Consider the following 50,829-nt stretch of genomic DNA (forward strand, 5'->3'; position numbering starts at 1 on the left):
CTTATTAAAGAAAAGGCTCCAAATGCTGATACCTTAACTGCAACAGCCGTGCTGGCATCTGTGCTGTCAGGAAAACCTGAATCCAGTCTTTCCCTATTAGTTCTGTCCAATTTTGCAGAAATGCTGACTATTGGTGCGGCAGAGAAGGCTCGTCAGCATATTTCAAATCTTCTTGATATGAAGGAGAAATATGTATGGCTAAAGGATAAGAAGGGGCATGTCTCCAAGGTAAGCATTGACGATGTAATGGTCAATGACGAGGTTGTTGTTTACGTTGGAGAGAAGATCTGCGTGGATGGTGTGATTATTGAAGGTGAGGCTTCAATTGATCAGTCTTCCTTAACCGGTGAGTCAATTCCTGCATTTAAGACTATAAAGCAGGAAGTTTATGCCGGTACAGTGGTTCGCTCTGGAGAAATAACAATCAGGGTTTCCAAGGTTGGAGATGAAACCAATCTTGCTCGTATCATAAACATGGTGGAGAATGCGCAGAATCGCAGAGCTCCAATTCAGAACTTTGCTGACAGAATGGCTAATGCCCTGGTGCCTATTTCATTTTTGTCTGCTGCCGTTGTTTATGGTGTAACCCGTGATTTCCAGCGTGTATTAAACATGTTCTTCATTGACTTCAGCTGCGGTCTGAAGCTTTCTACTTCAACTGCAATTTCAGCTTCAATCAGTAAAGCAGCTCAGATAGGTGTGCTGGTCAAAGGTGGTAACTTCATTGAGACTTTAGCTGATATTGATACTGTTATTCTGGATAAGACCGGAACAATTACTGATGGTCATCCAATCCTGATTGATACTATTAGATGCAATGAGATTGAGGAGAAGGAGCTGGTTCTATTAGCTGCAGCTGCCGAGAAATCTTCATCTCATCCTTTAGCTGAAGCTGTAATTAATTATGCTCAGGATAAGAACTGGAATGTTCCTCATGAAGTTAAGACAGAGACTGTTGTCGGTCGTGGTATATGCGCTAATGTTTCTGATTTTGATTCCTATAAGGGGGGCGAGATCCTGGTTGGAAGCAGAACCTTCATGAAGGAGAAGAAAATTCCAGGCGTGAATGACATTGACAGATCTGGTTTTTCAAAGGAATGCAATATTATTTACGTGGCAAGAAACAGTGAGCTCCTGGGGGCACTGGTAATCACAGACCCAATCCGCAAGGATATCAAGAAGACTCTTAACAGAATCCGCCGAAACGGTGTTGACGAAATCGTAATGCTTACTGGTGACAACAAGGTTACAGCAGAGTATGTTGCAGGAAAACTTGATCTTGATGGTTACAAGTCTGATGTTCTTCCTCATGAGAAGGCTGAATTTGTTGCAAGTAAGCAGAGTTACTCAAAGGTTCTGATGGTTGGTGACGGTATCAATGATGCTCCTGCTCTGGCTTATGCCGATATTGGTGTAGCCCTTGGTGGAAAATCTACTGATATTGCCATGGAGTCAGCCGATATTACAATTACTTCTGATGAACCTTTAAAACTTGCAAAGGTCATGGAATTATCTAAATCCACCATGGGACTGGTTCGTCAGAATTTTGCTGCGACAATTGCCATCAATTCTGCAGCAATGATGCTAGGTGCGCTAGGAAAGATCAATCCTCTTATTGCGGCAACCATTCATAATGCTGCAACCATAGGTGTTGTTATTAATTCAGCCAGAATTCTTTTTGATAAGAAGTTTAATTTTGAAAAAATTAAGCGCAATCAGGATTTGGATAATTTATAATTTTTAAGATTAACTATATAAAAGGAGATAATTATGTTATCTAACAAGACTGATTTCTTTATTGGTTTAGCAGCAGGTGTTGTTGCTGGTGCTGTTGGCTATAAGCTTTTCCAGGATCACAAGGAGCAGATTTTAGGTTCTTTTGATTCTCTAACCTCAAAGTTCTCAAAGACTGAAGAGACTGCCTTATCCGAGGAAGAGCTTCAGGCTCAGAAAGAGCACTTAGAGGACTTAATTGCTGAGCAGAAAGCTGCTAAGAAGTCTAAGTAATCTTTACAAAAAAAAGCTTATCCCAGACGTAATTGTCTGGGACAGCTTTAATCTTATCTTTTCTATAAATTCTTTTCAGTTTTCATTCTGTTTTTCTCTTTTTTTCAAATAATCGGCAGTATATTGTCAGCTCTGCTGCAAGAAAAGAGGATATACGGTCAATGCAGTTGAAAATGCTGCGAAAATTTTCTTTTAAGAATCAGATGTACATTATAAAGTTAACTCCTTTCCTATCTATTGGATAGAAGAAAGCCCTGATGAATTATATTCAAATCAGGGCGTTACTTAGATTATCGGAATGACCTTTGGGGTAGCTATTTGGTCTTGCCTGTAGCGAATATAACTTTTGCTACATCGTTGAATGTATCAGCATAGTAGTAGGTGACACCTTCGGTAACTTCTGCAGGCAGTTCTTTTACATCCGACTCATTAGCCTTAGGACAGATGATGTTGGTAATACCCATTCGTCTTGCAGCAATAGTCTTCTCCTTTATGCCTCCGATTGCCAGAACCTGACCGGTAAGAGAAAGCTCTCCTGTCATGGCAAATCCTTTTCTTGGAGCCTTATTCATGGCAAGAGATAAAAGGCTTGTTGCCATGGTTACACCTGCAGAAGGTCCATCTTTTGGAGTTGCTCCCTCTGGTACATGCAGATGGATGAACGCTTTTTTAAAGAAATCCTTTTTCTCTTTACAGAAGGTTCCCATATGTGACTGAACATAGCTGTAGGCAATATGAGCTGATTCTTTCATGACATCTCCCAGGGAGCCTGTCAGTTCAAATCCCTTTGCATCGTTGTTAACCCTTGATGACTCGATAGGAAGGGTGGCACCTCCAACAGAGGTCCAGGCAAGTCCAGTGATAACACCAACACCTTCAAGTTTCTTTTCTCGTTTGAAAGGTGCTGTTCCTAGGTAGTCAAACAGAGAGGAGGCGGTTATAGTTACCGACTTTTCTCCCTCTAAAAGCTTAACTGCTGCTTTACGGATGATTTTATCGATAGCTCTCTGGGTTGAACGCATACCACTCTCACGAGCATATTCCTCAATAATCTTTTTGAGAACACTGTCAGAGATCTTAAGCTGGCTCTTTTTCATGTTAGCCTTCTCAAGTCCTTTTGGCAGCAGATGCTTTTTGGTAATGGCCAGTTTTTCCTGACTGATGTATCCAGAAAGTCTTATCGGATCCATTCTATCCAAAAGAGCTGGCGGAATGGTATCAGTTGTGTTTGCTGTACAGATAAACAGACACTTTGATAAATCCAGTCTCTCATCCAGATAATGATCCATAAAGCCGTTGTTCTGTTCTGGATCTAGGGTCTCAAGCAGAGTTGAGGCAGGATCACCATGATATGATCTGGTCAGCTTGTCGATTTCATCAAGCATGATTACAGGATTCATAACCTTGGCTTCTCGAAGCGCCTGGACAAATTTTCCCGGCATTGCTCCTACATAAGTTTTGCGATGACCCTTAATCACAGATTCATCGTTAACACCGCCTAAAGATAGCCTGTAGAATGGTCTGTTTAAAGCTTTAGCAATTGATTTTCCAATAGAGGTTTTACCAACACCAGGAGGTCCTACAAACAGCAGAATTGAACCGTTTGTATTTCCCTTAAGAGCTCCTACTGCCAGAAACTCCAGAATTCGGTCTTTGACATCCTTTAGACCTTCATGATCCTCGTCCAGAATTTTTCTGGCTTTTGCGATATCAAGTTCTTCCTTGGCAACTTCTCCCCATGGAATTGAGGTCAGAATATCCAGATAATTTGTAAGTCCTGCATATTCTGGTGAATTAGGGTCAAGTGTATTCAGCTTTTTAAGCTCTTTTTCGAATCTCTTGGTTATGTAGTCTGGTGGAGATAACTTCTTCATCCTGTCTACATATTCATCTGCCTCAGATGAACTGTCAGCACGAGTTCCAAGTTCTTTCTGAATCTGTTTTAGCTGTTCTCTTAGAACATATTCCTTCTGCTTTCTTGAGAGTTTCTCATTTACGGTGGTTTTTATCTCGTCATGAAGCTTTGCGGCCTTCAGTTCCTTCTGTAGCAGATCCTGAGATAACTCCAGACGCTTTAGAATATTGGTACAGTCTAAAACCTTCTGCAGGGATTTTGCTGAGGTGGTTGTAACAGATGCTGCGCAGTCTGCCAGAAGAGAAGGATCATTCTGATCAAAGCGAAGCAGATACTGACGCATTTCATCAGAGTACATCGGATTTAGTGGCAGCAGTTCCTGAAGCAGGGATACAAGGTTCATGGCATAAGCCTTAACCTTTACTTCATCCTCTGTTCCTGGTTCTGGCATCTCGTTTTCAGGATACTCCAAAACTGCCTTTGGGGAGCCGTTAAAGCTTTTCCACTCCTGGATAGTTACACGTTCAATTCCTTCACAGACAAAATGAACCTCACCAGGAACGGCTTTTGCGTGTAGCAGTTTGACCAGAGTACCCATCTTAGGAAAATCGCTAGGTCTGATCTTTCCTTTTTTCTCAAGTTTTTCGTCGATTGCAAAAATAGCAAAGGTCTTTTTCTCTGACTGTGCAATCTGAGTGATGATCTCCTCATAGTCAGATTTTATCTGCATAGGAGTAATCTGAGATGGCATTACTGGTCGGCCAAAGGTTGGAATTATGAACATCTCCTCTGGCTCGGACTTTGGAAGATCAATGCCATCCACGTTCTCGCCAAGACTAGCAAGCTTTGCTGCGAGAGATTTTAATGAATCTGCTTTCTGGGCATTGATCAGGGCTTCTGTCTTTTTTAATTCCTCAACACCTTTTCTAATATTCTCTTTGATGGAGTCAACTTTGTCATTGAGTTCTTTAATCTTCTCAGGATCAAGGCTGTCTTTATCTTTAGGAGTATTATCTGACATATATTTTCAACCTTACTTCTGTTTCACTCGTTCTCTTTAAACATGGTGCCAACTCAGCTTTTTTTCAAGTAATTTTTTCCACAATAATTACTTTTGTCTAACTTGTTGTGCTTTTTGTCTTTTGTGATTAGGGATCTATCTGTTTTTTCAAAAGAAATTTTAAATTTCAAAAAATCATATACAGATCTGATTTTCATACAAAAAAGTTAAAAAATATTTATGTTGCAGAGCATACCGAATTTTTAAAGTAAGAAGGTTGCCAAAAAATGCAGGTAACGGTATAAAAAATCTAGAACTAAAAAAATAACATTCATAAAGGTGAACCAATATGATTGAGAAAGGACCTTTAGTAGAAAAGCTTATCGACATATTAGTACAGTTCGTGCCTAGTTTAAAGAATCAGGCTCAGTCGTTTTCTGATGACTATTTTGCACAGAGAGCTCTGTTAAGAGGGCTTATGAATATGCATCGTGTGCAGAATAAACTTCCTCCTGAATATTTTACAATGCAGGATCAGCTACTGCAGGCTGAGCTTTCCGAGAAGAGCCTTGTTCAGACAGAGGGCCTTCTAAAGGCAAAAATCAATTCAAATATGAGTCTTCATCAGGGGGATATCACCACTTTAAAGGTTGATGCCATTGTAAATTCTGCAACACCATCGCTTTTAGGATGTTTTCAGGCAGGGCATAACTGCATAGACAATTGCATTCATTCTGCAGCAGGTCTGCAGCTTCGTTATGAGTGCTATAAGATTTTAGGAGGAGGAGAGGCAAGAGAGGGCACTGCTACAATCACTCACGGCTTCAATCTTCCATGCAAATTTGTAATTCATGTGGTCGGTCCAAAGGTTGGATTCAATATTTCTCCAAGAGAGAAGGCTACTTTGGCCTCATGCTACACAGAGGCTTTAAAGGTTGCAAGAAAGAATGGAGTTAAGTCTCTGGCTTTCTGCAGTATTTCAACTGATTCTCTTGGTTTCCCAAATTCAGTTGCGGCTCGCATTGCAGTAAATACTGTTAATGACGATCTTAAGGCTCATGGAAATGATTTGAAGATAGTGTTCTCTGTGGAATCTGACAGAGATGCAAAGGCCTATAAGATTGAGTTTGATCCTCAGCCAGAAAAGGATAGTGCCGAGCTCCATCCTTTCTTTAATATCAATCTGATTTAAAAATGGCGCCACAAATAGGCGCCATCTACTAAAAATCGAAAGTCTCAAGATTATCCAGAGAGTCTAGGATAGCTTTGTATTTTTCCTGTTCCTCTTTTAGTTTTTCTCCTTGAACATCTCTGTAGTGATAGTAGTATTCTCCGATTCTTCCTTTTAATGATGTGAATCTGTACAAAAGCTCAAAGGCGTCTTTTAGTTCGTCCATGCTCAGATCGGAATAGAATTCAATATCCTTATCTACAGCTGTAAAACAAAGATATAGTGCTGCTGCCAGAATTCTTGGCTCCATTGTCTTTCCTGAATGCCAGATTTTGTGTTTTTCGGTTCCAAAATAATCTCCGTCGGGCATAAAGAAAGATCCATCCATAAGATCGATATCTACGGAACGCTCTCCTTCTCTCTGATATCTTTGTACTACATCAAATGCGGTTGCAGGTGGCTGTGCGAGCATTCTCCATCCAGGAGCCAGGGCTTTGTATGAGAAATCCTCATATTCATTTTCACGACAGATTCCGCATATGATTGCGCAGGCATTCAGTGCTGCGGTATCGTATTTATCTCCTTTAACCATGCCTAAAAGCCCCTGCACAACAGGCAAGCGTCTTGGACTAATATAGGAGTAGAAATCAAAATAGTCATCTGACGCCATTCTCAGTACTTTTACAGGAATGGTAATTCCTTTTTCTTTTAAAAATTCATGAAGGCTGTGAAAATCCAGATCATAAAATTCGTTTAGTTTTGTTTTCTTGTTGGGATCTTCGCTCTGTGTGGTTATGACTTCTTCTTTTTTAACAAGAAGTTTTATGTCAGAAAGATATTCCAGTGCGTCTTTTACCTCTTCAGGCGAAACTCTTAGATTTCTTGCCAGAAGATGAGTATGACATCTGGCGTTAAATCTTACATATTTATCTTTTGAATGCCAGAAAAGCAGCACCGACAGAACAATAGGACTGCAGTCATTCGTAATGGTATCTCTTCTGACTACATTAAGTTCTGGGTAGTAGGGAACACGGGTTAAGCCAAATTCTTCCATAATACAATCTGATTTTTTTAGGTAAAAAAACTTATCTGATGAATATCATAAATACAGGTCTGCATTTTATCATAGTCTATCGTTTGACTTTTTTTTATGTGTCTTTTGCGTAATACATTAGACATCTGCTTTGTTTTTTTCTGCACATAATTGAGCATTTATCCCAATTAATTTTTTTGTCTCTCTAACCTTGTGTAATTGAAAGAAAAAATTTTAAAAAATTTTGACAAATGTTTGAAATTTACTATTTTTAAAGACGGTTCTAATTTAGAATATAAATATGACACCAAAAGAAATGTAACGAGTTCAAATCTGAATATTTCCACAATAACATGACAAGGAGGATGCGATGCAGATAAGTGACATTAATTACGCATTCTTTATTGTTGGATTGTTGCTGTCTTTTGCTATATTTGCTTCAAAACTGTCCTCCTTCTTTGGAACACCACTGTTGCTGTTGTTCCTTGCAATCGGTATGTTAACTGGTGAAGATGGAGTCATTCTTCACATTCAGTACACAGATTACAGATCCGCTTTTTTTATTGCCAACCTGATGCTGGCGATTATTTTGCTTGATGGCGGACTTAGAACCAATTTTTCTACAATGAAATCAGTGGCAAGCGAATCCACGATACTTGCGACAATAGGTGTTGTGGTTACCTCCGGTATTACCGGAGGCATTGCCTATCTGCTTTTGGATATCTCTTTAATTGAGTCTCTACTTTTAGGTTGTATCGTAGGTTCTACTGACGCTGCAGCAGTGTTCTCTCTGCTGTCAAGAAATGATGGTGTTTCACTTAAGACTAACGTGAACAGTACATTACAGATTGAATCTGCAACTAACGACCCTATGGCAATTCTGCTTACTACGACCATGATTGCCTTTGCCTCTGCCAAGGCTACATCCTTAACAGATGCTCTTCTGTTCTTTGCAACTCAGTTCGGCTTCGGTATTTTTATTGGTGTCTGCTTCGGTGCTCTTGCCAGATTTATCATTGCCAACATTTCATTAGGTGTCGGACTGTACTGTATTCTCGTTATTGGTATGGGCCTGGTCGGTTTTGCAGTAACCGCCTATCTGAATGGATCTGGTTTCCTTGCGATTTTTATAATAGGAATGTTTGTTGGTAATCAGAAAACCAGACATGTGAGCTATATTCTGCCTGTATCAGAGGGCTTTACCTGGCTCTCTCAGATCACTCTGTTCTTAATGTTAGGTTTACTGGTTACACCTCATGAGATGATCAACTATTGGCTGCCAGGTGTGGTTATTGCGGTGGTTATAACCGTTATTGCAAGACCTATTGCGGTATTTTTCTGTCTGAAGCCTTTTTTTAGATCATACAATAACCGTGATCTGATTTTCATGTCCTGGGTAGGACTACGCGGATCTGTTCCTATTGTACTTGCAATCTATCCTGTATTTGAGAATCTGGATAATCCTCAGCTGTATTTTAATGTTGCTTTTGTGGTGGTTATCGTATCTCTTTTATTCCAGGGCTCTCTGATTGTTCCTCTTTCAAAGTTTCTAAAAGTATGTACTCCTTCAGTTATGGTCCCTATTACCAAGTCTGACGTTGGTATTATGCTTTCAAACGACTATGAGATTTTGAATTATCGAATCAAGGAGCCAACTTTTGATGGCGCTGTTTTAAGGACTATTCCTTTCCCTAAGGGAACTTCTGTTGCAGCAATTTTCCGTGATGGAAAAATGATTAAGTGTCAGGGGGATACTCCAATCAAGGTCGGTGATATTCTCTCTTTAATCGGACGTGATGCTGATGAATTGCTTTTGAATTCACTGTTCTCTCATCCTTTAAAAGAGAAGAGACAGCCTTTGTATAAAGGTGATAAAATGTACGCCGCTGATACGCTTATGGTTGAATTAGGCGAACAGTACGGTTTTGAGCTGACCACCTATGAGAAGACTCTGACACTGGGGGATTTCATGTCCTATCATATTGGCGGATATCCTCAGCCAGGCGATAGGGTAAATCTGATTAAAATATCTTTGGTTGTAGTTGACCTTGAAGGTGACAAGATCAGAAGAGCGGGTCTGTATCTGACTTCAGAGTTAATGCTGGAGTTTGAACGCAAACGCAAAGATAAGCTCATTATGCAGAAAATAGAACAGGAAGAACTTGAACGTCGACGTAAGATTGCTCAGCAGCAGCTGTTTGACAGTATAAATGACGACGAAGAATACTCTTAGCTATGGCAAATAAAGAACAAGAAAAATTTATCTCAGACGTAAAAAGCAGATTTCCATTATTAACTTTCAGACATAGACATCTAATTTCAAGGGAGCTTAATAAGCTCTCTTCTTGTCAGAATGATAAGGCAATTGAGCTTCAGCTTTCTATCAGTGAAAAACTTGAAGAGTACCTTGAGTTTTTTAAGGAGCGTGAAAATCATATTCCTGAATTAACCTACGATGATAATCTTCCTGTATCACAGAAACGTGAGGAAATCATTGAGGCAATTAAAGCCAATCAGGTTGTAATTATTGCAGGTGAAACTGGTTCAGGTAAAACTACTCAGATTCCAAAGATGTGTCTTGAGGCGGGACTCGGACGCTTTGGCTTTATAGGACATACTCAGCCCCGTCGAATTGCTGCCAGAGCTGTAAGTACCAGAATAGCATCAGAACTTGGTGAAGAACTTGGGCAGAGTGTAGGATATAAGGTCCGATTCAATGATGTAACATCGGATACAAGCTATATTAAGCTTATGACTGATGGTATTCTGCTTGCAGAAACAGCTCATGACAGAAAGCTTTTGAGTTATGACTGCATCATTATTGATGAGGCTCATGAGCGCTCTTTAAATATTGACTTTCTTCTGGGCTATCTAAAAAAATTATTAAAGGTTCGCTCTGATCTTAAGCTGATTATCACCTCTGCGACCATCAATACCAAACGTTTTTCAGAGCATTTTGATAATGCTCCAATCATTGAGGTTTCAGGTAGAACCTATCCTGTTGAGGTTGTCTACAGACCATTAGGTGAGACTGAGGATTCCGATACGGATGATGAGGTTGAGACAGATGAGAAGGATCTTAGAAATGGTATTTTAAATGCCATAAGATTCCTGTTCAAAGAGTATGGCCGAGAGGATATTCTGGTATTTCTCCCTGGAGAACGAGAGATCATGGATATTGCCAAGTTCCTCTCCAAGGCTCATCTGCCGAATACAGAAATCCTTCCGCTGTATGCCCGTTTGGCTACATCTGATCAGAATAAGATTTTTGCTCCGCACTCAACTGTAAGAGTGGTGCTTGCAACCAATGTTGCTGAGACCTCTTTGACTGTACCCGGTATAAAATATGTGATTGATCCCGGGACCGCAAGAATCAGCCGCTATTCTCCAAGAACCAAGGTTCAGAGTCTTCCAATTGAAAAGATTTCAAAGGCCAGTGCCGATCAGAGAAAAGGCCGCTGCGGTCGTGTGAGTGAAGGTGTATGTGTAAGACTTTACTCAAAGGAAGATTTTGACTTAAGACAGGATTTTACTGATCCGGAAATTTTAAGAACCAATCTGGCTTCAGTTATCCTTCAGATGGTGTCTTTAAGACTTGGAAACATCACCGTTTTTCCTTTTATTGATCCTCCATCAGGTAAACAGATTACCGATGGTATCAGACTTTTAGAGGAAGTTGGCGCTATAAATGAGTCTCGAGGCTTATCTACAGATGAGCTTAGACTCACTAAAATAGGTACTGATTTATCAAAAATACCTTGTGATCCTCGACTTTCAAGAATGCTCGTGGAGGCTAATAAGGAAGGAGCCTTATCAGAGGTCCTGGTTATTGTTTCCGCTATGGCTGTTATGGATCCTCGAGAAAGACCTGTTGATAAACAGGAACAGAGCCGTCAGCAGCATGCTCGATTTGATGATGAAAAGTCAGATTTTCTTGCATATCTGAATCTGTATCATTATATCTGCAAGTGCCAGAAAGAGATGAGTAACTCGCAGCTTCGTAAAAATCTTAAATCAGAGTTTATCTCCTATCTGAGAGTTCGTGAATGGTTTGATCTTCTTCGTCAGTTAAGAGCTTCCTGCCAGATGCTTAAGTATACCTTAAATGAGGTTCCGGCAGGTTATGATGCGGTTCATCGCTCTATTTTAAGTGGTCTTCTTTCCCAGGTAGGTCATTATGATGATAATGATAAAGGTCTCTACTTAGGCGCTCGTGGTATCAAATTTGTAATTCATCCATCTTCAGTATTCAATAAGAAAAAGCCAAAGTGGATCTGTGCAGGAGAGCTGAATGAAACATCAAGACTTTTTGCCAGAACTGTGGCATCAATTGATCCTCTGTGGGTTGAGTCTATCGGCAGACATCTTGTTAAAAAGAATTACGCAGAGCCTCACTGGTCAAAATCAAAGGGAAGTGTTGTTGCCAATCTGACCATTTCTCTCTATGGTCTTCCTGTGGTTCAGGGCAGAAAGGTTCTATATACCAGTATTGATCCTAAGCTTTGTCGAGAGCTGTTTATCCGTGATGGTCTTGTCGGCGGTGATATTGACTGTAATCATGCTTTCTTCAGACACAACCTTGATGTGATTGATGAGGTTGAACATGTAGAGGATAAGCTCAGACGCCGTGACCTTCTGGTTGATTCCTCTGTGCTCGAGGAGTTTTACGATAAAAAGCTTCCTGAGGATATCTTAACTCAGAAACACTTTGACAAATGGTGGAAGGAGAAACGTAAGAGTGAACCTGATTATCTGAATTTCTCCATTGACCTGGTTTCAAAGGATGCCTTTAATCAGGTAGAGGAACATGATTTTCCTGAGTTCTGGCATTATGACAGTTTCAAACTGCCTCTAAGCTATGTTTTTGATCCTACATCAAAGGATGATGGTGTAACAGTTCATATTCCTCTGGCTATCGTAAACAGAATCAACAGCAGAGAATTTGCTTACCAGATCCCTGGTTTGAGACTGGAGTTTTTAACCTCTCTGATTAAGTCTCTGCCAAAAAGATTAAGAAAGAATCTGATCCCTGCTCCTAATTATGCGAAGGCTCTGTCTGAATCCATAGGAGAACCATGCAAGGATGACCTGTACGTTAAGGCGGCAAAGGAACTGACCCGTATGGGAGGCGAGATTGTTACCTGTGATGATTTTGATAAGACTCTGATTGAAAAGCATCTTTTTATGATCTTCTCGATTGAGGATGAAAAGGGGAAGGTCATAAAAAAAGGAAGAAATTTTGATGTCATTGCTGCAAGTCTTCAGGGACAGGTCAAAGATGCCTTAAGTAAATATTCCACAAAAACAGCTAAGGTTCAGAAACCTCTCAATGAGTGGAATTTCGGAACTATAAAAACAACTGAAGTTACCCGTCAGAACGGAATCGAGATTACAGCCTATCCTGCGCTGACAGATAAGGGTCAGGGGGTAACTCTTGAATTATATGATAGTAAATACAAACAGCAGAAGGCTATGTGGATAGGTCAGAGAAAACTTTTATCTCTTGGATTAAAACAGCCTACAGCATATCTAGAACAGCACTTGCCTAATAAGTCGAAGCTTTCAATGTACTATCAGCCTTTAGGCACTGTTAAAGACCTTATAAATGATCTTATGCTGGCCTCCATTGATGTGATAATGGTGGAGAATAATGCTCCTGTTTTTGATGAGGAGAGTTTTAAAAAGCTTTTAGAGAAGGTTCGCGCTGATCTTAATGACACTGCATTAAAACTTTGTTCTACTGTTGAGAAGATTCTGTTAAAGGCGCATGAACTCAAGCGAAAGCTCAAAGGTCAGCTGAATCTTGCTGTAGCATACAGCTATAAGGATATGGCTGCTCAGCTGGATTCTCTGGTATACAAGGGATTTTTAAGTTCTACCAAGGTTGAGTATCTAGAGCAGATCCCTCGATATCTTGACGCTATGCTATATCGTATTGAAAAGGTTCATCGTGATGTTAACCGTGATTTGGTTCATACCAGAAAGATTGAGGAGGTCAATACTCTTTATAAGAACACTCTTTCCAGGTATAAATACACTGCGATACCAGATGATCTTATCAATGTAAAATGGCTTATTGAGGAACTTAGAGTGTCTTATTTTGCCCAGCAGCTTGGTGTTAGGGTAAGTATTTCTGATAAGAGAATTTCCAATGAGCTTAAGCGTATTCTGGAGGAGTTCCCAGAACATGGCTAAAAACAGATTGAGGTGATTGAGCTGTTTGTTCAAGTAGGATAGAATTCAGAAATGTTATCTGATTCGATTGAGTGAATCATAATAAAAAAACGGAAGACAAATGGAAGATTTAATTATTATTCTTGGACTTTTGGCGGTAATTGCCGTCTTACTAAATCAGTTTAACTACAGACTGGCTCTGTGCATGTTCCCTGATACAGTCAAAGTAACCAGGTGGCAGGGACTTTTAGGCTGGTATGGATGGGTTAACCTGTTTGTTGCTCTTCCTTTCCTGTGGGATGGTGATTTCTCACAGGGTATGTATCCTCTTGTCATTGGACTGATTCCTGCAGCTATTTCAATTTTTACTGTGTTGAAGTTTAATGATGACAGAAATGTTGAGCTGCGTCGTGACTCAAAGATTACTTATGATGACAACGGTCAGCTTTTAGAACCATGCAACGATGTTTACGGTTTCCTTCGTAATTATTCTCAGCGAATGAAGGCAATCGGTCCAAAGTTTTTCTTTAAAGAAATATTTGCCCGAGAAAAATCTAACAAGGTTTTAGCTGACGGATTACTGGATAACACTCCAGAAGTGACAGTGGATACACTAAAATCTTTACCATGGGTTATTGATGGCGCTGTTGATGTAAAGGCTCAGTTTATCTTCCTTCTTGAGTACATGACAACTCGCTATGACAACAAGAAACTCTATGAGAATCTTAAGGTGTTCTGCGAGAACTCCATGTCAGTTGCAAGATTGCTTGAGCTTAAGTTTAATGAGATTCCATACAATATCGCAAAATTTATCGCATCAGCCGATATGACCGTATCTCTTGTTGAAAAGAAGTCCTCTGTATTTACGATTTCAGTCGAAGGGCAGACTTTTGAGGATACAGAGAAGGTAATATACGTAAGCACCTCCCCTATGTATAAAATCAATCAGAACTTAAGTTCAGTATTTCGCGCAATAGCTGCAAAATTCAGTAAATGGACTTCAAAGGATGAAGGAACTGTTATTCTGACCTCAAAGAAGATTATTGTAAAAACTCCATATCAGAAGACCGAATTTCCGATCAGCGACGCTGTTTTTTCATTCGGAGACGACATTTCTTTTGATAATTCTAATTATTTTTGTGTGTCAGATATTAATTTTTTCAGATTTGTGATGTTAAATCTTAATAAAACACTATAGTTGATATAGTAGTTAACTATTTATCAAGCTTTAAAACGGATGCAGCCAGAAAAAGAAAATCCTGATAAAAAGGATAAAGCCAAGGTTACACCTGAAAAGAAATCTCCTCCATCATCTGCTGCTATACCTCCTACGGAAGCTGTAGTTGATGGAAGCAAGGCGAGAGAAGCCGCGGCTTTAGAGGTAAAGAATGTAGATTTTGCAAGAAAGCTGAATTCCATTGTTTCAGCAATTTTTTCTCGCTGCGGTGTTCCTATTGCTGATTTCACTGTCTCAGAACCTCTCTCTTTTTTCGCTAAGGTTAATTACAATCTTACCTGGAATTTCAAATGCCGAGCTTCAGACAAGCCTGCAGGTAAGATCAGTGACGAAACACATGTTCTTTCCCAAAGCGGTCTAGATGAATTTACTCAGAAAAATTCCAAGGAGCTTGAAAAGGAAAGCGATATAACTAAAGCCTACATCAAGCGTCTCGCCGAAGCTAAATTTACTGAACTGACTGCTTTGGCTGGCCAGATTATGGCTTTTAACCGTATTTCTGCTATTGGTAGGGCTCGTTGCAAAAAATGTCATGGTAGTAAGAAAGCCATGTGCGAGGTCTGTAATGGCAAAGGTGTAATTTCATGTCCAACATGTCAGGGGCTATCAGACAGCTGCTCCATGTGTAACGGTACCGGCTTCATCAACTGTGACCACTGTAATGGCTCAGGAAAGGTTGTCTGCCGTCACTGTAAGGGAATGGGAGAACTTATTGTAGAGCGTGAGATTATTTATGATTCTGAGAGCTGTAAGGATATAGAAATCTCTCTAAATGTTCCTGGTTCTGATAAGACTATTACCTCTTTCTCAAAAGAGGATGAGAAGATTATTTTAGAGGCTGCGAACTTTGATGATCAGTCTTTAGGTTCGGAACTGCCTCATGGATATAAGGCCACTTTCATAGGTTATGCTCCATGTTTTGCGGTGAGAGTTAACTTGAAAGGAGAAACTACGCCTTTTGATTTTATCCTCTGTGGAAAATCCCTAAAACCAATCTGTAAACCTCCGCTTTTAGACGTGGTCTTTAAAGAGGAGTCAAATATTCTTTCATCAACCCTGAATATAGGCACAGATGATGTCGACGAAAAGATTGTCTGTGTTAAGGCTCTTGCGGGAAAGGCAATCCTGGCAAAGACCATTCGTTCAATTGAGAATTACGAGCTTGATATTATCAAGAAGGAAGCCGCAAAGCAGGGCGTTACTGTTGAATCTATTCTCTGGGAAAACAAGAATGACTTAAATAATAAGGCCAAGCTCATAAAATCAACGGTAAAAGAACAACTTATAGAGAATGTTTCCCTTGAACTTATATCCAATGCCCAAGGCTTTATCTCAAAGGAATTCTCAAGATATTTTGCTAAGAATCTGATTGATTTTGTGCCATTGCTGATGATGCTAAATCCAAACACCAAAACGGTTTGGACTGCTGTTTCTCTTGCGGTGTGGCTTGTTAATTCTCTTGCTGTTTATTTCGTGCCAACTATTGCCTGTATTTTTCTGTGTATTGTTTTATCCATTGTGGTATGTGCTTTTACCTCAATTACTCTTACTAAGAACTGGACATACTATTCTGCGGTAAGCTCTCTTAGAATCAGGCACAAACTACGAAAGGTTCCAAATCTTACATCCGAGGCTATTCATTCTGTGCGTCTGCTTTTTGGCACGATTCTTATTAATGTTGTTCTCTTTATCCTTTATAACTACCGAGGCTGGTAGATCTGGAGCTGTGGCAGATGCATGAGAATATAATAGAAGTCATTACAAAGATGCTTCAGAGCGTGGATGTCCCTCCTGATATGGTCAGTTATGGAGAGTCCAGAACTGCCGATGTAAAACTTACCTTCAGTGTTAACTGGTTTTTTGAGGCTAATGTCAGGGATACTGTTCTTAATTCTGTGATGTCCTCTGATACAGTCTTGAGCGAAGATGCCTTAAAAGATTTTCAGAAAACTAATACAGATGCTCTTTTAAAGGATGCTAATCTTAAAAGAACATTCTGTACGGGACTTGAGAACAAATCTGCAGCTGATCTCTTCAAGATCTGCAATAAGATAAACCGCATTTCCGCCAGACATGCCAAAGGTGGCTGTACTTGTCCGTCGTGTAAGGGAACTAAAAAAATCAGTTGCCCTAACTGTTCCGGATACGGCATGATTCTGTGCCCATCCTGTCAGGGAAGGGAAGGAGGATGTACCAGATGTAATAAAACCGGTTATATATCCTGTCCAACCTGTAACAATCTTCAGAAAATTGTCTGTCAGAACTGTAAGGGCAAGGGTAGAGTTCTGGTTGATAGAATGGTGTGTCTTCTGGCGAGAAACTTTCCTGTTATTGATGTAGAAGTTCAGAACATGGAGAATGTTTTTGCTATACCAAATTGCCACGTGGATTATGCCTGCTATTTTGAACTGCTAAAAAAGCTACCTTTTAAGCTCATTGATGCAGAGTTTAAGGAAAGCGGAGTTTTTCTTATTACCTATGTAGCAGAATGTAGAATGGACTACGTAACTTTTGATATCTCAAAGGTTTCTAAAAGCTTTTCATTCTATACCTGTGGAGATAATTTCACTCCGCTGAATATTCCTCCTGTTCTAGAGAGTATCTACAGTGATCTTAAAATGAAGCTCTCTGATGCAGCTATCGGTAACACACTTACTGATATGGATACTAAGATAGAACTGTTCAAGACGCTTTGTCAGAATAGGTTCTTCTATGGGCTACTGTGTTCCTTTGAATTTTATTTTGATCTTGTAACACGCAAGCTTCAGAACGAAGTTGTAAAAACAGATAATTACACATCAAAAATCTTTACCATGAGAGAAAAGCTTCAGAGTCTTATGGCTTATAGAAAGGAGCAGCTTGCCGATGAGTTAAGTAAGAAGCTTTTAATGTCAACAAATAACCTGATGAAGGAGAATTTTTCTAAGGATATCTGTCTGTCTTTAGTTGAATATATCAGTAATCTCAAGTTCAGAGAGCATTCCGGCAGACATTACTGGGATATGGTAACCTCCTTTATCTGGGTAATTACTTTCATGCTAAACTTCTTTATCCACAGTCCGGTTAATCTTGTTGCCTGTATACTATTTGGTATAGTAGCCTCTTTTCTTGTTGCATACTTTGGAACTAAAACGCTCAAGTTCTACGAAGTGATGCTGGCCTCAAAAACTTTTGAAAATATAACCAAGTTCATTGATTTTAATTACGATCTGTCCAGATCTATAGCCCTGTTGTCAGGAACTCTGATTATAGAGATTATTACATTTGTTGTAACTTAGTTGTTTTAACAATTTTTAGTAAAAAAAAACTCATTCGAGAGAATGAGTTTTTCTTATGAATCTTATAATCTGATTACAGATATTCTTCGAAGGCTCTTCTAACTGCAACAACTGCTTCTTTTTCGTCTTCACCTTCAACGTGAATATAGATTTCGTCATCAAAACGAATACCCAAACCCAGAAGTCCGAAGATTCCACCTTTCAGATCAATCTGTCGATCCTGATAAATTAAGGTAATCTTTGACTTATATCCGCTAATAGCTTTGATAATTGCACCTGCTGGGCGAGCGTGTACACCATCACGATCTTTGATTTTGTAAACAATTTTTTCCATATCTAAATAGATCCAAGTAGAAAAGAAATATCCAACACCAATATATTATGCCATTATTTATCGTTTAATAGCGTTTTTCACTAAAAAAATACTATTCACTTGGCATATCAATTCTGTTTCTTAGTTTCTGTCCAGCCCTAAAGGTGGTAACACGTCTTGAGGAAATAGTTACTTCTTTACCTGTCTTTGGATTTCTTCCTGGACGGGCATTTTTAACTTTTAATTCAAAGTTACCGAATCCGGTTAGTTTTACGATTTCTCCTGACTCTAGAGTTGATGCTATCTGCTCAAAAAATGAATCAACAAATTCCTGTGCTGTAGTCTTAGGAAGACCTTGCTTAATAATAAGTCGGTCTGCAATATCTGCTCTAGTTAGCGCCATATTCACCATTCCTCGTACTTAAAAATCCTTAATAATTAGGGGTTAAGTACTAAAATTAATACTTACTGTTTGTAATATAATACAAAAATCAAAAAAAAATTAGTAATGCCTCCCATTTTTTTTATAAATTATCAAATATTTAGTAAAAAATTTTATCTCGCTAACATTTTTCTGAGAATTTTTATAAATTAACTGTAAATATTTCATTTTTCAAACTAGCTTTGATGTAGAAGTACATTAAATTTAAAGGATTTTTTGGGGTAAATATTTTCATAAAAAAACAGGACTGAAAATTTCAGGCAAGGTTCCTACATTAACAGTTAATGGAGGATTTTATTCAGGACTTGACGTCTGTGCTACAATTTTTCTAGTTTGTTGTTTTATGAAATTAGGAGCCAGACATGGCATTAAAGTTAGCTATTTACGGTTATGACTCAGATATTGGAAAACTAGTTATTGAAACTCTTGAAGAGCAGAAAATCCCTCTTGATGATGTTTTCCCTTTATCTCCTTTTTCAGGAGAATATGATGCCGTAAATATCTGTTCACAGAATTATTTTGTTCAGCCTATCGAAGAATTTGATTTTGAAAAGGCTAATGTCGCTTTATTCTTAAGTACTCAGGATGAAAGCCAGCGTTGGATTTCAAAGGCTCAGAATGCTGGCTGTATTGTTGTTGATAACAGTCATCTTTTCAGCGGAGATGAGAAAACCACACTTGTTGTTCCTGAGATAAATCCTTTTGATATCAAAAAAGCTATTGAGTCTCGTTTAGTGATTCCTGCTCTTGCTCCATCAGTACAGATCTGTCTAGCTCTTGGTGCTCTTCATGATGAATTTGGGGTTACCAGGGCAGTCGCTACTTCAATGGAGTCTGTATCTGAGGTGGGAAGACTTGGGACAGAAACCCTTGCACATGAAACCACCCTGCTGTTAAACGGAATGAACGGTGATCATCAGGGCTTTTCTGCTCAGGTAGCCTTTAATCTGCATACACTTACAGGTACAGTTGAGGATAACGGATATACAGATCATGAACAGACTGTAAAAACCGAAGTTTCAAGAATACTTGGTAAATTTGAGAGAGGCTTTGATATAACTACTGTTCAGGTGCCAGTATTTTATGGTCACACCATCAGTGTAAATGCCGATCTTGAAGAGTCTGTTAGTGTTGATGATGTTACTGAGGTCTTTAAGAAATCATCATATGTTACTGTAAAGGATAATGATGAGAATCTTACTCCTGTTGAGGACGTAATCAACGAAAGAACTGTCCTTGTAAGCAGAATTCGTCAGAATATCAAAGGAAGCAAGAATGTTAGTTTTGTATGCATGATGGACAATACAAGACGAGGTGAAGCAATTTCCTGTGTTGAAATTGTAAAATTAATTGCACAAAATATATAGCCTTGCACACTTTATGCATTTTAGTTAGAAAAATTGGGATCTCGCTAGATTTTTGACGATCCCATTTTTAGATACAATAATGCATAGAAATAGGGGAGTCGTATGCATAGGTTAAAAAAAGTCACCTTAGAAGTGACAATGGGTCTTTTTATATCGTTATCTGCATTTTCTGCAGATGATGATGGTACTTTCACCATTACAATTCAAGGCCCTGAAGTAGAGGAAACCGTTCCTGCCAGTCGCCCAGTTCGTACTACTCCTAGAAGACAAGCTGTAATTCCTCAGCAGGCTCCTGCTGCAACTGTTGCCCCTAGACAGTCAGCACAGGCTCCTCAGCGTGCGGTTGCAGTTCCTGCTCAGACTGCTGTTTCATCTGATCAGTTCAGAACCTATAACGTGGTATCTGGAGATACCATCTGGTCTGTAGCTCATCGTTATGCTCAACTTAATAGAAGTATTAACGAATTTCAGGTAGTTGCCTCCATATATAGAAATAATCCTCAGGCTTTTGGCGGAGGAAATGTAAATAATCTTTTAAGAACAACTCTGAGAATCCCTTCTGATGCTCTGATAGCACAGGAAAATACTCAGACCGGAAGTGCTCTTTTAGCTCAGGGAGTCATGACCCTACCTCCTCTCCCTGTAAGTCAGCCTGCAGTAAGTCCAACTGTTCAGAGTGCTCCTGCTCCTCAGTTGCCTCAAACTGCTCAGAGTCAAGTACCATCACAGCAGACAGTTACACCTGCTAATACCGGTAAACCGGCAAATGATATCCCTGTTTACACTGCAACTGAAACTAGAATCAAGGAAGTTCAGAAACAGCGTGAAGCTGAAGAAAACGGTGAACTGATTCCATCTGGACTTTCCAATAAGGACTCTCAGAATCCTAACGACAGACGTACTCTTGCTGAAAACGGAGCTCAGCTTCAGCTTGAAAATGGCGCTGTAACGGAAAATGTCGCCAATGCTCCTGTTCAGTGGCAGGGACAGGGTCTGGGCTTAACCCCTGAACAGCTAAGACAGGTTCAGGCTCTTCTCAAAAAGAATCCTCAGGAATCTGTAGATGTTAAGTCTATTCGCATCATGCTTGAGGAAAACAAAAAGCAGATCGATCAGAAGACTAAGGTTATTGAGCAGCAGCTTTCAGATGCTATTGCCAGAATGAAGAAGTCGTCTGCTGTTACTGCTCAGACCGCAGCTGACAGTGTCTCCTCTCTATCAAGTCAGTACGATAACATTATCGCAGGTATTCAGCAGGATCTTATTGAAATCAAAGGTAATGTGTCAAAGCTCTCTCAGGATAATGACCGTATGAGAGAAATGCTTCTGGCTAATGACGAAAAAATTGAGGATATGCAGTTGCAGATGTCTCAGTTTACAGTGTCATCTGTCGATGCAAGCATTGATATGGATAAGCCTGTGATGATGATCCTGTTTGGAGCAGGTTTATTGTCATTGGTAATTCTGATTCTATTCATTATCTTCAAGGCCAGAGCCCGTGCTCGTGCTCGGAAGTATCATGATGACTTTGACTTTGATGATGCAGGATCATTAGGTTCAGATGATATGCTGTTATCTGATGATAATGGCTCGATTGCAATTGAAACTCCTTCTCCTGACATTGACGAAGGTGATGCGTATTCAGAGGAGCAAGCTGCTGATAACAACGCTGCTCCTGCTGCTGATGTAGAAATTTCACCAGCCGCTGCATCTGATACGGCTGATAGCCCTGCTGATGAGAGTACAGAAGATTCTCAGGCCCAGGCTGAGTGGGATAAGGCAGCTGAAGAATCTGCTGAGCCCTCAAGCAATGATCAGAATGTTCTGGATGAATGGTCAAATGCTCTTAATGAAGATCAGTCCGGAGCAAAAGAAACTGAGGTTGAAGGCAAATCAGATGATGCAAGTGTTGCCGACGAGTGGGCTGCTGCTTTAGGTGAACAGGAAAAATCAGAAAAGGCCCAAGAAGAGTCATCAGATGAGCCTAAGAAAGATGAACAGGAAGATATGGCCGCAGCGTGGGCTGCAGCTCTAGGTGAACAGGAGGGAGGTGCTGAAGAGGAAAAAACAGCGGATGATCCTGCTACTCCTGCAGAAGAAAAGTCTGGCGGTGATGAACAGGAAGACATGGCCGCAGCCTGGGCTGCTGCTTTAGGTGAACAGAAAGGTGGTGAAGGGGCTACTTCTGAAGAGCCTGAGGCTAAGGAAAATACTGAGTCATCAGAACCCGCTGAAAGTACACAGGCTGAAGAACTGAAGAAATCTATTGAGGCTGCTAAGGCTGAACCTGAAAAGTCTGCTCCCGCAGAAGAAGCTGTTTCTGAATACGTAAATATTGAGGATATTGCAGCAGAAGCACCAGCAGAAGAGGCTGTTCCTGAAGACGTAAATATTGAGGATATCGCGGCAGAAGCACCAGCAGAAGAGGCTGTTCCTGAAGACGTAAATATTGAAGATATCGCGGCAGAACCCCCAGTAGAAGAGGCTGTATCTGAAGACGTAAATATTGAGGATATCGCGGCAGAAGCCCCAGTAGAAGATGCTGTATCTGAAGACGTAAATGTTGAGGATATTGCAGCAGAAGCACCTGCTGAAGAGGCTGTATCTGAAGACATAAATGTTGAGGATATCGCGGCAGAAGCTCCAGTAGAAGAGGCTGTATCTGAAGACGTAAATGTTGAGAATATTGCAGCAGAAGCCCCAGTAGAAGAGGCTGTATCTGAAGACGTAAATGTTGAAGATATTGCAGCAGAAGCACCTGCTGAAGAGGCTGTATCTGAAGACATAAATGTTGAGGATATCACAGCATCAGCACCAGCAGAAGAGGCTGTATCTGAAGACATAAATGTTGAGGATATCACAGCATCAGCACCAGCAGAAGAGGCTGTATCTGAAGACGCAAATGTTGAAGATATTGCAGTAGAAGCACCTGCTGAAGATGCAGTTCAGGATCCTGAAGAACAGGAGATTGATGTCGGAGATCTTGTCCAGAATGAAGGTGATGACTTAGCTTCTCCTGCAGATGAAATTAGCGGAGAGGAAAGTGCTTTACTAGACGCAATGGGGAACCAGGAAAATCCTACTGAAGATGTTCAGGCCGATGTTGTTGAAACTGAGGCTCCTGCAGAAGGTTCTGGTAAGGTTGATGAAGTTGTTGATGACGAGATTGACCTTGAGGTTCTCTTAAGGCCTGTTGAGACTGAAGGTGGTGATGATCTGGTTCAGAACGAACCAGTTGAAGAATCATCAGAGACTCAAAGTGAAGAGGTAGCAACTGAGACCTTAGAGGAATCCGCTCCAGAGCTGGATGAAACTGCTACAGCGGCAATTGGTGAGGCTGGTGAAGCTGAGCTTTCAGAGGAATCTGCATCCGATGCTCCTGTCGAAGAAACCGTAGCTGAAGAAAGTCAAGATTCGGTATCAGGACAGGATGAAGTTGTTTCATGGGAGGTTCCTCAAGACGAATACGATGTCGTAAGTGAATCAGGTCAGAATGATTCTGTTAAAGAAGCTGCAGCTGATCTTGCTCAGCTTGAGGCAAGAATCGGTTCAGCTGGTTACTACATGGATCCTCAGGCAGAATCTGATCTTATGAATATGCTTGGTGATGGTATTTCTCCTAATGAAAATGATCTTGTACAGAATGAGGAGACTGCATTTTCACCAGAAGAAATCTCCAGAATGATTAATGGTGATACTTCACAGGCAGATGTTCCTGATTTACAGAAGGTTTCTAATACTATCGGACCTATAACTGCTAATGCTGATTTAACTGATCAGGCTACTTTAGCTGAGAACATATCAGAGGGAGAAAAAGAGATTCTGACACCAAAAGAACACCAGTACTACGTTGATGAGCTTAACCTTGCAAGACTGTATTTTGAGACAGGTGATACCGAGGAGGCTATCAAGATAATTGAGGATGTTCAGGAGCATGGAAGTCTTGATCTTAAGAAAGAAGCTTCTAAGGTTATGGAGGCTTATGGAAGCTAGAATCTGATACCCGAAACTTTATGATTTTGTAAAAGCAGATCTTATGGTCTGCTTTTTTTAGGATGATCTAGCCGATGTAGTTCACTTTCTTGCATATACACCATAGAATTTCGTTTCTGTTTAATATCTAAACACTCTTAATACCATTTTTTTTACGCTAACTTGCACTTTTTTAGATAAAAAATATCAATAAAGTTAGTTGTGTCTAATTTTAGTTGCTTTAAGCTTACTAATTCTATACAATGAAACTGTTCAAAAATGTTATTTCTTAATTGTTGAGGATGTCATGTCAAAAATTGTTAAAGTAATCGGTCGTGAAATTATTGATTCACGTGGTAACCCAACTGTTGAAGCTGAAGTTTATTTAGAGGATGGCTCTTTTGGTCGTGCAGCAGCTCCTTCAGGAGCTTCAACCGGTTCAAGAGAGGCCTTAGAGTTACGCGACGGTGATAAGACTCGCTTTGGTGGTAAGGGAGTGTTAAAAGCCGTTGCCAATGTTAATGGTCCAATTGCCAAGGCAGTTTGCGGTCTGGATTCTGCGGAGCAGTCAGTTGTCGATAACACTATGATTAAGCTTGATGGTACCGAGAATAAGGATTCCTTGGGAGCCAACGCAATTTTAGCTGTATCTCTGGCAGTAGCAAAAGCAAATGCTGCTTCAAGAAAGATCCCTTTATATCAGTATATTGGTGAACTCTTTGGTCATAAAGGCAAGTATGTAATGCCTCTTCCTATGATGAACATCCTAAATGGTGGTGAGCACGCTGATAACAATGTTGATATTCAGGAGTTCATGATTCAGCCTGTTGGAGGAAAGAATCTTCGTGATGCACTCCGTATCGGTTCAGAGGTTTTCCATTCTCTTGCCAAGGTTTTAAAGGCAAAAGGTCTAAACACTGCGGTAGGTGATGAAGGTGGTTTTGCTCCAAATCTGTCATCAAATGCAGAAGCTTTTGCTTGTATTAAAGAAGCAGTAGAAAAAGCTGGCTATGAGTTTGGTAAGGATGTAACTTTGGCTATGGACTGCGCTTCATCAGAATTCTATAACGATAAGACTGGCATGTATGAATTAAAGGGGGAGGGTAAGTCCTTTACTTCACATGAGTTTACCGATTATCTGGCTGGTCTGGTTAAGGAATATCCAATTGTTTCCATCGAAGACGGTCAGAATGAGTCAGACTGGGATGGCTTCAAATATCAGACTGAGAAACTTGGTTCTCATGTACAGCTAGTTGGTGATGATCTTTTCGTAACCAATACTAAGATTCTATCAGAAGGTATCAAAAAAGGAATTGCCAATTCAATTCTAATCAAGTTCAATCAGATTGGTTCTCTAACCGAAACTCTGAATGCAATTAAGATGGCTCAGGATGCAGGTTATACTGCAGTTGTTTCACACCGTTCTGGTGAGACAGAGGATACCACTATTGCTGATCTTGCGGTCGGTACTTCCTGCGGTCAGATCAAGACTGGTTCAATGAGCCGTTCAGATCGTATCGCAAAATATAATCAGCTAATCCGTATTGAGGAAGCATTAGGTGAGAACGCAGTCTTCCTTGGTCGTAAGGCAATTAAGGGCCAGAACTAGTTCTGGTGTGAGATTTGGGGGTCAGATTTGCTCTGATACCTGAGTCTTAATGTTCAAAATTTCCGTGTTTTGAACAGGTAAGTGTATATCTTCGGTTCCATTTTTTTTGTCAGAGACCTTTTCTCTGACTTTTTTTCTTTAAACCTATCAATTCTAACAAATCATTTCTGCTCTTTTTTGGGTACAGGTCTAAGTAATTAAAAAAAACGCACTATTAATGCGTGAGTGATATTGACAAAAATTTCGAGAGTATAATTATCATGTATTAGCTTTAATTTCAAATAGTTGCTGATACAAGGTGTTGAAAATAATACTTTTGTTGCTAATTACATCATTTGTTTTATTTGTTTCAATAGTTTCAGATTAAATTAACATAACAATATAAGGAGACAGCTTTGAAGTCCATACTATCTTAGCTGTAATTAAATGACAGATTTTCACCCTCAGCCTAATCTCTTCAACCGGTTTTTAAACTGTGTCGAAAGACTTGGAAATAAACTTCCTCACATTACGATGCTTTTTATTTATGCTCTGATTCTGACGATTTTTATCTCTTTCCTTCTTTCTTTTATCGATTTTGACTACATACATCCAACCTCCAAAGAGAAGATTCATATTTTAAATATGCTTGCTCCTGCTAATCTTCTGGATCTGGTGGTAAATTCAGTCAAGAATTTCATGGGATTCCCTCCATTAGGTATTACCATTGTTGCAACATTGGGTATTGGTATTGCAGAGGGCTCAGGCTTTGTTAATGTGCTGATTAAAAAGTTCCTGTCGGTTACTCCAAGAAAGCTTCTGACTCCAACTGTTATTTTTATCTCTATTGTCTGTCATCTTGTATCAGACAGTGCATATACTATTCTGATGCCAGTTTCTGCGCTGATGTTCTATTCCTGCGGCCGTCATCCTTTAGCCGGTATAGCTTGTTCTTTTGCCGGGCTTGCCGGAGGTTTCACCGCAAGTTTTACTCCTTCAGTAATCGATCCTGTTATGCAGAGCTTTACAGAGTCTGCCTCTCATATCATTGATCCAGAGTATTCCGTTAATGTTCTGTGTAACTATTTCTACGCTTTAGGCGGAACCATCTTTGTTATTCTTTCGGTCTGGTTTGTCACAGACAGGATTATTGAACCTAGACTTATGCAGACCATGCCTCTTGATCTTGATATTAAAGAGGATAAGACTTTAGCAGTAACACCTGTAAGTGCAGAAGAAAACCGAGCTTTTAAGATTGCAATTGGTACAGTGATAGCTCTTTTATCTTTCCTGTTTGTTCTATGCTACCCAGATAACTCTATGATGCGTGCTCCAGACGGTACTTTAACCTCTCCTAAGGCACCTGTTATGATGGGGCTGGTTCCTCTGCTGTTTATCTTCTTCTCTCTGCCTGGCATTGTGTACGGTTACTCTGCAGGTACCTTTAAGAAAGCTAATGATGTGATTAAATCCATGGAACATATCATGAATATGCTGATTTCCTTCATAGTATTCTGCTTCTTTGCAGGACAGTTCCTGTATGTGTTCGGACACTCAAACATTGGCTCTCTGCTTGCAATTTCTGGTGCGGAGTTTCTCAAGAGCATGGGCTTGCCATCTGGAATTACTCTTTTAGGTATTATTATCCTGACCGGATGTCTGAACCTTTTAATTACTTCTGCAACCTCAAAGTGGGCTATTCTATCAACAATCTTTGTACCAATGCTGATGATGCTTGGAATTTCTCCAGAGCTCACTCAGGCTGCCTTTAGGGTATCTGATTCTGCTGTAAACGTATGTACTCCTATGTTTGCCTTCTATCCTCTACTGATTTCATATTGTCAGCGTTACTGCAAGAAAGCAGGAGTTGGAACATTAAGTTCAATGATGCTGCCTTATACCTTTGTTCTTATGTTTGTTCTTACCGTAGTGCTGTATATTTACTGGTTCATTGGTATACCTCTTGGATTCCAGAGCGGTTATGACTATCCATCTACTATGTTCCCTCAGGTGCATTAAGGAGAATTCATGGATCTTATAAAAAGTCTTACAGACAGATTCTTTCGTTACGTGTCGATTCCCTCACAGTCCGATGCTGCAGTAAAAACAGTTCCAACTTCAAAGGGGCAGACTGAGCTTGCCAATTTGCTTGCAGATGAGCTTAAAGACCTTGGTGTGTCTTCTGTATCTGTAGATGAGCACAGCTGTGTCTATGGAACTTTAAAAGGTAACTGCAAAGGTCCAGTGGTTGGTTTTTTAGCCCATTTAGATACTGTGAATGTATCTTTAAGTCCAATAATTCATCCTCAGATCATTCATTATGATGGAGGAGATGTTGTTCTTAACAAAGAGAAGAATATTGTCTTAAAACTCTCAGAGTACCCTGAACTTGGGAGTTTTGCCGGAGAGGATATTATTTTTTCTGATGGAACTTCTGTTTTGGGCGCTGATGACAAATCTGCAATAGCCAACATCATGACTATGCTTGAAGTTCTGAAAAATGATCCTTCCATAAAACATCCTGAACTTAAGATAGCCTTTGTTCCTGATGAGGAAATTGGTCTTTTAGGTTCAAAGTGCATGGATCTTGAAAAGTTCAAGGTTGACTTTGCATATACCATAGACTGCTCAGGTGTTGGTGAGATAGTGTATGAGACTTTTAATGCCGGTACCGTAAAAATAAGGATCAAAGGTGTAAGTGCTCATCCTATGTCAGCTAAAAATGTGCTTGTAAATCCACTTCTGGTTGCTCATGACTTTATTTCAATGTTTGACCGAGGTCAGACTCCTGAGCATACAGAAGGCAGGGAGGGCTACTGGTGGTTTAGCGGTATGAACGCAGATCCTCTTTACTGTGATTTGAGCATGCTGATCCGTGATCACGACAAAAAACTCTACGAATGGCGAAAGCAGTACGTCAGAGATGCGGTTGAAATTCTAAAAAAACGTTATCCAAAGGCTGAAATCTCATTTGATATTACTGATACCTATGAGAATATTGCTAATAACGTTAAGCGTGAAGACCCTCCTGTAGCCATGCTTTATCAGGCTTTAGATGAACTTGGAATAAACAGTGTTACCTATGCAATGAGAGGCGGTACTGACGGTTCTCAGCTATCCACCAAAGGAATTGTTACTCCAAATTACTTCACTGGAGCATTTAATTTCCACAGTAACTGTGAATTTCTGCCTTTATCGTCTTTTAAAAAATCATGTGAGGTTACCTTAAAGCTTATTGAGCTTTCCTGTAGATAAATAACATTTAAAAAGCACATCAGAGGACTGTATGGTATGAGTTGTGATGATTCTGTCGCAGTCCTCTGTTTTTTTTAATTTCGTTAAATTTAGAGATAATTCTTTTTTTTTATCAACGAGTAAGTCATATAATCGGAGAAGATAACAATTATTTTCAAACATAAGGTTTTCCAAAATCTGCAAAAAGTCAGGTTGGAGGTGGATTATGAAGAAATTTATAGTATTTCTCTTGGTGTTTGTCTGTGTCCTGTATATCGGTATCTGCTACATTACTGGCTCGCTTATTGAATCAAATCTTGCTAATTCACAAAAATACATTGAATCTTCTGATGCAGAACTGTTAAAAGGTGTAAAACTCAGTTATATTTCTAAATCATCTGGACTTTATAACCGTGAAGGTGATTATGTAATTGAGTCTCCTGTGTTTGGAAAATCTGTCTGTCCAACCTCAATTTACTCGGGATTTCTTCATGCCAATGTAAAGCTGAACGTTGATGAGCTTGTGGCAAATCTTGCCCGCAAGAATATTGTGCTGCCAGCCTCTTTTGATACTAAAACTTCAAACGGTGTGATTGAGGCTGATGTTAATGTCCTTTCATTAAAGGCTGTAGCAACCGCAGATCTCTCTTCAAAATATCAGAAGAACCGTTATAAGGATTTCTCCTTAAAGCTTATCTCAAATGTTGATTCTTCGTTTAATCCGGAGGCTACTATAGCTGTAAGCAACTTTAAGAATCCTGCTCTTTTTTCATGTGATAGCTTTAACTACAAGGGTAATATTGAGGGACTTATTTCAATTTCCTCTCTTGGTAAGGGGAAATTCAGCGGTAAGAATCTTGGATATGAAAAGTATGTTTTAGATAATCTTGAAGGAGAATACAGAACCTATGAATACGAGAATGGAATCTTCAAGCTTTATGTAAAGGCTATAGGCCAGGGCGTAACCGAGCATCTTAGCCGCTTTGATTTTGAAGGCTCCTTTTCATCCTTTAACCTTGATAAGATCTTATCTTCTGATAAGTACAAAAAGAATGCTGCAGATGAATCTCTGGATATAATTCTATCTGATCTTAGCGATGCACAGATTGATAAATTCAATTTCTCTCTCTCAAGAAACTTTGCTAAGCGTCTTTTTTCCGAGAACTCTGCTGATATTCCTTTCCAGTCAAACGGCAGCTTTAAATTCAAGTATGCAACTGTTCCTCAGAGTCTGAATGGAGTTCTGCATATCGGCACCAATACTCTTAAAGGTTTAGGTTTCCTACTAAAGGATCAGGGGAACGGTTATTACGGTACTGATCTTGTTATTAAAAATGGACAATACCAGCTGGGAGATTTTTCCTTATCATCAGATTTTCTCAAGAACTCTGCTATCAATGGCCTGATTGAGAAAATCAAGCTTGAAGATAAACTTAATCTGAAAGGAGAAAAAATTGAAAAGGAATTGAATAAATTAGATGACAAGATTAAAAATTCTAATATATTCAAGATGATCAGATAAGTAAAAAAGGATATGATCCCTACTGTCTGCATTATTGTCTATTATTTTTTCTAATTCAGATATAAGCTAAACGTAGTTTAATCTCGGAAGTTCAATCCGAGATTTTTCTTTGAATGCCGCAACTGCGGAATATTTTGAGGCTAAATTTTTCATGGCAAATAAATTAGTATTGTTTTCAGCCGGAGCTGTTGTTATCGCTGCTGCAGTTTATGCCGGTGGTGTTTATTATACAGGTGTTAAAGTCAATGAATACCTCAGCGGTATTGAAAACAATGAAACAATCAGCAAACAGCTTAGTTATTATCTTCCAGGCTCAAATTTAAGCTGCAAGGTAGACAAGGATTCTTTCTTTACAGAGAAGGGCAGTTTTATTCTTTCTGTCGAGGATGAAAGTGTAAAGATCCCATTTACCATCAACAAGGGCTTTGGCTCTGCTAAAACCATCATTGGTACAGATGAATTTGTTTCTTTAGTAGAAAAGAATGATGCAATCAAGTTTGCTCCAAATACTGTGAAGGCTGATCTTGAGTTTGATTCTTCTGTATTCTCTTCAAAGATCAAAGGTCATGGCAGACTGCAGGCTGATTATCAGGATAACTCTAAGGGCAAGCTAGATTCTGTTCTGGATGTGGATTTAACCTCAGATGAAAATGTAATCTCTCATCTTAATATCAGGAATCTTCAGGATGGAAAATCCTTCTCGGTTAAAGAAATTGATATGTCTGGCAATATGCAGGGAATAACCGATCTAAAGAGTATTGGTAATTCCTCTGTTGTCATAAAGGGCTTTGAAGCAATGCCCTATAAATTTGATAACCTAAAGTTAACTTCACAGGCTGTAAATCAGACAAAAGAAGGTGATTTCGACATGAATATCACCTTAAGCGGAGATGATTTATTCGGTTATCTTCAGAACTATGATATTGATTTCACTTTATCAAAGTTCAATACAGATGTCCTTGAAAAGGCCTCTCAGAATGCTGCTGTTGATGATGGTTCTTATCAGGAGGTCTTAAAGTCTCTCAATTCTCTTACTGTAAACAAGCTTAATGGCAGAGTAGGTAAAATCGTTGCCTTCTTTACTGGAATTCAGAACGTTGATCAGTTCAATTTAACCTCTGGCGGTAAGTTTACATGGAACCTTGAGGAAGGAATGGATTCTCTGAAGGGCAATCTAACAGTTAAGTCTGATTCTAACAAGAATGCAGAGCAGTTTTTTGTTGAGAAGAACGGCGCATTTGAATCTGAGCTTGCAATTGAAAATGGTCGTTTAACTGTAAACGGCAAGCCTTTCCTATAATAAACTTAGATTCATAGATTTCTGTAAAAGAATAAAGCTTCTGAATCTGTAAATAAAACAGGCAGAAGCTTTTGTTTTGATTATTGTTAGTTTAAGGCTAATATTTCAGATTAATATCAGTTAATTTGGACTTAATTTCTTTATCGATAAAAATAAGTTTTATATAATTTTGTGGTAATAAAATACAGAATCGTTAACATTATATAAAAACAAGAACAAACTATATCTTATGAACATTCTTCTTCTTTCTATTATCCCTGTATTACAGTTCGTTTTCGTATATTTCCTGTTTCTAAAACCTATTCAGAAATACTCCTTTATATTCAGAAAACTTTTCTTTGTGCTGTTGGGAATAAGTGCTTTAAATGGGTATCTGTATATCTTCTTTAAGATGACAACAGCTTACTTTGGTATTCCAAAGTGGCTGGTGATGATTGTTCTAAATATATTCTGGGCGATGGCTGTTCTATGTATTCTCATCGGTATCCGTTTAGTTCTGAACTTCCTATTCAAGCTTTTAAGAAGAAATTTCTCTGTTAATCTGTTTAAGCCTGAATCTGTGATTCTAGGCTTGTTCATGACGGCCTTGAGTTTTTATATTTCAGCTGTTGCCGTAAGTAATGGTTTCGTTCCTCCCGTAATAAGAAACTATACCTTTACTGTAGATAAACTCTCAGTAGAGAATAGCGGATTAAAGATAGTTCAGCTTTCTGATCTCCACATAGACGGAATAGCAACAAAGAGTGAAATCAGAGATATTGTTGACAGGGTAAATGAACAGAAACCCGATCTTGTTTTAATTACAGGCGATTTTGTAGATGGCAAGGTTTCTGATTTAAAGGATGTTACCGATATTCTTTTTGCTCTGGATTCAAAATACGGTGTGTATGCTGTACCAGGAAATCATGAATATTATTCAGATTACAGGAAATGGCTAGAGCATTTTGAGAAAGGCGGAATTAAGTTTCTAGAGAATAATAACATCTCAGTCAAGGATTACGCTCAGAATAATGTGTTAAATCTCTGTGGTATTACTGATCCTACTGCAGAACACTACAACATGACTGAACCAAGTATCAAAGATGCATTAGTTGGCGTTGATAATTCTGTTCCTACTATATTCATGTCCCATCGTCCTAAGTTTGCAGTTCAGCTTCAGGAATTCTCTGATCTTACTTTATGTGGACACACTCATGGTGGTTTTATGCCCGGTATCGACATACTGGTCGGTCTTTTGAATGAAGGAATGACTCACGGACTTTATAAGCTTGGAAAAGAGAAGGTGATTGTTTCTTCAGGAACCCGTATCAATACAGCTTCTGCTTTCAGAATCTTCAATAAGCCGGTAATTAATATCATTGTTCTTGAGTCTCCTAAGGCTCATAGAAATCTCAGTTCTAAAAATTTCTCTGTCTATTTTGAGAGTTAGTTTTTTATTCTGCCATGAGAAAATAATCATGGCAGAATTCTGCTAGTCTGATCATATTTTTGTGTTGTTTAATATATTTTACCTTTCTTCATTCACATTTTTAAATCTTCACTTACCCATTTTCAATGCATTGTTTTTAATATTATTTATACTCAAAGATAGGTTTTGAATTTTGGAGAAATCTTATGGGCTTCTTTGAAAGACTATCTGTTCGTGGGAAGGTAATGGGTGGTTTTGCTGTTGTAATTATATTTACAATCCTTATCTCTATTGTATCTGTCCTGATAATGCTGAATTTTAATTCAGCCTCTTCTTATGCTCACGAGGTTCTGACTGTAAGACGTGTTACATTGGTAACAGTTCGAGAAATGATCGATACCATGCACGATGATCTTTTCATGTCGCAGGAGGAACTTGAAAACAATACTCCCGAACTATTGAAGGGGATTGAAGAGAAGGTTAATGCCGTTTCTGCTAAAGTAAATGCTTTAAGAGGAAGAACTACTCCTGAGCAGACAGCAATTATCAAGAATTCTATTGCAGAGTATGAGAACCTGTATCGAAACGAATATCTTCCAGCTTTAGCCGCTAAGGATCTTCAAAAGATGCATCATGTTTTCTCTCTCAAGATGCAGAAACTTAAGATTGCCGCAGACAAGGCCTGCAATACTATAGTCGAGACTCAGATTGCTAATGGTGTTTCCAAGATTGAGGAAAATACCTCATATACTCCAATATATGGAATTCTTATTGCTTCTGCCTGTGCCACTGTTCTTGCTATTCTTATTGCCATGGTGGTATCAAGCTATACTGTTAAGAATCTTCGCACAGCATTAAATGCATCAAGCTTAATTGCAAATGGAGATCTTTCAAAACCTGTAAAGACAACTTCTAAAGATGAATTTGGAAAGCTTCTAGATGCAGTTGAGAAAATGAGACTTCAGCTTAATGATCTTGTTGGTAAGATTAAGTCCTCTGTAGGTCAGGCAGTATCAGATTTCGGTTCTATCAATGATATAACTATGGTTATTGATGAATCTGCCCGTTCTAATGAATCAAAGGCAATGACTGTGGCTGCAGCTTCTGATGAGATGGTTTCAACAACGGGAGATATCGCTAAGAACTGTCAGACTGCCGCTGTAACCGCTGATGAGAGTAACAAGAGTACACAGGATGGTGTTAACAAGGTTCATCTGACTATCAATGCAATTCGTGATCAGGTTGAAAAATCAAAGAATGACGCAATACTTGTATCTCGCCTGGTAGAACAGTCTCAAAAGATCGGTACTATAGTTCAGACAATTGAAGATATTGCTTCTCAGACTAATCTGTTGGCTCTTAATGCGGCAATTGAAGCTGCCCGTGCAGGTGAAGCCGGTAAGGGATTTGCTGTGGTTGCAGACGAAGTTCGTTCTCTGGCTTCAAGAACCTCTGGTTCAACCTCTGAAATTACCAAGATGGTTGCTGAGATTCAGAATGACGCTAATACCGCAAATGACAGTATGACTGCCTCTGTTGAACATATGGGGGAATTAGCTTCCCAGACAGAAGAAGTTGAAAATTTATTGTCCAGCATTATTGAAAATGTTAATTCTGTTAATACTCAGATTGCTCAGATTGCAACTGCTGCTGAACAGCAGACAACCGCGACTTCTGAGATCTCATCCAATATGCAGAGTATTACCAATGAGTCTCAGAATCTGACAGAGAATGTGAGAACGGCACAGGGAACAGTAAACTCCTCAGTTGATAATCTGAATTCCTTAAAGGCAATGGTTGACAGGTTTATTGTGTAACTATATAAGGAAAACTTTATTTGAAAAAAATCAGAGAGTGCTTAATGTGTTCTCTGATTTTTTTTGTTAGTTATTATGAGATAACTACTCTGGGGAAGGATTCTTGGACTTGAGTCCGAGAAAGAAAAAGCTGTAATTAAGCCTGAGCTTTCCTACTTCCTTTTGTATTTTTATCCTCGTCCTTAATTCTGATCATGAAGTTTGAAATGATAGCGACTAAACCACCGGTAGTGATTCCAGAAGTGAACAATGATTTTATGTTATCTGGTAGGAAGTTCAGAATGTCTGGTTCGAATTCAACTGCTAGACCGAAAGAGAAACTTACGGCCATAACAAGGATTGCTTTGCGGTTCATTTCCTGAGAGGCAATGATTCTTACTCCAGCAGCTGCAACAGTTCCGAACATAAGTAGAGTGGCTCCTCCTAATACAGGATCTGGAATTAAAGAGAACACCTTACCTACAGCAGGGAATAGTCCTAAAATTACAAGGAATCCTGCGATAAAGAATCCAACGTATCTTGAGGCAACACCCGTAAGCTGAATCATTCCGTTGTTCTGTGCGAAGATTGAGTTTGGGAATGAGTTCAGACAGCCTGCAATCATTGAGTTAAATCCATCTGCAAGAATACCGCCTGAAGATCTCTTCTGGAAGTCGGAGCCTTCAATCTTCTGTCCAGAGATTAGAGAGTTAGCAGTAATATCACCGTAAGCCTCAATTGCAGTAATCATATACACGATGCCAAGACCGATGATTGCACCAGGATCAAATGTAATTCCGTACTTGAATGGATGTGGTACGTTAATACCGCCAAAACTGTCGATCTGAGAGAAATCGACCCTTCCCATAAAGTAAGCTACAACAAAACCGATAATCAGACCTAATACGATAGAGCTCATTCTCAGGTAACGGTTTGAACTGCGGTTGAAGAACAGAATGGTAACGATAACCAGTGCTGCAAGGCTGATATTTTCGACAGATGCAAAGGTTCCGTCTGCTTTTGCTCCAAAACCGCCGCCGCAGGCAATTACACCAACCTTAATCAGACTTAATCCGATAAGACAAACTACGATGCCGGATACTAAAGGAGTAATAATCTGTCTGGTGTAGCGAAGAACTCTACTGATAAACATTTCGATAAAGGAACCAGAGATTACAGCACCGAAGATAGCTGCAAGTCCTCCATTCAGACCAGCTCCGATAATAGGAGAGATGAATGAAAAAGAGGTGCCCTGAATACACAAAAGGCCGCATCCGATAGGACCAACCTTTTTGCACTGAATGAATGTTGAAATACCTGAAGCCAAAAGCGACATGGAGATCAGATAACCTGTGGTTTCCAAATCAAGCTTTAGCGCACTGGCAATAATAAGTGGAGGAGTGATGATTGCCACGAAAATAGCCAGAAGGTGCTGGAAAGCAGCAAAAATGGCATCTCTTAGAGGAGGTCTGTCCTCAAGTTTATAAATAAGTTCTGATGTGAACAGCTCTGTTTTGGTGCTCTGAGTCATTTTTTAATTCTCTTTAAACTTTATCTGACAATTATCCAGACTATCAATAATAGCCAGTGATTCTACCTGATAACCTTCGTTTCTAAGATAGCTGCCACCCTGCTGGAAAGATTTCTCAACAATAAAGCCCATACCTACAAGTTCAGCCTTAGCCTGTTTTGTAAGCTCAATAATGCCTTTTGCTGCATTACCGTTTGCCAGAAAATCATCAATGAACAGAACCTTATCGCCTTCGTTTAAGAACTCCTTTGAGCAGCATACAGTATAAGCTCTGTTCTTTGTGAAAGAGAAAACTTCTGTTGAATACATTCCTGCCATGGTTGATGGCTTCTTTTTCTTGACAAATACTACAGGTACATTCAGAAGAAAACCTACCATGATTGCTGGTGCAATTCCAGAGGCCTCAATAGTGATGATCTTGTTGATTTCCTTTGTTGCAAATCTGCGAACAAATTCAATTGACATGGCCTGAAGAAGGGTAGGATCAATCTGATGATTGATAAAACTGTCTACCTTCAGAATTCCACCATCTAGGCATTTGCCATCCTCTTTGATACGCTTAACCAATGGTTCGAATGGTTTGTAGTGATCTGCCATAAAAAAAGTCCTTATAAAAGAAAAACAATTATTTTTTCAGGAATGATATTGAGCCTGTGGTCTTTGAAACCAGAGAGGCTTCCATATCGTGTTCGTCATGTCCGGTGATTACTGCTTTAACCAGGTCGCCCACCTGAACATCCTTGGTGTTTGGAATGGATATTACTCCATCAATATCCGGAGATTCATATTTTGAACGACCTACAGCAACGCCATCATCTGATACGTAATCAATTAAAACCTGATATTCCTTGCCGACTCTAGCCTCAAGCTTTTCATAGGAAATCTGAGATTGAAGCTCCATCAGTCTTGCAGCTCGCTCTTCACGAATCTGCTCATCTACCGGATTTAAATAAGTGTTGGCTGTAGCACCGTCAACATCTGAATAAGGGAAACATCCAACTCTATCCAGTTTTGCTTCTTTGATGAAGTCTAAAAGTTCATTGAACTGCTCTTCGGTTTCTCCGGGGAATCCTGCAATGAAAGTTGAACGGATTGCAATATCAGGACAAACACTACGCCATTTTTCAATTGAACGAAGAGTCTTTTCAATGTTTCCTGGTCTTTTCATTGAGCGCAGGATGGTTGGGTTTACATGCTGGAACGGTACATCAAGATATGGCAGCACCAGACCCTCTCCCATTAAATCCACAACTCTGTCCGCTTCATCTGATGGATAAACGTAGTGAACTCTGATCCAGCGCTTAAGTTCACTTAACTGTCGCAACAGGGCTGATAGGGAAGTCTTGTTCTTTTTCAGATCCATTCCGTAGTCAGATGAATCCTGCGCAATTACTAAAAGCTCCTTTACTCCTCGTCTTACAAGGTCAGAGGCTTCATTGTAGATAGCATCACTAAAGCGAGAACGTAGGGGACCTCTCAGGGAAGGAATAATACAGAATGAGCAGTGATGTCTGCAGCCTTCAGCAATCTTCAGATAGGCATAGTGAGGAGGGGTCAGAAGAATACCTGATGGATTTACGGACTGTGCAGCTGAAGGATCAGGAGTTCCTACCAGACTTATAATTCCACGAATAACTGTGGCTCTCATTCCTGGGCCATAAACAGCAGCGACCTGAGGATATTTATCCAGAATTACCTTTGCTCTTGCTCCAAGACAGCCTGTTACTATGACCTTTCTTGAATAGTTTAAAGCTTCACCGATTGCCTGCATTGATTCCTCAACGGCAGGGCCGATGAAGCCGCAGGTGTTTACGATTACAGCATCACATTTGCTGTATTCGTTTTCAATCTCATATCCCATTGCAATCAGGACAGAGGTTAATCGCTGTGCATCAACAAGGTTTTTTGCACATCCCAGAGAAACAAGACCAATTTTAGGTGAGTTACGCATGCGTTTATTTTTCGTTAAGATTTATTTATTGAATAGCCAAAAGCCAGGATATAGATCCTGGCCTTATTATAATAATGAAGGATATTAAGCCTTGAATGCGCCCTGTAGAGGAGGAACAACCTGCTTCTTACGGCTCATTACGCCTGGCATCCACATATTGTCTGACTTCTGTGTGCCTAGAGCCTTGATGATGACATCCTCTTCGTCAGATACAACTAATAGTTCTGAACCTTCTTTCATGATATCGGTTAGAACTAATACAGCTGAGTGTCTGCCTTCTGCCTTAACAGCAGCAAGCTCTTTCTTTAATGACTCCTTTAGCTCTGGAGTTACCATTGATAGGGAAATAAGCTCTAACTGACCGATACCGATCTTCTTGCCACCCATATCGAAGTCCTTGAAGTCACGGAAGATCAGGTCACGTGGAGAAGCATTCAGGTTTGACTTTGCCTTGAACATTTCCATACCTAAAGCTTCTAAATCAGAAACGTTAGCAATCTTAGCCAGTTCCTGAGCTGCCTTCTTATCAAACTCGGTGCAGGTTGGGCTCTTGAACAGAACTGTGTCTGAAAGAATTGCACAAAGCATTGCACCTGCGATATCAGCAGGGATAGTTACATTGTAGTAATCAGCAACCATCTTGATGATGGTGTTTGAGCAGCCGTATGGCTGAATCCAGCACTCAAGAGGAGTATCGGTGGTAATATCACCCAGCTTGTGGTGGTCAACGATACCTAGGATTTTTGCATCCTTAAGATCTGCTGGAGCCTGAGCTAAGTCAGAGTAATCTACTAAATAAAGTTCCTTTGAAGCAACTGAAGTTACTACCTCAGGTGCCTTTAAGTTGAATCTATTTAAAACAAACTCAGTCTCTGGTGCAGGAGTTCCCTGAGCAACTGCAGTTGCCTGAATACCACGCTGATTTAAAACGTGTGCATATGAAATTGCTGAAACGATAGAGTCTGTATCAGGATTCTTATGACCTAGAACCAAAACGCTCATTGAAATGTCCTCAAATTACTTGGATTTATGGTACGAATTAAATTTTGGTGTATTTTACTATGAAATTGAGATTTTTATCTAAAAAATTTCTGTTTTGACAAAGAAATTTACAGGTTAACTCTCTGCCTCTGCATTCTCTAATTCTTCCTGCTTTGTAAGCCAGCAAAGCTCTGTTTCATCAAGCTTGTCACTGTATTCAGAACGCTGAATTGAAAGTTCTTCAACCTTTTCCTTCTGTGTCTGGTATAGACTGCTGTCAGAAAGAGTTTCATCGATTTTAGCAATTTCTGCTCTGAGCTTTTCCATAGTCTTTTCAAGCTGTTCAATCTCTTTTTTCAGAGGTCTTAGGGCCTGACGTTTCTGAGCTTCGAGTTTTTTCTGCTCCTTTGTCTTAAATGAAGAAGCTGAAGCGGAAAGTGTCAGAGAATTGTCCTTTTTTTGTGCAAGTTTTTCTTTGTATTCACGGTTCTTCTGATTTAAAAATTCCTGATAGTCATTCAGATCACCGTTGAATTCTGTAACGCTTCCGTTATCAATAAGCCAGAGTTTATCTGCGATTGCCTCTAAAAGATGTCTGTCATGAGATACCAGAATCAGAGCTCCCTGATAGGAGGATAACGCTATTGATAATGCCTCTCGCATATCCAGATCAAGATGGTTGGTTGGCTCATCAAGAAGCAGCAGATTTGGCTTCTGATAAGCGACAATTGCCAGAGCAAGTCGAGCCTGTTCACCTCCAGACATGGTCTCAACTTTTGCGGTAGCCTTGTCTCCACTGAAGGAGAATGCTCCTAGAAAGGTTCTTAAATCCTTCTCCTTGGCATTTGGATCTATTGCCCTTAGGTGATCCAGGCCGCTCATCTGACCTGAAAGCTGATCCAGCTCATGCTGAGCAAAATAGCCAATCTTTATTCCTTTTCCTAAAGTTACAGTACCATGTACAGGTTTCAGTACAGAACACATTGTCTTGATAAGGGTAGATTTACCCTGACCGTTTTTTCCTAAAAGACCGATTCTGTCTCCAGCTATAAGCATCAGATTGATGTTCTTTAAAATTATGTCATGTTCTGAGTATCCTGCATCAAGATTCTTCAGATCTGCAAGAATATCAACTGTCCTTTCAGGTTCGGCAAACTGAATATGATATGGTGATTCCTCTGCAGTAACTGCTGTAAGTTTCAGTCTGTCAATTGCTTTTAACATGCTCTGGGCCTGTTTTGCCTTACTTGCTTTATATCTGAAACGCTCAACAAAGTCCTGCATGTGTGCTAAAGCTGCTTCCTCACGTTTTCTGGAAGCTTTTTCATTTCTGATTCTTTCTGCTCTTAATCTTTCATAATCAGAGTAATTTCCAGTGTATGACACAAGCTTACAGGCTTCAAAATGAAGAATATGAGTACAGAATGTATCAAGAAAATCACGATCATGGGAAATACACAGAACTGTACCCTCATAGCTCTTAAGGTAGTTCTCAAGGAAGATGATGGTATCAAGATCTAGGTGGTTGGTAGGCTCATCAAGCAGCAGAACATCAGACTGGTAAATTAACGCCTGAGCCAGATTAAGTCTCATTCTCCATCCACCAGAGAATTCTTTTACGCTCTTGTCCATTTCTTCTTCACTGAACCCGAGTCCATGCAGCAGTATTCTGGCTCTGCTGTCGATTGTCCATGCTCCGGCTATTCCCAGCTTATCTTCTATAAGAGCTATCTTTTCACCGTTGTTGTCTTTGTATGCCTGCTCTTTCTGTTTTAGCAGTTCACAGAGATCTTTATCTCCCTGTTTTACATATTCGAGTGCGGATATCTCAAGAGATGGTGTCTGCTGAGAAACAGAGGAAATCTTGAAGCCTTTTGGAATAGAAATATTACCTAGTTCAGGTGCAACTTCACCTTTTATTGCAGCGAATAAAGTGGATTTACCGCAGCCGTTACGTCCGATAATACCAACCTTCTGGTTTGGAAAAATACTGCAGGAAGCTCCTTCTAAAAGGTATTTGCTTCCTCTCATTATGGTTACATCTGTAAGCTGAATCATCTTTTGCTGTTAGTTGTATTTGTAAAACAAAAACAGTGGAGCAAAGTCCACTGTCTTTTTATGAAGGGATTAAAATCAGAGCTGTGTTGTATTCTGAACCAGGGTAATACCGTCTTTTACTCGGATGTTTCTGATGGTAATAACTGTTTTCTGTCCGATGTGTCTGATTACAGAAACATTCAGAAGTGGAATACCTGTCTGTTTACATGCTCTGATCAGCGGTGGAATTACTGCAGCAGAACCGGAGTTCTGGGCTACATTGACTCCTGAACCAACAACAGTCTTTAGCCCGTTTGATTTTAGGGACTGGTTGATTGCACCTGAAACATCAGTTACACAGTCTGTTAAAGAATCTGAAACGATGGTAGGAGCAATATAGATCGGACCTTCCTCGTTCTTTAATCTCTCTGCCTGTTTTGAAGCCAGATCAAATGCAACCTGGGAGGCACTCTCTGCAGCTGCAGACTGGCATTTTGCAGTTGAAGACAGAGCTGCAACATTACTCTCGTTATTGGTATTTAATACCTCAATAGATTCTCCTACCTGGGATATAGGCTTGAGATCCTGTGGAGATGCTGCCTCCTCAGGTATGTAAGGCTTAGGAAGATTCAGTTTAGAATCTGCATTTGTCGGATCTATATCACTGTTCTCAGAACCATTGATATTGTTGAGACTTACATTTCCCTTGATTACATCCTGAACTGTAATTTTTGACAGAGGACTTGTATTTTCCTTACCTTCAAGAGCTTTGACTGTAGGAAGAAGAGTTCCAACATTATCTGCGTTTCCTACCTTGTCAGAAGGGTCAGGAATGTAAGGCTTAACCTGACCAGCCTGAAGCTCCTCTGAAAATGCTTTTGCTACTTCCTCGCCTTTTGCTAGAGTTTCAGCATCCTCTGTTTCTAGAGCTGCTTCTGTCTTTTGTGCAGTAGGCTTTTTAACGTTTTTCTTCTTTATCTTTGTGGTTGTCTGCTGTTCAACAACCACTTTTTTTCCATTAGCATCAACCGAGCTGTCAAACATTGCACTGTTACATGCTGATAACAGCCATGTTGCTGAAAGAATTAAAAATAATTCTGCTATTCTGTTAGTTTTAGAATTAATTTTCATATAGGTTTATTTAGATTTTATCGTGAGGAAAGCCAAAGCCACCAAGATATCCACCAGCAAGAAGATGCATATGAATATGAGGAACTTCCTGGCATCCGTCTTTTCCAACATTAACAATTAAACGGTAACCTGATTCATTAACTCCAAGATCTTCTGCTATCTTACGGGCGACAATGAAAAGATGTCCGAGCATTTTTTCATCTTCTGGTTCAACCTGTGCAACAGAAGGAATTGGCTTATTGGTTACGATAAGTATGTGATGTTCAGCTTTAGGAGCGATATCTAAAAAAGCAGTAACAAGATCGTCATGATAAACTGTCTTTGAAGGAATTGTTCCGTTTATAATTTTTGTAAAAATTGTTTCTTCGCTCATTTCTAAAGCCTCATTGTCTGTTTTGATTCCACACTTTTGTGATGTCGATTATATCACAAAAAATGTTTGTGGATAAAAGCCTGATATTCCGTAATTTGTTCTTAATTAATTGATATTTCAGCCGTTAAGTATATAGAAGGTGCAAATTGATCAAAAAGGAGGCAGATTATGGGACAGGAGTTCGTATATTCAGCACTCCCAAGACCAACGTTAAGACCATCAGATCTGGTTTATCGTCGTCGTGTCAGCAAGTCCGACAGTGGAGACAATACCAAGGGAGCTTCATCTAAGGAACACAAATTTGAACTGGAGAATTCTGAGAGGAAGGATTTCAGTGAAGTTTTTGAGGATGAGAAGGAAAAATCCAAAAATAGAATTGATGCTGTGGTTTGATTCATCTTGTGTGCTCTGCCTGATAAGCTCAGGCAGGGGCGTTTTTTTTCTTTTTTCTAATTGCTTAATTTTCTGTAATTTTTTTCGTCTGATTAGTGGTATACTTTCAAGTGTTTAAAGTCGTAATAAAAGTGCACTGGCTCACTGTCTGCAAAAATATAAAACTAAGCTTTGTGTTATATAATTTGTGCTGATTTAAAGTTATTTACTTAAATATGGGCAGAAAAAGGAAATAATTCACTAATGTGAATGTTTTCATGTTTTAAGTGTTTATTTTTATCTACAATACTTAGCAGACGATAAGAATTTATAAATGTAAGAGGAGTTTCAAATGATTGGTATCGTAGTGGTATCACACAGTGTAAAAGTATCTGAGGGTATCTGCGATATGGTTGAGCAGATTTCTGCTTCTGGAACAGGCAAACTGCCTATTATTGCCGCAGGTGGCAATTCAGAGGGTAAACTCGGAACTGACCCAAATCGTATTTTAGAGTCAATTAAAAAGGTAGATCAGGGTGACGGTGTAGTTGTTATCTGTGATCTTGGTTCTGGTGTTATCAGTTCTCAGGCTGCAATTGCAATGTTGCAGGAGCCTTTAAAGTCCAGAGTAAGAATTGCAGATGCTCCTGTACTAGAAGGTGCCGTCGGTGCCGCTGTTGAAGTTGCATCTGATGCTAACAGTTCTTTAGACAGTGTAATTTCTGCCGCTGAAGCATCACGTCAGCTACATAAAAAATAATTATCAAAATATATAATCAGACAGGCCACAGATCTATACTCTATGGCCTTTTGTTTTTTATGGACCCCAAAAACGTAAGGATTTTAATATGAAAAAGTTACTGTTTTGCATGGCTGTACCTGTTTTTCTCCTAGGTTCATCTTCCGCACTGGCAGATACCTGTACCGAGAGTGGTGTTATTGAGGTTGTAGGACATGCCAAAGTTGATGTAATGCCTGATATTGCCGTTTTAAGCTACAGCGCCAGGGACGAGAATAAGGATTCTGTAAAGGCCAGAAACAGTGTTGAAAAGAAAATTACTTCACTATACGATAAGGCCCTGAGTCTGGGGGTTAAAAAGGAACAGATAATTTCGGGTAGTATTACCCTCTATCCTAAGTATCACTATACAGATAAATCTAAGCGAGTATTTGATGGTTATTTCTGCTCAAGAGATATTGTCTTTAAGATTGATGATTTCTCTCTGATAGAAAAAATAACCACTGCCGCTGTTGATTCCGGAATAGGCGATATCAATGGATTCGGCTATGAAATTAAGGATACAACAGCTATAAAGAAGGATGCAGATACCAAGGCAATCGCGGATGCAAGAGACCAGGCTCAGCGTCTTGCAGATGGTTTTGGTGTAAAGATAAAAAAAGCCTGCTCCTTAAAGTTTGAAGATAACAATTCCAACGGATTCTATCCTAAAAACAGAGCAGCTGTTTCACTGATGGCTGTTAAAGCAGAAGCTGCACCGGTAGCTACTGAGTACATGCCAGAGAAACAGTCTGTAGAATCAAATGTATATGCAACATTCTCAATTGAATAGAACAAAACTGGAGCTTTTAGCTCCTGCTAAAGATTTTACATCTGCAAAAAATGCTATTTTATGCGGCGCCGATGCTGTATTCATTGGCGGTCCGGCTTTCGGTGCCAGAGCTGATGCCACCAATAAGATTGATGATATTAAAAAGGTGTGCATGCTTGCACACCGTTTCGGGGTAAAGGTTCATGTTACCCTAAATACCCTTTTATACGATGAGGAACTTAAGAGGGCACAGGAGATCATATATGAACTTGCTGATGCAGGAATTGATGTTCTTATTGTTCAGGATTTAAGTATATTTTCCTTTGATATCCCCAAGGGTATTGAGATTCATGCTTCAACCCAGTGCTGCATAGATACGGTTGAAAAACTTAAATTCTATGAGTCTCTTGGGGTATCTCAGGTGGTTCTGCCCCGTGAGTTCACGTTTGACAAGATTAAAGAATTTCATGAAGCCTGTCCTAAGGTTAGATTGGAGGCTTTTATTCTTGGAGCTCTGTGTGTGGGCGTATCTGGAATCTGTCATATCTCTGATTATCTCAAAGGTCGTTCCGCCAATAGGGGAAGCTGTGCGCAGATCTGTCGACTTCCAATGCAGCTGTTCCACAATGGCAAAGAAATTGCCGTTGGACATCTTATGTCCTTAAAGGATAACAATCTTAGCGGGCATATTGATGAGCTTGTAGCTGCCGGTGTTACCTCCTTTAAGATCGAAGGTCGTTTAAAAGATAAGAATTATGTGGGTAATACCACAGCCTACGTCAACTCGAAGCTTGATTCTTTCATCTCAAAGCATGTAGATTTTGAAAGAGCATCCTACGGTAAGTCTTCTATAAGTTTTAATGCTGATATTAACAAGACCTTTAATCGAGGTTTTACTGACGGACTTTTTACTGACAATAAAAAGTCACTGCCGTTTGCTCTGACTCCAAAATTTCTAGGTCCTAAGATTGGCACAGTTGTCTCTGTAAAGAGGAAAGGAAAGGAGACTGAGATTACTCTGAGTACTTCAGCTAAAAAGAGTCTTAATAAGGGAGATGGTCTAACCTATATAAAAGAGCCAGCCTCCGTAAGAACTGATTCTTTAAATATCTCAGAGCGAGTTCCTTCAGTTGAAGGTTTTAGAATTAATTCTGTTGCAGAACAGAACTCAAAAACTGCTGTTATTAATGTTTTTGGTTCAGTTATGCTGAAATCTGGAACGATACTGTATAAGAATTATGATGCAGATTTCGAAAAATCACTTGATGCAAAAAACTCTGCAGTACGAACAGTTTCTTATGATCTTGATTGCAGTGTCAAACATAAAGAGGAAAGTCTTTATACACTAAGTCTTACTGCAAAAGATGAAAGCGGACATATTGCTTCGGACTCTCTTGATTTTGAGTTTAATTCTGAACTAGGAGTAATAGGCAGGGATAAACTTATAAGTACCTTATCTAAGAGACTTGATGAGTACTCTGTTCTGAATTCTCTGAGTATTACTGGCGATACGGATAGGCTTTCAGTCAGATTGTCTTCAATAAATGAATTAAGACGAAAAGTTCTTTCAATGTGTCTTGATCATGGAGGCGTTAACTCTGAGAGTCAGTTTATTCCCTTTAAATTTGAGAAAGAATCTTTTTTGCCTAAATATCCTAACGGAAAGGTTGATTCAAGACTGGTTTTAAACTCGGTTGCAAAAAGATTTTATGAGGTGTGCGGTACCAAGGTTGGTCTAGAGGACAGCTCAGCAGACAATCTTGAGAAGAATTCGGTTATGGTCTGCAAATTCTGTCTTATCAACGAATATGGAACCTGCTCAAAACTAGGCGGAAAGGTCAGCGGTTATACCTTAGGCGTCAGCGGAAAGACTTTTAAGATAAAAGTAGACTGTAAAAACTGCTTCATGCATATTGTAAAAGAATAAAACAAAACTACATATTCAAATGTCATTTTCAGAAGATAGCTACATCGATAACAGTATAGATTCCGAGGATTATATTCACCCTTCCATGAAGGATGTTGAGTGCTTTATTGGTCCAGAGGGCTCATTTAAGTCAGCGGTTAAAGGTTTTCGTGTCAGAACAGGTCAGATAAAAATGGCCAAAAACTGGCAGCAGACTCTAAGAAAAAGTGAACTTGTGGTCTGTGAAGCTGGAACCGGTACAGGAAAGACCTTCGCATATCTTATTCCTGCTCTGTTATCAGGCAAGACAGTGGTTATCTCTACAGCCTCAAAAGCTCTTCAGGATCAGCTGGTAGAAAAAGATCTGCCTGCAGTGTTTTCACTTTTAAAGCTTACTCCTTCATTTATGGCTTTAAAGGGATTTTCAAACTACCTCTGTCTTAAGAAATATCATGAGGAATGTTCAAAATATCTGAATAAGACTGCTTTAAAGTTTGATGAGTCAAATCTTGAGAAAAACTCGGAAATAGATGAGGGAATGCTGGATGATTCAAGTCTATCAGAGGAAAAACTCAACGAAAATGCTATATCTGAAGAGGTGTTAGCTAAACTTGAGATTCTGATTCAGAATGCAAATTATCAGATAGAGAAAGATCTTCCAAACATTGATTTTGTTGAGGTTAACTCAAAATTTCCTGCATCTGTTACCAGAAGGGTAACCTGTGCTCCTGAATGGTGTTCAAAAAAACGCTGTCCATATGCCGATGAGTGTTTTCCTTATCTTGCAAGAGAGAAGGCGATAAAAACAAAGGTTGTTGTAATCAATCATTCTCTGTTTTTTGCAGATATGTTTATTGATGATCCTTTTTCTCCTTTATCTCCTGCAATTCTGCTACCTAAATACCGCACAATCATCTTTGATGAGGCTCATGAGCTTCCTGCCATCGGTAGAGAACATATGTCTGAGACCGTAGGTTCTACTGATATGGATAAACTTAGAGAGGATCTGAGGTACCTTAGCAAGAATCAGAATATTCCTCTTAAGCCTTTTGAAGAGCGTTTTATGAAACTGCGAAAGGTTTATGCCGATGTGTTCTCATATCTTTCAACAGTGGAGGCTGGTGGCAGCAATAAGCGTAATTTTCTTTTCTATAAATATGAAGATTATGATGAAAACAACCGCGATCCTTTTATTGAGTATCAGAAGGTAAATCAGGAATTTCGTGGTCTGATGCTTAATATGTACAGGGAACTTTGGGAGTATAAGGAATTCATTCGGGATAATGCTGATTTTGACGAGGAATTCTTTAACAAGGTTCTTGAGTTTATCAAAGCCAAGATTGATATCATTATCAGTCTGATGAAACTTGATGACAGAAATGATCCTAAGAATATCTACTATGGAAAGTACGTAGGAACTGTAGATGTTCAGCGCAAAACCTTTAAGATGAGTCTTACTCCTCTTGAGATCTCTGATTTCTTTGGCAGATATCTCGAGAACTGCTACAGTAGCAGTATAGGTGTACTTATGACTTCTGCAACTCTTGCCGTGAACCACAAGTTCGACAAGTTTCTGATTGATATAGGTGCTCCGTCTGATACTCATACTCTTGAAGTTGAAAGTTCGTTTGACTACAAAAAGCAGGCTGCAGTGTATCTTGATGGTAATTTCCCTGCTCATAACGATGTGGACAGAATAGATAAGATTGTTGATACGTTAGAGCCTGTTATAAATCAGGTGAAGGGAGGTATTTTCTTCCTTACCACTTCACGTGATGCTCTAGTTAAAGCTTCTTCTGCCTTAAGACGGAAGTTTGCCAGAAAAAGAAAGATTTATTCTCAGAATGAGAAACTGTCAAATTCTGACATGCTGCAGAAATTCAAAAATGATGGCCATGCAATTTTAGTTGGTACCTCATCTTTCTGGGCGGGAGTTGATGTTCCAGGGCAGGCTTTATCATTAGTAATAATTGATAAGCTTCCATTTGAGAATGTATCTGATCCAATATTTAAGGCTCGCTGTGACTATTACGATGCTAAAGCCGTAATTGATTTTAGACAGGGAGTAGGAAGACTTATCAGACATGAAAAGGATGTTGGAGGTCTTATTATCTGTGATCCAAGAATTGTCAATAAGAGCTATGGTTCTCAGTTTGTTAAGTCTTTGCCGGATATGGCAATTTACAATAACCTAGAGGAATTTGAATCTTTTTTAAAATCTTTGAACGAAAGTGATAAAATTCAAGGCCAATAATTAACGGAACTCTCAGTCTGTTGCTTTGTTAAATGAAGACTCTATTACTTTCAAATCAGAGGTCGCACCTCAGAAGCATGCTGAGATTGTTCTTGAAATGCTGGATACCATTCTCAAGGAAAGTTCTATAAGCAAGGACGATCTTGACGGACTTGTATTAGGTATCGGACCAGGTTCTTTTACAGGTGTACGTATTGCCGCATCAACAGTTCAGGGCTTAGCTCTGGGATTAAATCTTAAGGTTGCCAAAATTACGTCACTTGAGGCATTAGCAATAGAGGCTGTATCAAAAGCTTCTGCCTCATATGTAGTATCTTCAATCGATGCACGAATGGGGGAGGTTTATATTGCCGTATATAAGGTTGAGGGCAGTGCTCTGACATTATTGTCAGAGGAAAAAGTTTTAAAGCCTGATGATGCTGTTGCTCATTTAAACCAGTTTGTTGGAGATAGCGAGAATGTCGTTTGTGCAGGATCTGGTGTTGATCTACTGAAAAAAGCCGGAATGAAAGACTATCCTAAACAGGCAGACTTCCCTCAGGCTCAGTATCTTTTAAATAAAGGCGCAGAACTTTTAAGTTTGGGCAAGGGCGTTGATCCTGAAGAAGCACTTCCTTTATATGTTAGAAATGAGGTTACCTGGAAGAAAGTTTCTGAGCAGTAGAAAATTTTTTCTAACCCATTGTAAAAAGGAATAATTACTAATTAGCGATTATTCTGATCCTGACCTACAATTAATATAGTTGAATATTTTTGTTCATCCGAGTTTGCTCGTGTTTAATTTGAGGTAGAAATGGCTATATCTAATGTTGTTGACTCATCAAAATTTCAGATAATACAGAGTCACACCAATCGTCAGAGACTTGACGAGCAGATTAACCGTAACGATGAAGAGAATCTTTCTTCTGTCAAAGTTGAACAGACTGTATCTGTAACTCCAAAGGTTCAGGGCAAGGAGTACGAGGATACTTATGCTGGTGCAAGAGAAGAGTTGGGATATACTCAAAAGGTGTCTTACAGTAAGGCAAGTGCCTACAGCAATATTCAGAATCAGGATAGACGTGAGGCCATCTCTCAGCAGTTAGGGGTGTCTGTCTACGCTTAATGATAATATCTTTTAACAAACAGCAAAACTAGCATCCCTGTGGTGCTATTTTTTTTGTCTTTTGCTCCCTTTTATACCGCAGATGGCGATCTGCGGTACTGAAAGGGAGAGATATCTAACAATAGCTCAGGTATTAACTGCCTAAGAGGCTCAGAGCAATCTGAGGTCTCTGGTTAGCCTGAGTTAGAACAGAGGTTGCAGCCTGCTGAGTAATGGTCTGAGCAGACAGGTTGGCAGCTTCTTCAGCATAGTCAGCATCACGGATACGTGATCTTGCATCAGAAACGTTCTCATGAGTAACTTCCTGGTTACGGATGGTAGATTCCATACGGTTCTGCAGAGCACCCAGAGCAGCACGGTGAGTGTCTACAACATTGATAATTTTATCAATATTAGCAATTGTCAGTTCAGCTGTATCCTGAGTTAAAACAGAGAACATATAAAAACCATTAGATGAGGAAATGCCGGTAGTGGTTGTAGATAAAGAACCATTTGTTTCAATTTTACTATCAAGAACGGTGGTATCTCCACAGATTCCTGAAAGCGTGAAACCGGCTGTTAATGACAGAGATATGGTGTCGTTCTCATAAGCGCCGACATGGAAAACGACTCTACCGGCAGTGCCTAAAAGACCTTTAGGTCCGGCAAGACACTGCTGACCACCGAAGGTTGTCTTACATGCAATACGTGTAATTTCCTCGGATAAAGCAGTAACTTCCTGCTGAATAGATTTTCTGTCAATATCAGTATTAGTACCGTTTGCAGCCTGAATGGCCAGTGTACGAATACGCTGAAGCATGTTTGTAGTTTCGTCCAGCGCACCTTCCATAGTCTGACATAGAGCAATACCGTCATTGGCGTTACGGTTACCTTGCTTCAGACCATTAATCTGAGAGGTGAGTCGGTCGGAAATCTGCAGACCTGCAGCATCGTCACGAGCA

The 50,829-nt window shown here is 39.6% G+C and carries 36 protein-coding genes; 24 read left to right on the top strand and 12 right to left on the bottom strand.

The window, feature by feature from the left end:
- Both QZU45_RS02410 and QZU45_RS02415 read left to right on the top strand, forming a co-directional pair.
- Positions 1-1,737, top strand: a 1,737-nt coding sequence (locus QZU45_RS02410) for a cation-translocating P-type ATPase (RefSeq protein WP_295351137.1), incomplete at its 5' end; no start/stop codon positions are given.
- 33 nt (positions 1,738-1,770) lie between these two features.
- Positions 1,771-2,007: a hypothetical protein gene (locus QZU45_RS02415; protein WP_074840921.1), complete on the top strand. Its 237-nt coding sequence runs from the start codon at positions 1,771-1,773 to the stop codon at positions 2,005-2,007.
- 314 nt (positions 2,008-2,321) lie between these two features.
- On the opposite strand, the gene lon is transcribed toward QZU45_RS02415, so the two are convergent.
- Positions 2,322-4,883: an endopeptidase La gene (gene lon, locus QZU45_RS02420; RefSeq protein WP_295351141.1), complete on the bottom strand. Its 2,562-nt coding sequence runs from the start codon at positions 4,881-4,883 to the stop codon at positions 2,322-2,324.
- Between the two features lie 328 nt (positions 4,884-5,211).
- Here lon and QZU45_RS02425 point away from each other — a divergent pair, with 328 nt between their 5' ends.
- The gene (locus QZU45_RS02425; RefSeq protein WP_295351144.1) at positions 5,212-6,054 is read left to right on the top strand and encodes a macro domain-containing protein; all 843 of its coding nucleotides are present in this window, start codon (positions 5,212-5,214) and stop codon (positions 6,052-6,054) included.
- A gap of 28 nt (positions 6,055-6,082) precedes the next feature.
- Here QZU45_RS02425 and QZU45_RS02430 read toward each other — a convergent pair whose 3' ends face one another.
- Positions 6,083-7,087, bottom strand: coding sequence for a hypothetical protein (locus QZU45_RS02430; protein ID WP_295351147.1), 1,005 nt, complete (start codon positions 7,085-7,087; stop codon positions 6,083-6,085).
- 349 nt (positions 7,088-7,436) lie between these two features.
- On the opposite strand from QZU45_RS02430, the gene QZU45_RS02435 reads away from it, so the two are divergent.
- The 5 genes from QZU45_RS02435 (at position 7,437) to QZU45_RS02455 (ending at position 17,755) form a co-directional block, all read left to right on the top strand.
- Positions 7,437-9,299: a potassium/proton antiporter gene (locus tag QZU45_RS02435; RefSeq protein ID WP_295351149.1), complete on the top strand. Its 1,863-nt coding sequence runs from the start codon at positions 7,437-7,439 to the stop codon at positions 9,297-9,299.
- Positions 9,300-9,301: 2 nt separating this feature from the next.
- Positions 9,302-13,261 carry an ATP-dependent RNA helicase HrpA gene (gene hrpA, locus QZU45_RS02440; RefSeq protein WP_295351152.1) on the top strand — a complete coding sequence of 1,320 codons (3,960 nt, stop codon included), beginning with the start codon at positions 9,302-9,304 and terminating at the stop codon, positions 13,259-13,261.
- A 100-nt stretch (positions 13,262-13,361) separates the two neighbouring features.
- Positions 13,362-14,438: a hypothetical protein gene (locus QZU45_RS02445; protein WP_295351155.1), complete on the top strand. Its 1,077-nt coding sequence runs from the start codon at positions 13,362-13,364 to the stop codon at positions 14,436-14,438.
- A gap of 39 nt (positions 14,439-14,477) precedes the next feature.
- Complete coding sequence (locus QZU45_RS02450) at positions 14,478-16,193, top strand: hypothetical protein (protein WP_295351159.1); 1,716 nt, start codon at positions 14,478-14,480, stop codon at positions 16,191-16,193.
- 17 nt (positions 16,194-16,210) lie between these two features.
- The gene (locus QZU45_RS02455) at positions 16,211-17,755 is read left to right on the top strand and encodes a hypothetical protein (RefSeq protein WP_295351162.1); all 1,545 of its coding nucleotides are present in this window, start codon (positions 16,211-16,213) and stop codon (positions 17,753-17,755) included.
- 73 nt (positions 17,756-17,828) lie between these two features.
- On the opposite strand, the gene QZU45_RS02460 is transcribed toward QZU45_RS02455, so the two are convergent.
- On the bottom strand, positions 17,829-18,089 hold the full coding sequence (locus QZU45_RS02460) for an HPr family phosphocarrier protein (protein WP_031492353.1): 261 nt from the start codon (positions 18,087-18,089) through the stop codon (positions 17,829-17,831).
- Between the two features lie 91 nt (positions 18,090-18,180).
- On the bottom strand, positions 18,181-18,471 hold the full coding sequence (locus QZU45_RS02465; RefSeq protein WP_031492354.1) for an integration host factor subunit alpha: 291 nt from the start codon (positions 18,469-18,471) through the stop codon (positions 18,181-18,183).
- Positions 18,472-18,872: 401 nt separating this feature from the next.
- Between QZU45_RS02465 and QZU45_RS02470 the strand changes: the two genes are divergently transcribed.
- The 9 genes from QZU45_RS02470 (at position 18,873) to QZU45_RS02510 (ending at position 34,718) form a co-directional block, all read left to right on the top strand.
- Positions 18,873-19,877 (top strand): Asd/ArgC dimerization domain-containing protein, encoded by a 1,005-nt coding sequence (locus tag QZU45_RS02470; RefSeq protein ID WP_295351165.1) that lies wholly within the window; start codon positions 18,873-18,875, stop codon positions 19,875-19,877.
- A 102-nt stretch (positions 19,878-19,979) separates the two neighbouring features.
- Positions 19,980-23,870: a FimV/HubP family polar landmark protein gene (locus QZU45_RS02475; protein WP_295351168.1), complete on the top strand. Its 3,891-nt coding sequence runs from the start codon at positions 19,980-19,982 to the stop codon at positions 23,868-23,870.
- 286 nt (positions 23,871-24,156) lie between these two features.
- Positions 24,157-25,458 carry a phosphopyruvate hydratase gene (gene eno / locus QZU45_RS02480; RefSeq protein WP_295351171.1) on the top strand — a complete coding sequence of 434 codons (1,302 nt, stop codon included), beginning with the start codon at positions 24,157-24,159 and terminating at the stop codon, positions 25,456-25,458.
- Positions 25,459-25,884: 426 nt separating this feature from the next.
- Positions 25,885-27,456, top strand: coding sequence for an AbgT family transporter (locus tag QZU45_RS02485; protein ID WP_295351174.1), 1,572 nt, complete (start codon positions 25,885-25,887; stop codon positions 27,454-27,456).
- 9 nt (positions 27,457-27,465) lie between these two features.
- Positions 27,466-28,692 (top strand): peptidase T, encoded by a 1,227-nt coding sequence (pepT, locus tag QZU45_RS02490; protein WP_295351177.1) that lies wholly within the window; start codon positions 27,466-27,468, stop codon positions 28,690-28,692.
- 205 nt (positions 28,693-28,897) lie between these two features.
- On the top strand, positions 28,898-30,193 hold the full coding sequence (locus QZU45_RS02495; protein ID WP_295351179.1) for a hypothetical protein: 1,296 nt from the start codon (positions 28,898-28,900) through the stop codon (positions 30,191-30,193).
- 151 nt (positions 30,194-30,344) lie between these two features.
- Positions 30,345-31,493 (top strand): hypothetical protein, encoded by a 1,149-nt coding sequence (locus QZU45_RS02500; protein WP_295351181.1) that lies wholly within the window; start codon positions 30,345-30,347, stop codon positions 31,491-31,493.
- Between the two features lie 229 nt (positions 31,494-31,722).
- Complete coding sequence (locus tag QZU45_RS02505) at positions 31,723-32,922, top strand: metallophosphoesterase (RefSeq protein WP_295351184.1); 1,200 nt, start codon at positions 31,723-31,725, stop codon at positions 32,920-32,922.
- Positions 32,923-33,107: 185 nt separating this feature from the next.
- Positions 33,108-34,718 (top strand): methyl-accepting chemotaxis protein, encoded by a 1,611-nt coding sequence (locus QZU45_RS02510; protein ID WP_295351186.1) that lies wholly within the window; start codon positions 33,108-33,110, stop codon positions 34,716-34,718.
- A gap of 136 nt (positions 34,719-34,854) precedes the next feature.
- Here the strand turns inward: QZU45_RS02510 and QZU45_RS02515 are convergent, their stop codons facing one another.
- The 7 genes from QZU45_RS02515 to QZU45_RS02545 all read right to left on the bottom strand — a co-directional run bounded on the left by QZU45_RS02515 (position 34,855) and on the right by QZU45_RS02545 (position 42,701).
- Complete coding sequence (locus tag QZU45_RS02515) at positions 34,855-36,228, bottom strand: nucleobase:cation symporter-2 family protein (RefSeq protein WP_295351188.1); 1,374 nt, start codon at positions 36,226-36,228, stop codon at positions 34,855-34,857.
- 3 nt (positions 36,229-36,231) lie between these two features.
- Positions 36,232-36,825: a xanthine phosphoribosyltransferase gene (gene xpt, locus QZU45_RS02520; protein ID WP_295351190.1), complete on the bottom strand. Its 594-nt coding sequence runs from the start codon at positions 36,823-36,825 to the stop codon at positions 36,232-36,234.
- Positions 36,826-36,853: 28 nt separating this feature from the next.
- On the bottom strand, positions 36,854-38,179 hold the full coding sequence (rimO, locus tag QZU45_RS02525; protein WP_295351192.1) for a 30S ribosomal protein S12 methylthiotransferase RimO: 1,326 nt from the start codon (positions 38,177-38,179) through the stop codon (positions 36,854-36,856).
- Between the two features lie 84 nt (positions 38,180-38,263).
- On the bottom strand, positions 38,264-39,181 hold the full coding sequence (locus tag QZU45_RS02530) for a manganese-dependent inorganic pyrophosphatase (RefSeq protein WP_295351194.1): 918 nt from the start codon (positions 39,179-39,181) through the stop codon (positions 38,264-38,266).
- A 114-nt stretch (positions 39,182-39,295) separates the two neighbouring features.
- Positions 39,296-41,218, bottom strand: coding sequence for an ATP-binding cassette domain-containing protein (locus QZU45_RS02535; RefSeq protein WP_295351196.1), 1,923 nt, complete (start codon positions 41,216-41,218; stop codon positions 39,296-39,298).
- Between the two features lie 75 nt (positions 41,219-41,293).
- On the bottom strand, positions 41,294-42,328 hold the full coding sequence (locus QZU45_RS02540; protein ID WP_295351198.1) for a hypothetical protein: 1,035 nt from the start codon (positions 42,326-42,328) through the stop codon (positions 41,294-41,296).
- 10 nt (positions 42,329-42,338) lie between these two features.
- Positions 42,339-42,701, bottom strand: coding sequence for a histidine triad nucleotide-binding protein (locus QZU45_RS02545; RefSeq protein WP_074841610.1), 363 nt, complete (start codon positions 42,699-42,701; stop codon positions 42,339-42,341).
- Positions 42,702-42,869: 168 nt separating this feature from the next.
- Between QZU45_RS02545 and QZU45_RS02550 the strand changes: the two genes are divergently transcribed.
- The 7 genes from QZU45_RS02550 to QZU45_RS02580 all read left to right on the top strand — a co-directional run bounded on the left by QZU45_RS02550 (position 42,870) and on the right by QZU45_RS02580 (position 49,888).
- Positions 42,870-43,094 (top strand): hypothetical protein, encoded by a 225-nt coding sequence (locus tag QZU45_RS02550; protein WP_295351200.1) that lies wholly within the window; start codon positions 42,870-42,872, stop codon positions 43,092-43,094.
- A 331-nt stretch (positions 43,095-43,425) separates the two neighbouring features.
- Positions 43,426-43,833, top strand: coding sequence for a dihydroxyacetone kinase phosphoryl donor subunit DhaM (gene dhaM, locus QZU45_RS02555; RefSeq protein WP_295351203.1), 408 nt, complete (start codon positions 43,426-43,428; stop codon positions 43,831-43,833).
- Positions 43,834-43,921: 88 nt separating this feature from the next.
- Positions 43,922-44,644: an SIMPL domain-containing protein gene (locus tag QZU45_RS02560; protein ID WP_295351205.1), complete on the top strand. Its 723-nt coding sequence runs from the start codon at positions 43,922-43,924 to the stop codon at positions 44,642-44,644.
- Positions 44,637-46,550: a peptidase U32 family protein gene (locus QZU45_RS02565; RefSeq protein WP_295351207.1), complete on the top strand. Its 1,914-nt coding sequence runs from the start codon at positions 44,637-44,639 to the stop codon at positions 46,548-46,550. Before QZU45_RS02560 ends, QZU45_RS02565 begins: the two co-directional genes overlap by 8 nt.
- Positions 46,551-46,569: 19 nt before the next feature.
- On the top strand, positions 46,570-48,783 hold the full coding sequence (locus QZU45_RS02570) for an ATP-dependent DNA helicase (protein WP_295351209.1): 2,214 nt from the start codon (positions 46,570-46,572) through the stop codon (positions 48,781-48,783).
- Positions 48,784-48,808: 25 nt separating this feature from the next.
- Positions 48,809-49,447 carry a tRNA (adenosine(37)-N6)-threonylcarbamoyltransferase complex dimerization subunit type 1 TsaB gene (gene tsaB, locus QZU45_RS02575; RefSeq protein ID WP_295351211.1) on the top strand — a complete coding sequence of 213 codons (639 nt, stop codon included), beginning with the start codon at positions 48,809-48,811 and terminating at the stop codon, positions 49,445-49,447.
- A 129-nt stretch (positions 49,448-49,576) separates the two neighbouring features.
- Positions 49,577-49,888: a hypothetical protein gene (locus tag QZU45_RS02580; protein ID WP_295351214.1), complete on the top strand. Its 312-nt coding sequence runs from the start codon at positions 49,577-49,579 to the stop codon at positions 49,886-49,888.
- 133 nt (positions 49,889-50,021) lie between these two features.
- Here QZU45_RS02580 and QZU45_RS02585 read toward each other — a convergent pair.
- Positions 50,022-50,829, bottom strand: an 808-nt coding sequence (locus QZU45_RS02585) for a flagellin (RefSeq protein ID WP_295351217.1), incomplete at its 5' end; no start/stop codon positions are given.

Origin of the sequence: uncultured Succinivibrio sp. (assembly GCF_902756765.1) — a bacterium.
In the GTDB taxonomy this organism is placed as follows: domain Bacteria; phylum Pseudomonadota; class Gammaproteobacteria; order Enterobacterales; family Succinivibrionaceae; genus Succinivibrio.

Bases quoted from the DNA above. Each gene is read 5' to 3' on its own strand.
- QZU45_RS02415 (WP_074840921.1), top strand. From the start codon at position 1,771: ATGTTATCTAACAAGACTGATTTCTTTATTGGTTTAGCAGCAGGTGTT.
- lon (WP_295351141.1), bottom strand. From the start codon at position 4,883: ATGTCAGATAATACTCCTAAAGATAAAGACAGCCTTGATCCTGAGAAG.
- QZU45_RS02425 (WP_295351144.1), top strand. From the start codon at position 5,212: ATGATTGAGAAAGGACCTTTAGTAGAAAAGCTTATCGACATATTAGTA.
- QZU45_RS02430 (WP_295351147.1), bottom strand. From the start codon at position 7,087: ATGGAAGAATTTGGCTTAACCCGTGTTCCCTACTACCCAGAACTTAAT.
- QZU45_RS02435 (WP_295351149.1), top strand. From the start codon at position 7,437: ATGCAGATAAGTGACATTAATTACGCATTCTTTATTGTTGGATTGTTG.
- hrpA (WP_295351152.1), top strand. From the start codon at position 9,302: ATGGCAAATAAAGAACAAGAAAAATTTATCTCAGACGTAAAAAGCAGA.
- QZU45_RS02445 (WP_295351155.1), top strand. From the start codon at position 13,362: ATGGAAGATTTAATTATTATTCTTGGACTTTTGGCGGTAATTGCCGTC.
- QZU45_RS02450 (WP_295351159.1), top strand. From the start codon at position 14,478: ATGCAGCCAGAAAAAGAAAATCCTGATAAAAAGGATAAAGCCAAGGTT.
- QZU45_RS02455 (WP_295351162.1), top strand. From the start codon at position 16,211: ATGCATGAGAATATAATAGAAGTCATTACAAAGATGCTTCAGAGCGTG.
- QZU45_RS02460 (WP_031492353.1), bottom strand. From the start codon at position 18,089: ATGGAAAAAATTGTTTACAAAATCAAAGATCGTGATGGTGTACACGCT.
- QZU45_RS02465 (WP_031492354.1), bottom strand. From the start codon at position 18,471: ATGGCGCTAACTAGAGCAGATATTGCAGACCGACTTATTATTAAGCAA.
- QZU45_RS02470 (WP_295351165.1), top strand. From the start codon at position 18,873: ATGGCATTAAAGTTAGCTATTTACGGTTATGACTCAGATATTGGAAAA.
- QZU45_RS02475 (WP_295351168.1), top strand. From the start codon at position 19,980: ATGCATAGGTTAAAAAAAGTCACCTTAGAAGTGACAATGGGTCTTTTT.
- eno (WP_295351171.1), top strand. From the start codon at position 24,157: ATGTCAAAAATTGTTAAAGTAATCGGTCGTGAAATTATTGATTCACGT.
- QZU45_RS02485 (WP_295351174.1), top strand. From the start codon at position 25,885: ATGACAGATTTTCACCCTCAGCCTAATCTCTTCAACCGGTTTTTAAAC.
- pepT (WP_295351177.1), top strand. From the start codon at position 27,466: ATGGATCTTATAAAAAGTCTTACAGACAGATTCTTTCGTTACGTGTCG.
- QZU45_RS02495 (WP_295351179.1), top strand. From the start codon at position 28,898: ATGAAGAAATTTATAGTATTTCTCTTGGTGTTTGTCTGTGTCCTGTAT.
- QZU45_RS02500 (WP_295351181.1), top strand. From the start codon at position 30,345: ATGGCAAATAAATTAGTATTGTTTTCAGCCGGAGCTGTTGTTATCGCT.
- QZU45_RS02505 (WP_295351184.1), top strand. From the start codon at position 31,723: ATGAACATTCTTCTTCTTTCTATTATCCCTGTATTACAGTTCGTTTTC.
- QZU45_RS02510 (WP_295351186.1), top strand. From the start codon at position 33,108: ATGGGCTTCTTTGAAAGACTATCTGTTCGTGGGAAGGTAATGGGTGGT.
- QZU45_RS02515 (WP_295351188.1), bottom strand. From the start codon at position 36,228: ATGACTCAGAGCACCAAAACAGAGCTGTTCACATCAGAACTTATTTAT.
- xpt (WP_295351190.1), bottom strand. From the start codon at position 36,825: ATGGCAGATCACTACAAACCATTCGAACCATTGGTTAAGCGTATCAAA.
- rimO (WP_295351192.1), bottom strand. From the start codon at position 38,179: ATGCGTAACTCACCTAAAATTGGTCTTGTTTCTCTGGGATGTGCAAAA.
- QZU45_RS02530 (WP_295351194.1), bottom strand. From the start codon at position 39,181: ATGAGCGTTTTGGTTCTAGGTCATAAGAATCCTGATACAGACTCTATC.
- QZU45_RS02535 (WP_295351196.1), bottom strand. From the start codon at position 41,218: ATGATTCAGCTTACAGATGTAACCATAATGAGAGGAAGCAAATACCTT.
- QZU45_RS02540 (WP_295351198.1), bottom strand. From the start codon at position 42,328: ATGAAAATTAATTCTAAAACTAACAGAATAGCAGAATTATTTTTAATT.
- QZU45_RS02545 (WP_074841610.1), bottom strand. From the start codon at position 42,701: ATGAGCGAAGAAACAATTTTTACAAAAATTATAAACGGAACAATTCCT.
- QZU45_RS02550 (WP_295351200.1), top strand. From the start codon at position 42,870: ATGGGACAGGAGTTCGTATATTCAGCACTCCCAAGACCAACGTTAAGA.
- dhaM (WP_295351203.1), top strand. From the start codon at position 43,426: ATGATTGGTATCGTAGTGGTATCACACAGTGTAAAAGTATCTGAGGGT.
- QZU45_RS02560 (WP_295351205.1), top strand. From the start codon at position 43,922: ATGAAAAAGTTACTGTTTTGCATGGCTGTACCTGTTTTTCTCCTAGGT.
- QZU45_RS02570 (WP_295351209.1), top strand. From the start codon at position 46,570: ATGTCATTTTCAGAAGATAGCTACATCGATAACAGTATAGATTCCGAG.
- QZU45_RS02580 (WP_295351214.1), top strand. From the start codon at position 49,577: ATGGCTATATCTAATGTTGTTGACTCATCAAAATTTCAGATAATACAG.